56 protein-coding genes, 1 tRNA gene, 1 other RNA gene and 6 pseudogenes are annotated in these 55,171 nt (G+C 68.1%); 22 read left to right on the forward strand and 42 right to left on the reverse strand.

The features are described 5' to 3' along the window. The first annotated feature begins 258 nt into the window (after positions 1 to 258). The 3 genes from NGB36_RS28565 to NGB36_RS28575 all read left to right on the forward strand — a co-directional run bounded on the left by NGB36_RS28565 (position 259) and on the right by NGB36_RS28575 (position 2,804). Complete coding sequence (locus NGB36_RS28565; protein ID WP_255923524.1) at positions 259 to 930, forward strand: TetR family transcriptional regulator; 672 nt, start codon at positions 259 to 261, stop codon at positions 928 to 930. Positions 931 to 1,002: 72 nt separating this feature from the next. Beyond that, positions 1,003 to 1,503 carry a Zn-ribbon domain-containing OB-fold protein gene (locus NGB36_RS28570; protein WP_255923465.1) on the forward strand — a complete coding sequence of 167 codons (501 nt, stop codon included), beginning with the start codon at positions 1,003 to 1,005 and terminating at the stop codon, positions 1,501 to 1,503. Between the two features lie 623 nt (positions 1,504 to 2,126). Beyond that, the gene (locus NGB36_RS28575) at positions 2,127 to 2,804 is read left to right on the forward strand and encodes a polysaccharide deacetylase family protein (protein WP_372509552.1); all 678 of its coding nucleotides are present in this window, start codon (positions 2,127 to 2,129) and stop codon (positions 2,802 to 2,804) included. Positions 2,805 to 3,008: 204 nt separating this feature from the next. Here NGB36_RS28575 and NGB36_RS33930 read toward each other — a convergent pair. Both NGB36_RS33930 and NGB36_RS28585 read right to left on the reverse strand, forming a co-directional pair. Further along, positions 3,009 to 3,476 (reverse strand): annotated as a pseudogene (locus NGB36_RS33930) (TetR family transcriptional regulator C-terminal domain-containing protein); the annotation flags it as partial. After that, entirely contained in the window at positions 3,389 to 3,934 is a 546-nt protein-coding gene (locus tag NGB36_RS28585) for a GtrA family protein (protein ID WP_255923466.1), read from the reverse strand. The gene NGB36_RS28585 and the pseudogene NGB36_RS33930, both read right to left, overlap by 88 nt. A 133-nt stretch (positions 3,935 to 4,067) precedes the next feature. Between NGB36_RS28585 and NGB36_RS28590 the strand changes: the two genes are divergently transcribed. Then, positions 4,068 to 5,918 (forward strand): S9 family peptidase, encoded by a 1,851-nt coding sequence (locus tag NGB36_RS28590; RefSeq protein WP_255923467.1) that lies wholly within the window; start codon positions 4,068 to 4,070, stop codon positions 5,916 to 5,918. Here the strand turns inward: NGB36_RS28590 and NGB36_RS28595 are convergent. The 10 genes from NGB36_RS28595 to ffs form a co-directional block, all read right to left on the reverse strand. Continuing rightward, the gene (locus NGB36_RS28595) at positions 5,911 to 6,765 is read right to left on the reverse strand and encodes an SURF1 family protein (RefSeq protein WP_255923468.1); all 855 of its coding nucleotides are present in this window, start codon (positions 6,763 to 6,765) and stop codon (positions 5,911 to 5,913) included. The genes NGB36_RS28590 and NGB36_RS28595 overlap by 8 nt on opposite strands. 71 nt (positions 6,766 to 6,836) lie before the next feature. Next, complete coding sequence (locus NGB36_RS28600; RefSeq protein ID WP_255923469.1) at positions 6,837 to 7,958, reverse strand: hypothetical protein; 1,122 nt, start codon at positions 7,956 to 7,958, stop codon at positions 6,837 to 6,839. After that, positions 7,955 to 8,599 carry a SigE family RNA polymerase sigma factor gene (locus NGB36_RS28605; RefSeq protein ID WP_372509553.1) on the reverse strand — a complete coding sequence of 215 codons (645 nt, stop codon included), beginning with the start codon at positions 8,597 to 8,599 and terminating at the stop codon, positions 7,955 to 7,957. Before NGB36_RS28605 ends, NGB36_RS28600 begins: the two co-directional genes overlap by 4 nt. 311 nt (positions 8,600 to 8,910) lie before the next feature. Further along, positions 8,911 to 9,975, reverse strand: a complete 1,065-nt coding sequence (locus NGB36_RS28610; protein ID WP_255923471.1) for an aspartate-semialdehyde dehydrogenase — start codon at positions 9,973 to 9,975, stop codon at positions 8,911 to 8,913. Then, a complete protein-coding gene (locus NGB36_RS28615; RefSeq protein ID WP_255923472.1) occupies positions 9,972 to 11,243 on the reverse strand; it encodes an aspartate kinase in 1,272 nt (423 codons plus the stop codon). Before NGB36_RS28615 ends, NGB36_RS28610 begins: the two co-directional genes overlap by 4 nt. Before the next feature lie 283 nt (positions 11,244 to 11,526). Further along, positions 11,527 to 12,192: a DUF5063 domain-containing protein gene (locus tag NGB36_RS28620; protein ID WP_255923526.1), complete on the reverse strand. Its 666-nt coding sequence runs from the start codon at positions 12,190 to 12,192 to the stop codon at positions 11,527 to 11,529. 31 nt (positions 12,193 to 12,223) lie between these two features. Beyond that, positions 12,224 to 12,823, reverse strand: a complete 600-nt coding sequence (gene recR / locus NGB36_RS28625) for a recombination mediator RecR (RefSeq protein WP_255923473.1) — start codon at positions 12,821 to 12,823, stop codon at positions 12,224 to 12,226. A gap of 72 nt (positions 12,824 to 12,895) precedes the next feature. After that, a complete protein-coding gene (locus NGB36_RS28630; protein WP_255923474.1) occupies positions 12,896 to 13,237 on the reverse strand; it encodes a YbaB/EbfC family nucleoid-associated protein in 342 nt (113 codons plus the stop codon). 161 nt (positions 13,238 to 13,398) lie between these two features. Continuing rightward, positions 13,399 to 15,468 carry a DNA polymerase III subunit gamma and tau gene (locus NGB36_RS28635; protein WP_255923475.1) on the reverse strand — a complete coding sequence of 690 codons (2,070 nt, stop codon included), beginning with the start codon at positions 15,466 to 15,468 and terminating at the stop codon, positions 13,399 to 13,401. Positions 15,469 to 15,560: 92 nt separating this feature from the next. Continuing rightward, an RNA gene (gene ffs / locus NGB36_RS28640) (signal recognition particle sRNA small type) lies at positions 15,561 to 15,657 on the reverse strand. 73 nt (positions 15,658 to 15,730) lie between these two features. Here ffs and NGB36_RS28645 point away from each other — a divergent pair. Further along, positions 15,731 to 15,815: transfer RNA gene (locus NGB36_RS28645), tRNA-Ser, on the forward strand. A 79-nt stretch (positions 15,816 to 15,894) separates the two neighbouring features. Here the strand turns inward: NGB36_RS28645 and NGB36_RS28650 are convergent. The 11 genes from NGB36_RS28650 to NGB36_RS28700 form a co-directional block, all read right to left on the reverse strand. Beyond that, positions 15,895 to 17,172, reverse strand: coding sequence for a tyrosine-type recombinase/integrase (locus NGB36_RS28650; protein ID WP_255923476.1), 1,278 nt, complete (start codon positions 17,170 to 17,172; stop codon positions 15,895 to 15,897). A gap of 11 nt (positions 17,173 to 17,183) precedes the next feature. Further along, the gene (locus NGB36_RS28655) at positions 17,184 to 17,384 is read right to left on the reverse strand and encodes a helix-turn-helix domain-containing protein (protein WP_255923477.1); all 201 of its coding nucleotides are present in this window, start codon (positions 17,382 to 17,384) and stop codon (positions 17,184 to 17,186) included. Positions 17,385 to 17,413: 29 nt separating this feature from the next. Further along, the gene (locus NGB36_RS28660) at positions 17,414 to 18,769 is read right to left on the reverse strand and encodes a replication initiator (protein WP_255923478.1); all 1,356 of its coding nucleotides are present in this window, start codon (positions 18,767 to 18,769) and stop codon (positions 17,414 to 17,416) included. Between the two features lie 17 nt (positions 18,770 to 18,786). Next, on the reverse strand, positions 18,787 to 19,128 hold the full coding sequence (locus NGB36_RS28665) for a hypothetical protein (protein ID WP_255923479.1): 342 nt from the start codon (positions 19,126 to 19,128) through the stop codon (positions 18,787 to 18,789). Positions 19,129 to 19,152: 24 nt separating this feature from the next. Beyond that, complete coding sequence (locus NGB36_RS28670; RefSeq protein WP_255923480.1) at positions 19,153 to 19,347, reverse strand: hypothetical protein; 195 nt, start codon at positions 19,345 to 19,347, stop codon at positions 19,153 to 19,155. A gap of 13 nt (positions 19,348 to 19,360) precedes the next feature. After that, positions 19,361 to 19,552, reverse strand: a complete 192-nt coding sequence (locus NGB36_RS28675; protein WP_255923481.1) for a mobile element transfer protein — start codon at positions 19,550 to 19,552, stop codon at positions 19,361 to 19,363. Between the two features lie 13 nt (positions 19,553 to 19,565). Further along, complete coding sequence (locus NGB36_RS28680) at positions 19,566 to 20,189, reverse strand: DUF2637 domain-containing protein (protein ID WP_255923483.1); 624 nt, start codon at positions 20,187 to 20,189, stop codon at positions 19,566 to 19,568. A gap of 24 nt (positions 20,190 to 20,213) precedes the next feature. Then, positions 20,214 to 20,423, reverse strand: coding sequence for a hypothetical protein (locus NGB36_RS28685; protein WP_255923484.1), 210 nt, complete (start codon positions 20,421 to 20,423; stop codon positions 20,214 to 20,216). A gap of 81 nt (positions 20,424 to 20,504) precedes the next feature. Continuing rightward, positions 20,505 to 21,881 (reverse strand): FtsK/SpoIIIE domain-containing protein, encoded by a 1,377-nt coding sequence (locus NGB36_RS28690; RefSeq protein ID WP_255923485.1) that lies wholly within the window; start codon positions 21,879 to 21,881, stop codon positions 20,505 to 20,507. A gap of 4 nt (positions 21,882 to 21,885) precedes the next feature. Further along, positions 21,886 to 22,239: an SCO3933 family regulatory protein gene (locus NGB36_RS28695; RefSeq protein ID WP_255923486.1), complete on the reverse strand. Its 354-nt coding sequence runs from the start codon at positions 22,237 to 22,239 to the stop codon at positions 21,886 to 21,888. A gap of 183 nt (positions 22,240 to 22,422) precedes the next feature. Further along, positions 22,423 to 23,211, reverse strand: a complete 789-nt coding sequence (locus NGB36_RS28700) for a GntR family transcriptional regulator (RefSeq protein WP_255923487.1) — start codon at positions 23,209 to 23,211, stop codon at positions 22,423 to 22,425. 107 nt (positions 23,212 to 23,318) lie between these two features. Between NGB36_RS28700 and NGB36_RS28705 the strand changes: the two genes are divergently transcribed. The 5 genes from NGB36_RS28705 (at position 23,319) to NGB36_RS28730 (ending at position 28,521) form a co-directional block, all read left to right on the forward strand. Next, positions 23,319 to 23,726 carry an NUDIX hydrolase gene (locus tag NGB36_RS28705; protein ID WP_255923527.1) on the forward strand — a complete coding sequence of 136 codons (408 nt, stop codon included), beginning with the start codon at positions 23,319 to 23,321 and terminating at the stop codon, positions 23,724 to 23,726. 890 nt (positions 23,727 to 24,616) lie between these two features. Next, the gene (locus NGB36_RS28715) at positions 24,617 to 25,573 is read left to right on the forward strand and encodes an IS481 family transposase (RefSeq protein WP_255923489.1); all 957 of its coding nucleotides are present in this window, start codon (positions 24,617 to 24,619) and stop codon (positions 25,571 to 25,573) included. Between the two features lie 596 nt (positions 25,574 to 26,169). Then, positions 26,170 to 27,480, forward strand: a complete 1,311-nt coding sequence (locus NGB36_RS28720) for a P-loop NTPase fold protein (RefSeq protein WP_255923490.1) — start codon at positions 26,170 to 26,172, stop codon at positions 27,478 to 27,480. Then, positions 27,477 to 27,803 carry a hypothetical protein gene (locus NGB36_RS28725; RefSeq protein ID WP_255923491.1) on the forward strand — a complete coding sequence of 109 codons (327 nt, stop codon included), beginning with the start codon at positions 27,477 to 27,479 and terminating at the stop codon, positions 27,801 to 27,803. Before NGB36_RS28720 ends, NGB36_RS28725 begins: the two co-directional genes overlap by 4 nt. A 448-nt stretch (positions 27,804 to 28,251) precedes the next feature. Then, positions 28,252 to 28,521: a hypothetical protein gene (locus tag NGB36_RS28730; protein WP_255923492.1), complete on the forward strand. Its 270-nt coding sequence runs from the start codon at positions 28,252 to 28,254 to the stop codon at positions 28,519 to 28,521. 394 nt (positions 28,522 to 28,915) lie between these two features. On the opposite strand, the gene NGB36_RS33525 is transcribed toward NGB36_RS28730, so the two are convergent. Then, a complete protein-coding gene (locus tag NGB36_RS33525) occupies positions 28,916 to 29,365 on the reverse strand; it encodes a PH domain-containing protein (RefSeq protein WP_255923493.1) in 450 nt (149 codons plus the stop codon). Between the two features lie 345 nt (positions 29,366 to 29,710). On the opposite strand from NGB36_RS33525, the gene NGB36_RS28740 reads away from it, so the two are divergent. Further along, on the forward strand, positions 29,711 to 30,232 hold the full coding sequence (locus tag NGB36_RS28740; protein WP_255923495.1) for a DUF4231 domain-containing protein: 522 nt from the start codon (positions 29,711 to 29,713) through the stop codon (positions 30,230 to 30,232). Between the two features lie 333 nt (positions 30,233 to 30,565). On the opposite strand, the pseudogene NGB36_RS28745 reads toward NGB36_RS28740, so the two are convergent. The 3 genes and pseudogenes from NGB36_RS28745 to NGB36_RS28755 form a co-directional block, all read right to left on the reverse strand. Beyond that, positions 30,566 to 31,183, reverse strand: a pseudogene (locus tag NGB36_RS28745) (tyrosine-type recombinase/integrase); the annotation flags it as partial. Between the two features lie 286 nt (positions 31,184 to 31,469). Beyond that, positions 31,470 to 31,760, reverse strand: a pseudogene (locus tag NGB36_RS28750) (aminoglycoside phosphotransferase family protein); the annotation flags it as partial. Positions 31,761 to 31,849: 89 nt separating this feature from the next. Next, positions 31,850 to 32,599 (reverse strand): hypothetical protein, encoded by a 750-nt coding sequence (locus tag NGB36_RS28755; RefSeq protein ID WP_255923496.1) that lies wholly within the window; start codon positions 32,597 to 32,599, stop codon positions 31,850 to 31,852. A gap of 246 nt (positions 32,600 to 32,845) precedes the next feature. Here NGB36_RS28755 and NGB36_RS28760 point away from each other — a divergent pair. The 3 genes and pseudogenes from NGB36_RS28760 (at position 32,846) to murJ (ending at position 35,682) form a co-directional block, all read left to right on the forward strand. Further along, positions 32,846 to 33,631: pseudogene (locus tag NGB36_RS28760) on the forward strand (NsdA family TPR-like regulatory protein). Further along, a complete protein-coding gene (locus NGB36_RS28765; RefSeq protein WP_269470695.1) occupies positions 33,628 to 34,065 on the forward strand; it encodes an NUDIX domain-containing protein in 438 nt (145 codons plus the stop codon). Before NGB36_RS28760 ends, NGB36_RS28765 begins: the two are co-directional and overlap by 4 nt. Before the next feature lie 372 nt (positions 34,066 to 34,437). Continuing rightward, entirely contained in the window at positions 34,438 to 35,682 is a 1,245-nt protein-coding gene (gene murJ / locus NGB36_RS28770) for a murein biosynthesis integral membrane protein MurJ (RefSeq protein ID WP_505016755.1), read from the forward strand. Here the strand turns inward: murJ and NGB36_RS33530 are convergent. The 3 genes from NGB36_RS33530 to NGB36_RS28785 all read right to left on the reverse strand — a co-directional run bounded on the left by NGB36_RS33530 (position 35,675) and on the right by NGB36_RS28785 (position 38,546). Then, positions 35,675 to 36,331: a TNT domain-containing protein gene (locus NGB36_RS33530; RefSeq protein WP_255923498.1), complete on the reverse strand. Its 657-nt coding sequence runs from the start codon at positions 36,329 to 36,331 to the stop codon at positions 35,675 to 35,677. The two genes, murJ and NGB36_RS33530, sit on opposite strands and share 8 nt — an antisense overlap. An 885-nt stretch (positions 36,332 to 37,216) precedes the next feature. Continuing rightward, positions 37,217 to 37,792: a class I SAM-dependent methyltransferase gene (locus NGB36_RS28780; protein ID WP_255923528.1), complete on the reverse strand. Its 576-nt coding sequence runs from the start codon at positions 37,790 to 37,792 to the stop codon at positions 37,217 to 37,219. 163 nt (positions 37,793 to 37,955) lie between these two features. Then, positions 37,956 to 38,546 carry a GNAT family N-acetyltransferase gene (locus NGB36_RS28785; RefSeq protein WP_255923499.1) on the reverse strand — a complete coding sequence of 197 codons (591 nt, stop codon included), beginning with the start codon at positions 38,544 to 38,546 and terminating at the stop codon, positions 37,956 to 37,958. Positions 38,547 to 39,260: 714 nt separating this feature from the next. Between NGB36_RS28785 and NGB36_RS28790 the strand changes: the two genes are divergently transcribed. Continuing rightward, entirely contained in the window at positions 39,261 to 39,443 is a 183-nt protein-coding gene (locus tag NGB36_RS28790) for a hypothetical protein (RefSeq protein ID WP_255923500.1), read from the forward strand. A 21-nt stretch (positions 39,444 to 39,464) separates the two neighbouring features. Then, complete coding sequence (locus NGB36_RS28795; RefSeq protein WP_255923529.1) at positions 39,465 to 39,896, forward strand: serine hydrolase; 432 nt, start codon at positions 39,465 to 39,467, stop codon at positions 39,894 to 39,896. Positions 39,897 to 40,119: 223 nt separating this feature from the next. Here NGB36_RS28795 and NGB36_RS28800 read toward each other — a convergent pair whose 3' ends face one another. Further along, positions 40,120 to 40,740, reverse strand: coding sequence for a TetR/AcrR family transcriptional regulator (locus NGB36_RS28800; protein WP_255923501.1), 621 nt, complete (start codon positions 40,738 to 40,740; stop codon positions 40,120 to 40,122). Between the two features lie 88 nt (positions 40,741 to 40,828). Between NGB36_RS28800 and NGB36_RS28805 the strand changes: the two genes are divergently transcribed. Beyond that, positions 40,829 to 42,232 (forward strand): NADH:flavin oxidoreductase/NADH oxidase family protein, encoded by a 1,404-nt coding sequence (locus NGB36_RS28805; RefSeq protein WP_255923502.1) that lies wholly within the window; start codon positions 40,829 to 40,831, stop codon positions 42,230 to 42,232. On the opposite strand, the gene NGB36_RS28810 is transcribed toward NGB36_RS28805, so the two are convergent. The 7 genes and pseudogenes from NGB36_RS28810 to NGB36_RS28830 all read right to left on the reverse strand — a co-directional run bounded on the left by NGB36_RS28810 (position 42,211) and on the right by NGB36_RS28830 (position 48,286). Next, a complete protein-coding gene (locus NGB36_RS28810; RefSeq protein WP_255923503.1) occupies positions 42,211 to 43,401 on the reverse strand; it encodes a cytochrome P450 in 1,191 nt (396 codons plus the stop codon). The genes NGB36_RS28805 and NGB36_RS28810 overlap by 22 nt on opposite strands. Before the next feature lie 36 nt (positions 43,402 to 43,437). Continuing rightward, positions 43,438 to 44,808, reverse strand: a complete 1,371-nt coding sequence (locus tag NGB36_RS28815; RefSeq protein WP_255923504.1) for an NAD(P)/FAD-dependent oxidoreductase — start codon at positions 44,806 to 44,808, stop codon at positions 43,438 to 43,440. After that, positions 44,798 to 45,007 (reverse strand): ferredoxin, encoded by a 210-nt coding sequence (locus tag NGB36_RS28820; RefSeq protein ID WP_255923505.1) that lies wholly within the window; start codon positions 45,005 to 45,007, stop codon positions 44,798 to 44,800. Before NGB36_RS28820 ends, NGB36_RS28815 begins: the two co-directional genes overlap by 11 nt. A 1,077-nt stretch (positions 45,008 to 46,084) precedes the next feature. Then, positions 46,085 to 46,312: pseudogene (locus NGB36_RS28825) on the reverse strand (chaplin); the annotation flags it as partial. A gap of 333 nt (positions 46,313 to 46,645) precedes the next feature. Next, a complete protein-coding gene (locus NGB36_RS33935; protein ID WP_372509554.1) occupies positions 46,646 to 47,017 on the reverse strand; it encodes a class I SAM-dependent methyltransferase in 372 nt (123 codons plus the stop codon). Between the two features lie 3 nt (positions 47,018 to 47,020). Continuing rightward, positions 47,021 to 47,158 (reverse strand): methyltransferase domain-containing protein, encoded by a 138-nt coding sequence (locus NGB36_RS33940; RefSeq protein WP_372509555.1) that lies wholly within the window; start codon positions 47,156 to 47,158, stop codon positions 47,021 to 47,023. 429 nt (positions 47,159 to 47,587) lie between these two features. Beyond that, positions 47,588 to 48,286: a hypothetical protein gene (locus tag NGB36_RS28830; protein WP_255923531.1), complete on the reverse strand. Its 699-nt coding sequence runs from the start codon at positions 48,284 to 48,286 to the stop codon at positions 47,588 to 47,590. Positions 48,287 to 48,967: 681 nt separating this feature from the next. On the opposite strand from NGB36_RS28830, the pseudogene NGB36_RS28835 reads away from it, so the two are divergent. From NGB36_RS28835 to NGB36_RS28845, 3 genes and pseudogenes are all read left to right on the forward strand, one after another. After that, positions 48,968 to 49,363: pseudogene (locus NGB36_RS28835) on the forward strand (arsenate reductase ArsC); the annotation flags it as partial. Positions 49,364 to 49,423: 60 nt separating this feature from the next. Continuing rightward, complete coding sequence (locus NGB36_RS28840; RefSeq protein ID WP_255923530.1) at positions 49,424 to 49,942, forward strand: GNAT family N-acetyltransferase; 519 nt, start codon at positions 49,424 to 49,426, stop codon at positions 49,940 to 49,942. Positions 49,943 to 50,198: 256 nt separating this feature from the next. Next, complete coding sequence (locus tag NGB36_RS28845; protein ID WP_255923506.1) at positions 50,199 to 50,402, forward strand: cold-shock protein; 204 nt, start codon at positions 50,199 to 50,201, stop codon at positions 50,400 to 50,402. A 217-nt stretch (positions 50,403 to 50,619) separates the two neighbouring features. Here NGB36_RS28845 and NGB36_RS28850 read toward each other — a convergent pair whose 3' ends face one another. From NGB36_RS28850 to NGB36_RS28860, 3 genes are all read right to left on the reverse strand, one after another. Beyond that, a complete protein-coding gene (locus NGB36_RS28850) occupies positions 50,620 to 51,120 on the reverse strand; it encodes a DUF5994 family protein (protein WP_255923507.1) in 501 nt (166 codons plus the stop codon). 107 nt (positions 51,121 to 51,227) lie between these two features. Continuing rightward, complete coding sequence (cax, locus tag NGB36_RS28855; protein ID WP_255923508.1) at positions 51,228 to 52,424, reverse strand: calcium/proton exchanger; 1,197 nt, start codon at positions 52,422 to 52,424, stop codon at positions 51,228 to 51,230. Between the two features lie 386 nt (positions 52,425 to 52,810). Beyond that, complete coding sequence (locus tag NGB36_RS28860; RefSeq protein WP_255923509.1) at positions 52,811 to 53,206, reverse strand: hypothetical protein; 396 nt, start codon at positions 53,204 to 53,206, stop codon at positions 52,811 to 52,813. Between the two features lie 173 nt (positions 53,207 to 53,379). Here NGB36_RS28860 and NGB36_RS28865 point away from each other — a divergent pair, with 173 nt between their 5' ends. After that, positions 53,380 to 53,823 (forward strand): RrF2 family transcriptional regulator, encoded by a 444-nt coding sequence (locus tag NGB36_RS28865; protein ID WP_255923510.1) that lies wholly within the window; start codon positions 53,380 to 53,382, stop codon positions 53,821 to 53,823. Between the two features lie 156 nt (positions 53,824 to 53,979). Further along, positions 53,980 to 54,405 carry a hypothetical protein gene (locus tag NGB36_RS28870; protein WP_255923511.1) on the forward strand — a complete coding sequence of 142 codons (426 nt, stop codon included), beginning with the start codon at positions 53,980 to 53,982 and terminating at the stop codon, positions 54,403 to 54,405. A 123-nt stretch (positions 54,406 to 54,528) separates the two neighbouring features. Here the strand turns inward: NGB36_RS28870 and NGB36_RS28875 are convergent, their stop codons facing one another. Then, a complete protein-coding gene (locus NGB36_RS28875; RefSeq protein WP_255923512.1) occupies positions 54,529 to 55,092 on the reverse strand; it encodes a helix-turn-helix domain-containing protein in 564 nt (187 codons plus the stop codon). Positions 55,093 to 55,171: the final 79 nt, after the last annotated feature.

Genomic DNA, 55,171 nt, shown 5'->3' on the forward strand with positions numbered 1-55,171 from the left:
CACCGTCTCCCGGAGCATCTCGTGCTCCTCGGACAGCCGGTAAAGATCGAAATCCTGGTCCACGGCGGGCACGGGCACTCCACTCCACGGTCGCGACGATGCTGATGACACTCAGTACCCTGAAGTATGCACACTCGGTGCCACTCGCCGCCAGTCGTGGATGCGGCCCGGACCGGTGTTAGGTTCCGGTTCATGAGTCAGGTGGGCGGCCGAGGCCGGCGGAGCCAGAAGAACGAGAACGACAGCGGGAAGCCGACGATGCGCGACGCGCTGGTCGCGGCGGCCTTCCAGCTGTTCCTTGAGCGGGGGTTCGAGCAGACCACCGTGGACGACATCGTCGCGCTGGCCGGTGTCGGCCGGCGCTCCTTCTTCCGGTACTTCCCGTCGAAGGAGGACGTGGTCTTCCCCGACCACGAGCGCTGCCTCGCCGACATGACCGAGTTCCTCGACTCGGGCAGCGACGACGAGGACCCCATCCTGCGCGTCTGCGACGCCGCACGCCTCGTGCTGCGCATGTACGCCGAGAATCCGACGTTCTCCGTTCAGCGCTACCGGCTCACCAAGCAGGTGCCCGGGCTCCGCCACTACGAGCTCTCCGTCGTCTGGCGCTACGAGCGCACCCTCGCCGCCTACCTGCGCGAACGCTTCGCCGACCGTCCCGACGGGGACCTGCGCGCGGAGGTGGTCTCGGCCGCCGTCGTCGCCGCCCACAACAACGCGCTGCGCTCCTGGCTGCGCTCCGGAGGCCAGGGCGACGCCACCGCGGGCGTCGACGAGGCGCTCGAATACGTCCGCCGCGCCTGGACCTGCGAGGGCGCTCCGTCCGGGGGTCCGCAGGAGGCGGAGGACGTGGTGGTCGTGATCACCAAGCGCAGGACCCCCATGTGGCGGGTCGTGCGCGACATCGAGTCGACCCTCGGTAACGATTGACACTCAGTGCCTTTACTTGCGGGCACGCAGTGCCATAACCTCCTGAGCGGATGCCCACAGGAGGGAGATGCCATGCTCCACGCAGGAACCGTGGCCACCGCCACCGAGTCCGCCGAGTCCGCCGAGTCCGCCGAGCCCGCCGAGTCCCCCGCGACGACCCGCACGACCCGCACGACCGAGCCTGCAGGGCCCGCAGGGCCCGCCGACCGGAACGCCTCCGGATGCGGCCAATCCGCAGGCGGCGAACTGTACTTCCAGCGCTGCCGCTGGTGTCACACCCCCGTCTTCCGCCGCTCACTCTGTCCCACCTGCGCCTCCACGGACCTCGACTGGGAGCGCAGCGAGGGCATCGGCGTCGTGATCCGCCGCAACGCACCCATGGCCCAGAACCGTTCGGTCGTCTCCATGGCCGAGGGCTTCACCGTGGTCTGCAGGGTCGTCGGCTCGCCCCCGGAGGCGGTCTCGGCCGGCGTCCAGGTCCGCGTCGCGCGAGCCGTCGACCCCAACCGCCAGGACCTTCCCGTCGTCGAACTCTGGAACCCGCCCTACGAGCCGGGATACGACGCACGGTAATCGAGGCCCGAATTCCCTGGCTGCCCAGGGGAATTGTGGCGTCGGCGAACCGGCATCCGCGGTCGCCGTGCGACCCCGGCCCGGCGAGCCTACGATTTTCTCTAGCGGCGATAACCCGGGAGACCGGGTTGATGTGGTGTCCGCAGTCCTGCTCCAGCTTCGGGAAAGCCAGGAGGGCCGGGATGCACGAGATGCGCGCTACGTCCGCTCACGACGACGGGGATGTCGTTGTCGAATGGCACGTCGTTCCCCGCCACGGCGCAGTTGCGTTGTGCGGACGCGATATGGCCCATGCCTCACCAACACCGCCCGAAGAGCAACTGGAACCGCCGCACGAGCGATGGTGCCGGCCGTGTCTGGCCGCATTCGCCCAGGTCGTAACGCCCGTCGCCTCGTGACGGAGCCAACGGCCCGCACATGACACAACTGCTGCACGCATTCCGCTACTTGTCAATTCCGTCTCGTCTGGCGGGATTCCGGAACAGGCAGGAGAATCGGTTGCAGTGTGGACTGGCAATCGGCCAGTGAACGGCCGGGTCGTTGCAGGCTGGGCCGTCGCACTGACCGCAGCAGGTCTGCTCACCTGTGTGTGGTTCGCATACACAGGTGGGACGGGACGGCACGTGTCCGCCGCGGCGGGAAAACGGCCGGGCGCGACCAAGGCCGCCATGCCGCACAAGGGCACGCTCCCGGCAAGGGTGAGCGCAGAGATAACGCACGCCGCGGAAAGCGGCGGCAAGGCCGTCAACATCACCATCGACGACGGCCCGGATCCGGTCTGGACGCCGAAGATACTGCAGGTCCTTCAGGACAACGGCGCCCATGCGACCTTCTGCATGATCGGCCCGCACGCGACCGCGAACCCCGCCGTCGTCGAAAAGATCGTGGCGGACGGCGACCGGCTCTGCGACCACACGGTGTCGCACAACACCCGGATGGACCACAGCCCCGAGGCCTACCAGAAGTCGCAGATACTGGACGCCGCGCGTATGATCCAGCAGGCCTCCGGCGGCGTCGCCCCCATGTATTACAGGGCTCCGGGCGGCGCGTTCACACCGTACAGCCGCCACGTCGCGGCAATCCACGGAATGCGCCCGCTGGGCTGGAACATCGACAGCAGGGACTTCTACAGGCCGGGCGTCAGCACCATCGTCAACACCGTCAAGTACGAGCTGGGGAACGGCCCGACGATGTTGTTCCACGACGGCGGCGGCAATCGCTCTCAGACCTTCGAAGCGCTCCGGCAACTTCTGCCGTGGCTCAAGTCCCAGGGATACACGTTCAGTTTCCCGGTCCGCTGAAGCGAGCGCCGAGTGACGGCCGGGCGACCGCCGCGACGGCAGTACCCTGCGTAACTTTCCCTTCACGGAACGCGATTCCGGGCGGGGGTCGCCGGCCCGCCCGTCGGCCCCTTTGCCATGCCCCCGCAGCCACAGCAGGCGATCGAGCGCGCGCCGTACGCGGTCGGGCGCCGCAGGGTCGCCGAAGCGCTGAATCGCCTGGTTGAGGCTCATACAGAAGCCGATGAGCTCGAAGACCACCTGATCCGGATCGGTGTCCGCCAGAAGCTCGCCCACCGCGACCGCATGACGCGCGTCCGACGCGAGACGCCGCCGCCAGAGCGCGAACAGCCGGGCCATGGCATCGCGTACGGGCCCGCCCCGCGCATCGAACTCCACCGACGCCGTGGTGAACAGGCAGCCGCCGGGAAATGCACCGCGTTCGCGCTCCAGGTAGGTGATCCAGGCGTCGCAGATCGTACGAAGCCGCGTCAGCCCGGGCTGCGCGGCCGCAGCCGGCCAGGTGGTCACCTGCCCTGAGCAGTCGCCCTCAGCAGTCGCCCTCTGCGGTCGACTGCCCTGCGCAGCAGTCCGGTTCGGGCCCGTCAGCCGACGGGCTCCGACGAGGGCTCGGGCGCCTGGGCGTCGGAGGACGAGGCCGCGACCCCGTCCGGCCGGTGGGTGAACACCCATCGCTTCATCCCCCACCAGCGGAAGCCCGTCGCGAGCAGGGTGCCCAGGATGATCCCGCTGAGGAAGTCGGAGATCTCCTGGGTCGTCCTGCTGACATACGGGGTTCGCAGGTTGAAGACGTACTCCGCGACCATCTGGGGAATCGCGTTGACGAGGATGGCCAGCGCGCTCACCACGAGGAAGAGCACCAGCTCGCGGTGGTGCGCCCCGCTGGAGCGGAAGGACCACTGACGGTTGAGGACGTAGGAGACGACGGTTGCCACGGTCGTCGCGACGATCAGTGCGGTCACCGGTTTCGCGCTGAGCACGGTGAGCTTCAGACCGTAGTTCACGGCCATGGTGAGCACGAAGCACGTTCCCCCCACCAGCAGGAACTTCACCAGCTTGCGGTGCCGCACCAGGAACGGGCGCAGCGGATGAGGGACTCGGCGCAGAGCGATCTGAGTGGGCGACGGCATTGGCATAGCCTCGCATGACGCATCCGCACGCGTACAGGCACGCTGGGCCGCCGAGGTTCCGGCCGCAGCCGTGATCCGATCTGATGGCCGGTAGGCGTACGGCGGGCACGTCCGGCGCGTTTGAATGGACGGCATGAATGATGTCATGCACGGCATGCCGGAATGGGAGAAGCGATTCCGCGCGCCGAGGGTGGGGCTTCCGGAGTGGGCGCAGGACGCGCCGCACCGCTCGCTGTACGTGTCGAACGCATCGGGGACCTACGAGCTGTATGCGTGGGACCGTACGACGGGCACGCACCACCAGGTCACGGACCGGCCGCACGGTACGACCGAGGGGACGCTCAGTCCGGACGGCGAGTGGGTGTGGTGGTTCTCGGACACCGACGGCGACGAGTTCGGGATATGGATGCGCCAGCCATTCGCCGGGAGGCCGGGTGGGAGCAGCACAGCCGGTGGCGACGCCGAGCCCGCGGTGCCGGGCCTGGAGCCCTCCTACCCCGCGGGCATCGCGCTGGGACGGGACGGCACCGCCGTCATCGGGCGGTCGACGGAGGCCGAGGGCACCACGATCCACGTCGTACGGCCGGGTGCGGAGCCGGTGGAGATCTACCGGCACGAGCAGTCCGCCGACGTCGGCGGACTCTCGGAGGACGGCACACTGATCGTCATCGAGCACACCGAGCACGGCGACGCCATGCACCCGGCACTGCGCGTCGTCCGGCTCGACGGCTCGACCGTCGCGGAGCTCGACGACACCGCGGGCGGAACCGAGGAGTCCGGCCTGGAGTGCCTGGGCTTCGCGCCCGTCGCGGGCGATGCGCGGCTGCTCGTCGGGCACCAGCGGCGCGGACGCTGGGAGCCGATGATCTGGGACACCGCGACCGGCGAGGAGCGGGAGCTCGTGATCGACCTGCCGGGCGATGTCAGCGCCGACTGGTATCCGGATGCTTCCGCGCTCCTCGTCGACCACACCTTTCAGGCGCGCAGCGAGCTGTGGCGGTACGACATCGTCTCGGGCGCCTTGACGCGGCTGGAGACGCCGACCGGTTCGATCAGCGGCGCCACGGCACGGCCCAGCGGCGACGTGGAGTTCCTGTGGTCGTCGGCCGCGCAGCCGCCGCAGGTGCGGTCGGCGTCCGGCTCGGTCGTCCTGGAGCCGCCGGGGCTCCGCGCGCCTGCCTCGATACCCGTCGAGGACGTCTGGGTCGACGGGCCGGGCGGCCGGGTGCATGCCCTCGTCCAGCGTCCGCTACGTTCCGGCTCCGGGGCCGGATCCGGGCCCTTCCCGACCGTCTTCGACATTCACGGCGGCCCGACCTGGCACGACAGCGACGCCTTCGCCGCCGAACCCGCGGCCTGGCTCGACCACGGTTTCGCCGTCGTACGCGTCAACTACCGCGGCTCGACCGGCTACGGCCGCGCGTGGACGGACGCGCTCAAGCACCGCGTCGGGCTGATCGAGCTCGAGGACATCGCGGCGGTGCGGGAGTGGGCCGTCGCCTCGGGGCTGGCGGACCCGGCGCGGCTGGTGCTCGCCGGCGGGTCATGGGGCGGCTATCTGACGCTGCTGGGGCTCGGGACGCAGCCGGATGCGTGGGCCGTCGGCCTGGCCGCGGTGCCGGTGGCGGACTACCTGGCCTCGTACGAGGACGAGATGGACGCGCTCAAGGCGCTCGACCGCACGCTCTTCGGCGGCTCGCCGCAGGAGGTCCCGGAGCGGTTCGCCGCGTCGTCACCCCTCACGTATGTCGAGAAGGTGCAGGCGCCGGTGTTCATCTCGGCGGGGATGAACGACCCGCGCTGCCCGATCCGGCAGATCGAGAACTACGTCAAGCGGCTCGAAAGCCTCGGCAAGGTGCATGAGGTATACCGGTACGACGCCGGACACGGCTCGCTCGTCGTCGAGGAACGGATCAAGGAGCTCCGGCCGATGCTGGCCTTCGCGCAACGGCACGTCGGTATGACGGCCGCACCGGCTACGTGACGGAGGCGGCGTCCCGCGCCTGTGCCCCGTCACCGGCCTCGTCCGCGTCGTCCCCCTCGCCGGGCGCCGGGATCAGGCCGAGGGACAGGTCACGCTGGACCTCGGCCTCGCGGCGCACCAACCGGAGCCAGATGAAGACGACGAAGCCCGCGAAGACGAACCACTCGCCGGTGTAGCCCAGGTTCTGGAACGCCTGCATGTCCAGGCCGGTGTTCGGCGCGGCCTGGGGCGGGACGGGCCTCATCGGCGCGGTGGCCTGGTCAAGCGTGATCCAGCCGTCGTAGACGGGGTACGGGACGAGGTTCACCAGGGTCGCGGCACTGATCATGCCCAGCTGGCCGGACGGCAGCGTGCCCGAGGTGTCGACGCCGTCGCTGCCCTCGCTCTCCGGCGCCTGCAGCACACCGGTCACCGAGACCTTGCCGACCGGTGCCGGCGGCACGCTCCCGGCGGTGGCGGTGGAGGCGTTGCCCGGCAGCCAGCCGCGCACGACGGGCAACGCGCCCCCGCTCGTACGCAGCAGCGTGAGGACGTAGAACCCGTTCTTGTTGTCGAGCACCCGGCCGGGGACGAGGAACTGGTGCGCGGCGTCGTACGTGCCCGTCGCCGTGATGTTCCGTCCCGACGTCGTCTGGGTGACCTGTGCGCCGACGCTCGCCAGCGCGTCGTGCAGGGGGATCGCAGGCGCAGTGCCGGGCTTGGGTGCCTTCTCGGCGGCCTGGTGGGCGGCCACACGCGCGTCGAACCGGCTCAGCTGCCAGGTGCCCATGAAGATGCAGAACGGAATCGCGAGCACGGCGAGCAGCGTGAGCCCCAGCCAGCGGGGGGTCAGCAGGAACCGGTACACGCATCAACGGTACGGGGGGCGGGACTGCCGTCCGGACCCGCCCCCCTCGGTGGCGGGACGAGGAGGCGGCCTTACGGCGTGGCGGCCACCGGTTCCGAGCTGTAGACCGTGCCGGCGCAGGCGCCGCCGATGCTGGTGGAGGCGACGGCGGGCCCGCCCTGCTGGGGTATGTCGGAGAGCGAGATTGCGTCACCGCCTGCGGGGGTGGCGGAGGGTGAGCCCGCGTCGGTGGGCGTGTTCTGCGACGTGCTGCTGGTAGAGGTGGAGCCGCTGCTGCCGGTGGTGCTCCCGCCGGTGGTGCCGGTGCCGCCGGCGGTGGTCGTGGCACCGGAGCCGGACGAACCGCCCGTGCCGCCGGAAGTCGTGCCGCCGCCTGTGTCGCTGGAGCAGCCGGTGGTGCCGCCGCCCGCGGCCGGGATCCAGGCGAACTCCACCTTGTAGCCCTTGCCGGGGGCGAGGATGAGCGGCAGTGCCGCCGAGCCGGGCAGCCCGGTGGCCGGGTCGCCCGCAGTGTGGTCCACGACCCGGATCTTGGAGGCGTCGGTGCCGCCCTCGCCAGCGACGGTGATCTGGTCTCCGCCGGCCACCGTGCAGCTGATGTTCGAGGTGTTGAGCACCGTGAACGAGCCGTAGACGCGGCCCTGGGAATCGGGCACTGCGGTCTGTGCGCTGCCGTTGCCGAGCTGGGCGCGGGCGCAGAGCGGGAGTGCCGCGGCGAGCGTGCCGGACGGCGCCGCACCGGTGCCGGGGGAGGCGTCGGACGCGCTCGCGGACGGCTTGCCGCCGCCGGTCGCCCCGCTTGCGCCGCTGTCGCTGCCGAGGGTCCCGGCCGCGGCGCCTGAGTCGCCGCCGAGTTCGTTGCCGCCCTGGCCGCCGCGGCCGGTGCCGATGGTCTGACTGGCCGAGGCATTGGTGGTATTGGCGGTGTCCAGGCCGCCGCCGGTCGCCGTGTGGACCAGCACCGGTACGGCGGTGCCGACGAGCAGGACGCCGGCTGCCGCCCCGACCATCGCCTGGCGGCGCCGTGCCCGGCGCGCGGGAATGGCCTGGCGCAGCCGGTTCAGCGCCTGTGGCTGGGGCTCGATGTCACGCACTGCGTCGTGCAGCAGACGGCGCAGCGCCGGCTCGTCGAAGTCGTGGTCGTTCTCGCGGTGTTCGTCAGCCATGCCATCGGGGTCGAAGAAGTGAGTCATGCCGGCGCCTCCATGGCGACACGGAGCGCCGCGATGCCGCGCGAGCCGTATGCCTTGACGGAGCCGATGGATATGCCCAGCGTCTCGGCGACCTGGGACTCGGTCATATCGGCGAAGTAGCGCAGCACGAGGACCTCGCGCTGGCGCCGCTGCAGGCCGCGCATGGAGCGGATCAACTGGTCGCGTTCCAGCTGCTCGTACGCGCCCTCCTCGGCGCTGGCCATGTCCGGCATCGGCTTGGAGAGCAGCTTCAGGCCGAGGATGCGGCGGCGCAGCGCGGAGCGCGAGAGGTTGACGACGGTCTGCCGCAGGTACGCCAGCGTCTTCTCGGGCTCGCGGACCCTGCCGCGCGCCGAGTGGACGCGGATGAACGCCTCCTGGACGACGTCCTCGCACGAGGCAAGGTCGTCCAGGAGCAGCGCGGCAAGGCCGAGGAGGGACCGGTAATGGGCCCGGTAGGTCTCGGTGAGGTGATCGACCGTCGTGCCCGTGGCCATCGCGTTGTCAGCGCCCCGGGCTTCGGCGGGCAGTTTGGCGACGGGCCATGGGGCGATCACGGGCAGGCCGCCCGACGGAGCCCGCCGCAGGGATGCCCCCAAGGGAGATCCCAGGGCTGCTTCGATGCCGAGTACTTCTGCCACGACTGTTGGACACGCTTCCCCCCGGCAGGGTTGTACGCACCGACCGCCTCATCCGGCAGGTCGACAGAAATCCCCATGCGATCCAACTCACCCCCAATGCCCTGAACATCCGTGAATATTCGCTCTACCCAATGCGCGTATGGCAGCACGGTAGAGCAGGGCACTGACACAGAGACGCTCCCCGCCAACTGTCGGTTGCAGTAGGCAGGGAGCGCATTGTCGAACACGGAGAGCATCCGCATCAAGCGGACGCCTCATCGAGTTCGTCACAACATCTTCACGGAACCTCCCGGATCCCGTGAAGTCTCGATTCAGCCGGCCGCCGTCAACTCCGCGGCGACGACCTCGGCGATCTGCGCGGTGTTGAGCGCCGCGCCCTTGCGCAGGTTGTCACCGCAGACGAACAGCTCCAGCGCCTGCGGGTCGTCGAGCGACCGGCGCACCCTGCCGACCCACGTCGGGTCGGTCCCGACGACGTCGGCGGGGGTCGGGAACTCGCCCTCGGCCGGATTGTCGCTGACCACGACGCCCGGCGCGCTGCCGAGGATCTCGTGCGCCCGCTCGACCGTGACCTCGTTCTCGAACCGCGCGTGCACGGCGAGCGAGTGCGTGGTGATCACCGGAACCCGCACACAGGTCGCGGTGACCCGCAGGTCGGGCAGGCCGAGGATCTTCCGCGACTCGTTACGGACCTTCAGCTCCTCCGAGGACCAGCCGTCCTCCTTGAGCGAGCCCGCCCACGGCACGACGTTGAGCGCGAGCGGCGCCGGGAACGGCCCGAAGTCGCCCACCGCGCGGCGTACATCGCCCGGCTGGGTGCCCAGGTTCGACCCGGCGACCTTCGTCAGCTGCTCGCGCAGCGTGTCGATCCCCGGCTGGCCGGCGCCCGAGGCCGCCTGGTACGAGGAGACGATCAGCTCGGTGAGCCCGAACTCCGCGTGCAGAGCGCCCATCGCGACGATCATCGACAGCGTCGTGCAGTTGGGGTTGGAGATGATGCCGCGCGGACGGACGCGTGCCGCATGCGCGTTCACCTCGGGGACCACCAGCGGAACATCCGGATCCATCCGGAATGCCCCCGAATTGTCCACGGCGACCGCGCCCTTGGCCGCGGCGATCGGTGCCCACTGCGCGGAGACCTCGTCGGGCACGTCGAACATCGCGACGTCGACGCCCTCGAACGCCTCCTCGCTCAGCGCGATGACCTCGATCTCCTCACCGCGGACGACGAGCCTGCGCCCGGCGGAACGCGGCGAGGCGATCAGCCGGATCTCGCCCCAGACGTCCTCGCGCGAGGAGAGGATGCCGAGCATCACCGTGCCGACGGCACCGGTCGCGCCGACGACGGCGAGGGTGGGCTTGCGTGCGGCGCTCATCGACCCGTACCTCCGTACACGACGGCCTCGTCGTTCTCGCTGTCCAGACCGAAGGCGGAGTGCACCGCGCGGACGGCCTCGTTGACGTCGTCGGCACGCGTGACGACGGAGATGCGGATCTCCGAGGTGGAGATCAGCTCGATGTTGACCCCGGCATTGGAGAGAGCCTCGAAGAAGCCCGCCGTGACACCCGGGTTGGTCTTCATGCCCGCGCCGACCAGCGAGATCTTGGCGATCTGGTCGTCGTAGCGCAGCGACTCGAAACCGATGGCCGACTTGGCCTGCTCCAGCGCCTGGATGGCCTTGCGCCCGTCGGTCTTCGGCAGGGTGAAGGAGATGTCGGTCAGACCGGTGGAGGCCGCCGAGACGTTCTGCACCACCATGTCGATGTTGATCTGGGCGTCCGCGATCGCCCGGAAGATCGTCGCGGCCTCGCCCGGCTTGTCCGGCACCCCGACGACCGTGACCTTGGCCTCGGACGTGTCGTGGGCAACCCCCGAGATGATCGCCTGCTCCATCGGCTGGTTCCCTTGCGGCTCGTTGCTGACCCATGTACCCGGCAGTCCGGAGAAGGACGAGCGGACGTGGATCGGAATGTTGTAACGGCGTGCGTACTCGACGCAGCGGTGCAGCAGCACCTTCGAGCCGGAGCTGGCCAGCTCCAGCATGTCCTCGAACGAGATCCAATCGATCTTGCGGGCCTTCTTCACCACCCGCGGGTCAGCGGTGAACACACCGTCGACGTCCGTGTAGATCTCGCACACCTCGGCCTCGAGGGCGGCGGCGAGCGCCACGGCGGTGGTGTCGGAACCACCGCGCCCCAAGGTCGTGATGTCCTTTTTGTCCTGGGAGACGCCCTGGAAACCGGCGACGATGGCGATGTTGCCCTCGTCCAGCGCGGTCCGGATCCGCCCCGGCGTGACGTCGATGATCCGCGCTTTGTTGTGGACCGAGTCGGTGATGACACCCGCCTGGCTGCCGGTGAACGACTGCGCCTCGTGTCCGAGGTTTTTGATCGCCATCGCCAGCAGCGCCATGGAGATCCGCTCTCCGGCGGTCAGCAGCATGTCGAACTCGCGTCCGGCAGGGATCGGGGATACCTGCTGCGCGAGATCGATCAACTCGTCCGTCGTGTCGCCCATCGCCGAAACCACCACGACCACCTGGTGGCCGCTCTTCTTGGCATCGACAATCCGCTTGGCAACGCGCTTGATGCCCTCGGCATCCGCAACGGAGGAGCCGCCGTACTTCTGCACGACAAGGCCCACGTGCGCTCCTCACAACTGTCTCTTCCGGGCCCGCGGCGACTGCCGCTCACGTCGAAGCCCGGATAAATGGGGTCGGCTCAGTCTAACGAGCGGCGCGAAAACACCCCGCGCATATCACATTGTGAGACATGCAGCTCACTCCATGATCTGCTGCGGTGGATCCGGCGCCCCCGTGACCGCTCCGCGAACATGCCTGCCCGCTCGGCGGCGGGACACACAAAGGAGTAACCCAGGTCACACTTACGGGCCTCGCAAGGGCCTCGCAAGGGCCTCGCGGGCGGGCTCAGCCCCGCTTCAGCCCCAGCGGCTCGGCGATCTCGGCGGCCATCACCTTGCCCGCCTCCTCGGCGAGATCCTCCTCGGCGTCCGGCTGCTCATCGGTGTCCAGACCGTCGAGGGCGTCCAGCGGCGAGTCCAGACGCACGTGGGCGACGAGCGACTGCAGGGCGCGCAGCGACGCGCTCGCGGTCGGCCCCCAGTTGGACAGGTACGAGAACTGCCACCACCACAGCGCCTCGCTCACCCGGCCCTCCCGGTAGTGGGCCAGGCCGTGCGTGAGATCGGTCACGACGTCGGCGAGGTCGTCGGAGATGCGACAGGCGACGGGCACGCTGCGCGGGACATACGGGTCGAAGACCTCCGAGTACACGTCGATCGGCTCCAGGAGCACGGCGAGCTGCTCGCGCAGTTCGTCCGCGTCCGGCTCCGGGCCGGCGTCCGGCTCGTACCGCTCGTCCGGAACGATGTCCTCGTGCGCACCGAGCCTGCCGCCCGCGAGCATCAACTGGGAGACTTCGAGCAGCAGGAACGGTACCGCGCTGTCCGGCTCGTCGCCCTTGGCGACCTCCCGGACCGCAACGATGAAGCTCTCGATCTGGTCGGCGATCTGGACCGCGAAATCGTCCGGCTCGCCGGACTTCTTCGGGTCCCGCGGGACCTGGTTCGTCATGGCGTCGCGGTTTCGGTTACGTGCTGCGGTCTCAGACATCGAGCAGTCGTCTCCCTTCGAAGGCGCGTCCGAGCGTGACCTCGTCGGCGTACTCCAGGTCGCCCCCCACGGGCAGCCCGCTCGCCAGCCGCGTCACCTTCAGGCCCATGGGCTTCACCATGCGCGCGAGGTAGGTCGCGGTGGCCTCCCCCTCGAGATTCGGATCGGTCGCGAGGATCAGCTCGGTGACCGTGCCGTCGGCGAGCCGGGCCAGCAGCTCGCGTATCCGCAGGTCATCGGGGCCGACCCCCTCGATGGGGCTGATCGCCCCGCCGAGAACGTGGTACCGGCCGCGGAACTCCCGCGTCCGTTCGATGGCCACGACGTCCTTGGGCTCCTCGACCACGCAGATTACCGCGGGATCGCGGCGCGGATCCTGGCAGACCCGGCACTGCTCGGCCTGCGCGACATTGCCGCAGACGGTGCAGAACCGCACCTTCTCCTTGACCTCGGCCAGGGCGTGCGCGAGGCGGCGCACATCGGCCGGATCGGCCTGCAGGATGTGGAAGGCGATCCGCTGCGCGCTCTTGGGCCCCACGCCGGGCAGCCTGCCCAGCTCATCGATGAGGTCCTGGACCACGCCTTCGTACACCGAATGCCTTCTTTCTCTCCACCAGGGCCCGACCAGCTCTGATCAACTCTGATCAACTCTGATCAACTCTGATCAGAACGGCATGCCGGGCAGCCCCCCACCGCCCAGCCCCTGGGCGAGTGGACCGAGCTTCTGCTCCTGCATGGCCTGCACGGAGGCATTCGCGTCGCGGACCGCCGCCAGGACGAGATCGGCAAGGGTCTCGGTGTCTTCAGGATCCACCGCCTTCGGGTCGATGACCAGGCCCACCAACTCACCGGCGCCGCTCACCGTCGCCTTGACCAGGCCGCCGCCCGCGCTGCCCTCGACCCTGGCCTCGGCGAGCTCCGCCTGCGCCGCGGCGAGGTCCTGCTGCATCTTCTGAGCCTGCTTGAGCAGTTCCTGCATGTTCGGCTGACCGCCACCGGGGATCACGGGCTCGCTCCTGCCTGTCGGACGTCGTGTTCGTATCGGTATCGAGCTATCGATAGGTAGGGCGAGCCTACGTGCTCGCACGGCCGAGTGCGCTACGCCGTGCGGAGGATCGGAAGCGCGGGAACGAGCGGTGTGCGCCCGCCCGTTCGCATCGCGAGCGGTCAATCGTGAGTGATCTCCTCGATCACGGTGGCGCCCAGTTCGCGCACGATCAGATCGTGGCCGCTCAGAGCGGTGTCATCGAGATCGGGGTCGTCCTCCTCCGGGATGTCCTCCTCGATCGGGACCGGCGGGGGCGGCTCCGGCGCGGCCGCCTCCGGTGACCGCTGCGGCTCCGGCGGCGGGGGTGGTGCGGCCTCGGGCGCCGACGGTGCCGGAGGTGCTGGGTCAGGGTCCGCCGGCTGAGGCCTGCGGGGCGCCGGGGCGGACGCGGAGCCAGGCGTCACGGGCCGCGGGCCGGGCCCTCCGGGACCGGGACCGGCACCGCCGCCGTTCCCACCGCCGGACGGATCGACGATCGCCTCGATCTTCCACTGCAGCCCGAACGCATCACCGATCGCCTGCCGCAGTACGTCCTCGCTGCCGCCGCCCACGAAGCTGTCCCGCGCGCCGGGGTTGGCGAAACCGAGCTGCAGCGTGGTCCCGTCGAAGCCGACGACCTGCGCGTTCTGACTGAGCAGGATCCAGGTGAAGCGGCGGCGGTTCTTGACGGCCTCGAGGATGTCGGGCCACATCTGCCGTACGCGCGACGGATCACCGACAGGAGCAGACGGCACAGACGGCACAGACGGCGCGGCGGCCGCCGACGGGGCGGACGGCGCGGGCACGGGCTGCCGGGCCTGCCGCGGAGCCTCCTGCTGCGCACCCGCCGGGGCCTGCGTCCCCACCGGCCACGCACCCGGCGTGCGACGAGAGGGTTGCTCCTCCGCAGGCGGCGGAGGCGGCGGGGCCGGCCGCCGGGCCTCTACGGGCCCGCCGGCATGTGCATCGGATTCCGGCACGTACCCCACGGACGGCTGCCCGGCCGGCGGAGGGACCGGAGCCGGTGCCGTCACCGCAGCCAGGCCGCCTGCCAGCGCCTGCCGTTCGAGCCGGTCAAGGCGCGCCTGCGTGGACCGCTCGTCCTCGTACGCCGCGGGCAGCAGCACCCGCGCACAGATCAGTTCGAGCTGCAGCCGCGGCGAGGTCGCGCCGCGCATCTCGGCCAGCCCCGCATTGACCAGGTCCGCGGCGCGGCTCAGCTCGGCCGCGCCGAAGACCGACGCCTGCCCTTGCATCCGCTCGACCACATCCGCGGGGGCGTCGATCAGCCCCTTCTCCGCCGCATCCGGCACCGCGGCCATGATCACCAGGTCACGCAGCCGCTCCAGCAGATCCGCGACGAACCGCCGCGGGTCATGACCACCCTCGATCACCCGGTCGACGACCTCGAAGGCAGCGGCTCCGTCGCCCGCCGCGAAGGCGTCCACCACGTCGTCGAGGAGGGCACCGTCCGTATATCCGAGGAGGGCGGTGGCCATGGCGTACGTCACGCCGTCCTCGCCCGCGCCCGCCAGCAGCTGGTCCATCACCGACATCGAGTCGCGCACCGAGCCGGCGCCGGCCCGCACCACCAGCGGATACACCCCGTCCTCGACCGGGATCGACTCCCGCTCGCAGACCTCGGCGAGATAGTCGCGCAGCGTGCCCGGGGGCACCAGCCGGAACGGATAGTGATGCGTGCGCGACCTGATCGTGCCGATGACCTTCTCGGGCTCGGTGGTCGCGAAGATGAACTTCAGATGCTCCGGCGGTTCCTCGACCACCTTCAGCAGGGCGTTGAACCCCGCCGAGGTGACCATGTGCGCCTCGTCGATGATGTAGATCTTGTAGCGACTGCTCGCCGGCCCGAAGAACGCCTTCTCCCGCAGGTCACGCGCATCGTCGACACCGCCGTGCGAGGCGGCGTCGATCTCGATCACGTCGATCGACCCCGGACCGTTGCGCGCGAGATCCCGGCAGGACTGGCACTCGCCGCACGGTGTGGGCGTCGGCCCCTGCTCACAGTTGAGACAGCGCGCCAGGATCCGCGCACTCGTCGTCTTCCCACATCCGCGCGGCCCGCTGAACAGGTACGCGTGATTGACCCGGTTGTTGCGCAGCGCCTGCTGCAAAGGGCCGGTGACGTGCTCCTGCCCGATGACCTCGGCGAAGGTCTCGGGCCGATAGCGGCGGTACAGAGCGAGGGACACGCCTACGACGATATCGGTGCCCACTGACAGCCGGGCCGCCCCAGCCACCCCGGCAGCCGCCCGCGGAAGCCCAAGGAAGATCCCCCGCAAAAGAAGAAGACCCCTCACGCACCCGCCAGAGCTCACCTACCCTTGCTGCCTTCCGGCCCTGGGGGGGTTCAGCGAGATAGCGCCACGCGAGGGGCTGCGCCCCAGCCTACCCGATCGGAGCAGCCAGGATCGAGTTCGCTACCACCCCCTCGGGTCTTGTAAGGTTTGCCGCGGAGGATTCGCCTAGAGGCCTAGGGCGCACGCTTGGAAAGCGTGTTGGGGGCAACCCCTCACGAGTTCGAATCTCGTATCCTCCGCACCCGCCCACCAGGGCATACGAAGGCCCCGACCGGATCATGGTCGGGGCCTTCGTGATCTTCCGTCTCAGTTTCCGTCTCATTCGACGTTGTCGGGACCCTGCTGCGAGTCCGCGTCGTCGGCCGTGTCGCCCTCGCCGCCCCATAGGGTGTGACCGACCTGCTTCGCGACCCGCTTCAGCATGGGATCGGTCACGTGCATGTACCGCGCCCGCATGCGGGCCGCGCCGCCGGGCTCCCACCCCATGATCGAGTCCACGATCCTGTCGGGGACGCCGAGGAGCAAGAGCACAGTCCCGGCGGTGTGTCGTGCGTCATGCAGCCGGCCATCCCGCACGCCCGCGGCGCTCAGCAGATCTTTCCAGTGGTGATAGTCGGTGTTCGGAACGAGCGGTTCGCCGTCCGGCTTGGTGAAGACGTAGCCCTTCTCCTGCCACCGGCCGACTGCCTCCGCGCGCTGCCTCTCCTGCTCCTCCTTGTGCTTCTGGAGGAGCTTGATCAGCTCGTCAGGTAGGCCGATCGTTCGCCGCCCAGCGCGGGACTTCGTGGGCTTGGTCTCCCGGCGGATCTGCTCGCGCTGAGGGCAGTACCCGGCTTTCCGCCCGCACGTGTCACCGCAACCGTGCTGGTACTTGGGCCGCAGCCGGTTCTTCCGGACGCGCATGTATCCGGCTTCAAGATCTACGTCTTCCCACTTGAGCCCCAGCGCTTCGCCTTGCCGCAGCCCGAGCGCAAGCGCGATGACCCAGCGCGCGCTGTTCGGCGCCTTTGCGGCGACCAGGAGCAGTCGTTGCACCTCGTCGACCGTGTACGGCTCGATCTCCTCCTCTTCCAGCCGCGGAGCCTTCGCGATCTCCGCGGGGTTGATCGTGATGTGCCCGCGGCGGACCGCCTCACCCAGGGCTGTACGGATCGTGCGGTGAGCCTGGTGAGCGGTTGCGGGCTTGCTGCCCGTGTCCTGCATCTTCTGGTAGAAGCGCTCCAGGTGTTCGGGCTGCAGACGATCGAGCCTGTGCGCGCCGAGGCCCGGAGTGAGATGGACGCGCACGGCGACCTCATAGCCGTCGTACGCGTTCTCGCTCACGGACGGCTTGGCGATGTTCTCGATCCAGTGCGCCAGCCAGGCCGCGACGGTCCACGGCTTGCCCGGCTTGCGTACCGTCCCCTTGTCCCGCTCGCGCTCCAGGTCACGAACAGCCTTGGTTACCTCGGCCTTTGTCTTCCGCTCGACGTGCCGCCGGTCGGGCTTGCCATCATCCCGCACGCCCACGGTCACCCGACCGTGCCATTTCCCGTCCTTCCCGAAGTAGATCGAGGACGCGCCGTTGGGCTGACGGGAGCGCTTGTTCTCTGCCATGGCCAACCCCCTCAGGCCGCTTTCTCGGAGCTGACGGACGCGCGGAGCCGCGTCACGAACTGGGCGATGGCCTCGGCAGGCACCCTGCGCAAGCGACCAACGGTCACGGACTCGATCTCTCCTGAACTGATCAGGCTGTAGCAGGTGGTTCGCCCGATCCCCAGCCGCCGGGCGGCTTCCTCGACGGTGAGGAGGACGAGCGTCGGATCCACCTGAACCGCTACGAGACTGCATACCTCTGTCACTTCGCCTCCTCCTCTCCGAGATCTGTGTGCGCGGCAGGCGCGAGGCTGATGGCAAGCCATTCCTCGCCTGGAGTGAGGCCGGTTCCGGCGAAGGACCAGTGAGCGAGGACGAGCGTGGTCTCGTCACTGTCCGCGCTGGCCGGCTCGGGGACTTCGTCACCGCGTGCGATGGCGGCTTGGAGCCGTCGCCACTCGGCGCGTGCTGTGCGGAGCGCGCCGAGGGTGGTGGAGTAGCGGCGGGTCTTGGTCGAGAAGTGGCCGCGGAAGCCGAGCATGTGAGCCCACGCGCGGAGCCGCAGGTCTTCCAGCTCCCGCCGCCCGCCGAGCGCCCAGGCCGTCCGGATCATCCGGCGGGCGTGATCGCTGATCGCCATCCGGGCCAGCTCGGCGAGGAACTTCACCGGCCGGTCCAGGGTGCCGGTGGCCGTCTCGGCGCCCTTGGTCGCGTACTTGGCGATGTACGCCGCCACAGCGCGTTCGGTCAGCTCGGCGCCGTCGTCGAAGTCCGCCGTTCGAATCGGGCGGATGTCGAGTTGCCTACCGAAGGCGAAGGCGTGCGCCCGGCTGTCGACGACCGGACCGGGGATCTCCGCCCGTTGGGCGGCAGCCCGGATGGCGTCGGCGAGCAGGTCAACCGTGGCCCAGGCCGGGGGCGGAGTGTCGCCACCGTCGGGGCCGTCGAGACGGATCACGGCATGGAAGTGGACCGCGCCGCGCTTTTGGTACTCGGCGACCTTGGCGAACGAGACGCGGGCGTGGTGCCGGAACTCGCGTTGCGTGAGACCTGCTCGCTTGGCGATCTCCCGGCGGAGGTAGATCGAGAAGCGCCGCCAGAGTGCACCCGCGTGGGCGTTCCACAGCACCGCCGCCTCGTAGTCGTACCTCTCCAGGTCGAGCGGTGTGCCCAATTCGGACGAGTCCTCCGGATGCTGGACGCCGCAGCGGCAGCGGCCGGAGTCGGGCCGGTTGTGCACTGGCCCGAAGGACGGCGCGGTGAACGTGGCGAACACGCGCGGATGGGTCGCGACTTGGTCACTCGTTCCCTTGCCCCCACGAAGCCCCGCCGTGATCAGGTGGTAGGTGTCGCGGCGGTAGGTCTCGGCGCAGGCCGGGCAGCGGGTGGTGCGGCGGTTGTTGCAGCGGACCAGGAGGTGACCGGCGGGCAGGTCTGCGGCCTGTAGCTCGGACAGGATCTGTCCGGTGGCGGTGTCGACCGTGGTGCGGTGGCCGTCGAGGCGGATGGGCCGGGCACACCCGCCCAGGCCCCGGAGTTGCCGGAGCAGGGCGGGCATGGTGCCCAGCGAGGCCAGGTCGGCCAGGTCCTTGACGGGCGGCGGTGTGCGGACGGGCATCGGGCGAACTCCTCCTTTCAGCGGCGGCGGTTGTGGTCGGCGAGCAGGGAGCGAAGGACGACGGCGCAGACCGCGACGGAGACGGCGCAGACCGCGACGGAGACGGCGCCAACGGCGACGGCGGTCAGCAGCGCGGTCAGGACGACGCCGATGGCGATGACGGCGGCCACTCCCCCGGCGCCAGCGGCGATGAGCGGAGCGACCGGACGGCGAGGAGCCGGGACCGGGGCGGCGGTGTGCTGGCACGCGCAGGCGGCCGGAACGTGGACCTGCTGGACGGGCTGGGCCGGCTGGGCGGGCAGCATCACGGCGGATGTCGGGACGGTCGGAGCCTCGGGGAACTTCGGGTTCAGGAACACGGTGGATCTCTCTCAGCTAGTCGTCTAGATGTGTTTGCCGTTGACGATCTGGACTCCGGAGCGGGTGCCGGACTCCACGGCGGGGGCGAGGAAGGTGTGGGCGAGCCAGAAGCCGAAGAGCGCGATGACGACGGCGGCCCACAGGCGGATGCCGAGGAACTTGATCGCGGCCCAGGCGATGACGCCGAGGACGAAGACCAGGGGCAGGGTGATGGTCACGAGGCGGGACCTTTCAGCGGACCGGACAATGGTGGGTGCGTGCGGCCAGCTCGGCGGCGGCGCGGCTGTCGTAGTCGGCCGAGAAGCCGCAGCGCGGAGCGGTACAGGCGGCGGTGTGTTTCTCGTGGCCCCGGCTGTCGTAGGCGGTGCCGACTTGGACGGGGCCTATGCGGATCACGTTGCGGAAGTGGCGGTTCGCGGGCATGGGATCTCTCCTCTCAGATCTGGGCGGCGATCGCGTCGGCGAGGTGTGCGGGGACGCCGAGGCGTGCGCGGAGGGTCGGAGTGTCGATGGGGGCTCCGGTACGGGCGCGGTGGTCGGCGGCGACCTTGCGGGCGTGGCTCACCAGGGCTTCCGGGACCTTCACCGCAGGCGGTTCGGATGCGGGAGCAGGCAGTTCGGGCGGTTCTTCGGCCTGCTCCTGGTCGGCACGGGCCAACTCGACCGGCTCATCTGCCGGTTCGGGATTGGTGGGCGCCGACGGGGTGTGAGCCAGGAGCGTGCCGCCGAGGAAGGCGACGGCTGGCCATCCGGCGACGAGGATCCGCAGCCAGGCCGGGACGGCGCCGAGGTCGAGCATTCCGGCGGTCGCCACGTTGGCGCCGAGCGAGGCCGTAAGCGCGATGAGGAACCAGCACCATCCGGCCGCCTTGTCCCCTCCGGACCGTAGCCGCCGCCAGGCCGCGACGAGCAGCAGATCCACTGAGATCGGGTAGGCCCAGGCTTTCCATCCGTGCTGTCCAGCCGCCGAGGCGATGTCGTGCAGGTGGGCGAAGGACAGCGAGGCAGCGATGACCGCCTGCACGACGACCGCGTCGATACGGGCCAGGTAGGCACGCATGGTTTGGCTCTCCTCTCCGTATGGTCAGCCGTTGGCCTTGAGCTGGTTGGCCCTGGCACGGGCGCGTGCTGCGACTTCGGCCGTCTTGGTGTCGCCGGGCAGGTCGGCCGCGATGCGCTCCAGCAGGTCCGCCTTCCGCTCCATCAGCTCCGCGAAGGTGGCGGGCTCGGAGTCGCGGCGTGCGTTGAGGCCGGCGAGGAAATCGGCGACCTCACGGACGGTGGGACGAGACATGGCACGTCCTCCTTTCGGTTTGTGGCATGGCGGGGGTAGGGACGTGGCGCGAAGCGGTCGCGCCGACCGTGGGTTGAGTGGTTACTCGGTCGCCGGGAGCGGCTTGACCAGCGTCACGGGGCGGTCAACAGGCCCGGCCGGAACAGCGGGCCGGAACGGATCGAGCGCGCGCACGTCCGGCACGAGATGGGCGTTGGCGCGGCAGATGGCAGCCGCCTCGCCGAGTGACAGGTACGGAGTACGGATGCGGGACCAGCCGCCGGAGGTGTCCCCGGCGACCGCGAGGCCGGGCCGTTCGGGCGCGATGGAGCAGGCCGCGCCTACGGCTTCGGGGGCGATGTCGCCGAGCGCCATCTTGGCCGAGGCTTCATCGTTCACGCGGTGGCAGACCCGTCCTGTGAGCTGGGCTCGGAGCATGGTGGCGCCCTTGCCCAGCTCGGCCCCGAAGCGCTGGCCGCAGACCTCCAGGTAGATGCCTGCCGCGCGGCCGAGTTGAGCGAGGCGGATGAGCTGGGTGACCATCTCGTCCCGCCTCTCCTCGTCCTTGCGGGTGGCGACGAGGAACAGTTCGGCCACCTCGTCGACGAACAGCACCACCGGAACGGGCCGTTCTGCTTCCGGCAGGCCCCAGATGTCGGAGGTGATCTCCTCGTCCGGGGTGCCCCGGGCGATGCCTTGCCGGGCCTTGATCAGGTCGTAGCGGTCCTCCATCAGCCGCACCAGCACCGGCAGCAGTTCCGCGGCTTGCTCCGGATCTGTCGCCAACCCCGACAGCCGGGCCGCGAACGGCGCCAGCTCCACACCGCGCTTGCAGTCGATTCCGACCAGCGCAACCGGCTGCGGGGCGAGCCCGGTGACCAGGTGGCGCAGGAACATCGACTTGCCTGACAGCGTCGCGCCGAGGGTGAGTTGGTGCGGGATCGTCCGGTAGTCGCGGACGTACGCGGTCGCGTCCTCCCGCAGTGCCACCGGCACCTTGAGGAAGCCGCCGCCGGTCTTGCGGGGCATCCGCACCTTCCGCAGGACATCGAAGCCGACCAGGCGCAGTTCGACCACGCCCGGCTTGACCTCCGTGACGTACACGGCGTGAACGCCCCAGGCGTGCCGCAGCCGTTCGGCCGAGGCCGCGACATCCTGCGGTTCCTGTCCCGGCGCCAGACGCAGCCGGACGCGAAGTCCCGTCGCGTTTGGGCGGATCAGCCCCCGGCGCGGAGGCACGGGCCGCACCTCACGGCGAGTCGTCGCCCGAACCGCCAGGGCCCGCCACCGGGACGGCTCGACCGTCAGCCCGCACGCCTCCATCACGGAGCCGTACGAGCCGAGCAGCCGGACCGTCGAGAGCGGCAGCCCGACCGTCGACCAGTAGGCGGCAGGATGCTTGGCTCGGGCGTAGGCGGCCCCACCCGCTATCGCGGTCACGGGGCCACCCACCTCCAGCAGCGTCGTCAGGTCCGACATGGCCTCAGGCCACCTCCGCCGCAGCCGGAATCACGCCCGGCGCTACCGCCTTCGCACGGAAGGCGATCCCGTGCCGCTGCTGGCCGTTGAACGTGCTCTCCCACGGCCGGGCCACCAGGTCGACGAACGAGACCGGAGCCCCGACGGCGAGTCCTTCGGTGATCCCGCGCTCCGGCACGGTGACCTTGATCAGCGAGGACTCACCCTCCTCGATGTAGACCACTCCGACCGTCCACAGCGTCTCGCCGCTGACGGCATCGGTGGCCACCTCGCCCGACCGGCGGTCCTTGACCTTCTTCTCCGGAGCCTCGGTCAGCAGGATCGTCGCCGACGAGGTCTCAACACGGATGGAACGCAACGCTTTCTCCTCTCAACGACAGCTAGTCGTCTAGACAAGCTGCACTCCTTCGCTCCCCGATAGAGCGGAAGCACTACCACTATGACACATGGACGCCTACTCGTCTATACGAGTAGGCGTCTCGGTGTGTACGAGTCGAGAGAAGCGGCACGGCGGCCATGTTGGCGCCCCATACGCCGGCCGTCAGGTGGCCGGGAGCTGGTAGCTCAGGACGTACGCGTCAGCGGCCATCACGGTGTCGCAGACCTCCACCGCTCGCCCCTCGGAGTCGTAGGCGGTGCGGATCAGGTGGATCACCGGAACACCCGCCGCCAGCCGCAGCGTCCTGATCTCCTGCGGCGAGGGCATCCGGGCACGGATCTCCTCGTCAAAGTGGTCGAGGTGGTGCCCCAGCTCTTCCAGCCGGGCGTAGATGCCGCCGGGACCGGGATTCGGCTCGGCGATCGGGGTGCCCGACGCCAGGTCGAGCGGGATGTACGAGACGGCGAACTCCACCGGACGCCCGTCAAGCAGGTAGCGGCGGCGACGCGCAAGCACCTTCCGCGGCCCACCCAGGCGGGTCGCGATGTCCTGCGAGGGCCGCTCTTCCTTGACCTCCAGGCTGTCGACCTCCGGCCGACTTCCCGCAGCTTCCGCCTCCACGGTGAATGCGGCCTTGCCCTGCTGACGGTGCCGACGCGCGAAGCGGTCGGAGGCCAGCCGCCGCACCGGGGGACGAGGCCGGACGAACACGCCCTTACCGTGCTCGGAGACCACCAGCCCCTCGCCCTGCAGCACGGACAACGAGTTGCGGACGGTCATCCGCGAGACACCGTAGTGTTCGACCAGCTCCGTTTCGGACGGCAGCTTGTCGCCCTCCTTGAACCGGCCCTTGTCGATCGCTTCGCGCAGCTGGTCGGCGATCTGCCGGAACACCGCACGGTCGCTGGTGGGGTCAAGGGCGCCGAGCACGGCGGAAGTCTGCGAGGGCATATCCACTCCTTTAGGTATCTAGACGAGCGGCTGACTTTTGTTGCTACGGTGGGAAGCCTAGCCAGCCGAGGAGACCGAGGAACGTGAGTACCGAGCGCCCGCACTCCGTGAGTGTCGCCGGGGTCATCGTCGATGACCAAGGCCGGGCCCTGCTCATGCAGCGACAGGACAACGCCCACTGGGAACCGCCCGGCGGCGTCCTCGAACCCGGCGAGACGATCCCCGACGCCCTCCAGCGCGAAGTACTGGAGGAGACCGGCATCAAGATCGCGATCCCCGCGACCTTGACGGGCGTCTACAAGAACATGACCGGCCTGATCGTCTCGCTGGTCTTCCGCTGCGAAGCGATCGACGGCAGTCCCACCACCGGTGAGGAGACTCGCGCTCTGCGCTGGGCCACCCGCAAAGAAGTCACCGAACTCGCCGACGAGGCATACGCGATCCGCGTCCTGGATGCCTTGGACGCGACGTCGCCGCCCGCCGTACGGGCGCACGACGGCGTCAAACTCGTCTAGCTCGAACCCACTGCCCATAGCGGCCTACCAGCGCAAAGGAACTTGTATGCACGAGTATACGAGAAGATGGCAAGGCAAGACAGCCGCTTGCTCAGATTCACCCGAAGAAGTTGGCCCGGCCCGCCACGAACCTGCACCGATTCGCACTGGTTATCGATGTGACGCCACTGCGCGGACGCCCCAGGACGGCAGGTCTTTCCCTCTCGGCTCCAGCCCCGCAACCACGCCACGCCTGGCACTGCGCTGGTTGCGCCGCCGAGCCCGCGATATCGCCGACCAGCTCGACCCGCCGGCCGCCCGTCCAGCCCGGTACTGGATCCGCGACGACGTCGAACACGAACGCGCCTTATCCGTCCTTACTCACGGCGAGACGTACACCTTCACGATCTTCGACGACAGCACCCGCTACACGCTCTCGGCCCGCCCGACAGGAACCGCTCGATGAACAATCCGCCCATCATCCGCTGCGGCTACTGGTGCGAGTGCTGGACACAGAGCCCCGCAACCGGCAAAGCCCCCGTTCTGCTTGCGTCGTTCGACGCCGCCAACGCCGCCCAAGCAGTGCGTTGGATCCGCGTTGCCCTCCGCACAATCGCCTCAGCTCTCGACCCAGGGGAGTTCGCCGGAGCATGGGGATGGCTCACAGGTGGATACGTCGCCGACATCGAAGCTCTGGCCCGAACCGAGCCGTGTGCCGTCGCCATCCACCACGGCAGGACTCACGTCCGATGGACCGCACGGCCGGTGCTCTTCCTCGGCCTGGCCGATCGCCGGACGGGCAGCCTCCCAGCATGCGCAGGGAAGTTCACGCCGCTCACCAATGCCCCTGCTCTCTCTAAAACTGACGATCATCGTTGACACCTGGGTCTCCGACCACTACGGAGATCCACATGCCGAAGTCCACCACCACCCCGCCGCTTGACCGTGAAGCCAAGCGGCGCCTGGCCGTCATACGCCATGTCGAAGAGGTCACCGGGAACGTCGCGATGTCCTGCCGGTACTTCGGGATCAGCCGGCAGGCCTACTACACCTGGTACCGCCGCTATCAGGCCGACGGTGTCGAGGGCCTGCGCACCCGTTCCAAGGCGCCGAAGACCTGTCCTAACGCGACCCATGTCGAGGTGGTCGGAAAGATCATCTACCTGAGGCAGAACTACCACTTCGGGCCCGAGAAGATCGCCATGTACCTCAAGCGGTACCACGACGTGGCCATCAGCAAGTCGGGCGTGTGGCGGATCCTCAACCGCCTGGACATGGGCCGCCTTCCGGCCTCCCAGCGATACAAGCGGCACGACCGCAGATGGAAGCGGTACGAGAAGCAACTGCCTGGCCATCGGGTGCAGATCGACGTGAAGTTCATCGAGCCGCTCGCTTCCATGCCCCAGGGGCGCCGTGGCGGCCGCAACAAGTACTTCCAGTTCACCGCGATCGACGACTGCACCCGCCTGCGCGTGCTGCGGATCTACCCCAAACTGAACCAGGCCACCGCGATCCAATTCCTCGACTACGTCATCCAACGCCTGCCGTTCCAGGTCGAGGTCATCCAGACCGACAACGGGGCCGAGTTCCAGTCCGCCTTCCACTGGCACGTATTGGACAAGGGCATCGCCCACACCTACATCAAGCCCCACACCCCGCGGCTGAACGGTAAGGTCGAACGCTCCCACCGCATCGACGCCGAGGAGTTCTACCGGCTGCTCGACGGCGTCATCATCGACGACGCCGAGGTCTTCAACGACAGACTGCGCGAGTGGGAGGACTACTACAACTACCATCGCCCCCACGGCGGCCTCGGAGGCCAGACCCCCTACGAACGCCTCAAACAGAAGACGACGACCCGGGCGTAATCGATCTTCGTCAGTGGCACACCACCCCAGCTCTCGCTGAGTAACACTTTTCTCCACGGGTTCAAGGCACGCCGCGCACGGCGCGGCGCGCGGCCCCGCTCGCTCGGGCGGGCCCTTGGCCAGCCTTCGGCGCCAGGCCCGCCCGGCGGCGGGCCGCACCACCCGAGGGGTGAGACCCGCGATGGCTGGGGCGGGCGGTGATCCGAGGCTTTACGCAGCCACCATGGGGCGAGCCTCGAAGATCGGGGCCCACATCGGGCTATTGCGGGCAGGCGAGGAGCCAGCCCGATTCGCGGCAAGCGTACGGGCCCCGATCTCTCGCCCCATGGCAGCTCCAGCCCAAAGCCTCGGATCACCGCCCGCGTGGGCATGCGTAACGCCGACTCGAAACTCGCGTCCTCCGAAGGGAGTTGTCCGCAGCTGAAGCTCTTGCCCGGATGTGTCCCCTCTTAGCCCTTTTCAGCCGAGAAACAGCCCCCGACCACCATCTGTCACAGCCCTCCTACCCGTAGTATCGTGCCCTCCAAAGATGGAGGCGGCTCTTATAATTTGCGAGCTTGACGTGATGGCTCGTCAAGCGCGTCAGGGGGGCATCGATGAGCAACAGCCCGCGGAACGCTAAATACGCCACCACTGAAGTGACTCAGCTTCTCAAAGATCTGCAAGAAGCTACACGCGCCACTCCGTTCGGTGGGCCGCAAAGTTACGTACCCCCGAAGGGGGGCGAAATCGCGGAGGCCAACTATCATCATTTCGTGTTCGGCCAACGCGGCTCCGGGAAATCCAGCCTGTTGCGCCACCTGCAAGAGCAGGTAGCCACCAACCAGCGCGCTGCAGTATGGATTGATCAGGAGATATTTGCCAATCTCAGCTATCCCGATGTGCTCGTCAGTGCGGTCCACGAGCTGATCAAGGGTGTCCGCGAAGCTCTTCTCCTGCGTACTCCGCAAATCGACAACCGTGGCTTCATTAAGAGAGTGCTCCGAATAAAGAATCAGCAGACGCCACTGGGTGTACTCGCAGAGGCATTAGGCGAGGCTGCCGGCCAGCTTGAGTTGCTAAAATTTGCGCCACTAGACAGAAAAGTGCAATGGACGGTGAGTGACGAAGCCGGCCGAACCGCCAGCGGCAGCGCTGGCGTCAAGATGAGGCTTGTCTCTCTAGATGCGAAGGCCGAGGACAGCAGCAAGCTATCTGTCTCCGCGAGCGAGGTTGTCGAAGGATCGAAAGAGCAATACCTGGAAAGAGCGTTGACGAATTTTCGAACGCTAATCACAGAGGCGGCAAAAGAGACCGGCGGCGGCTTTGCCTTCATTGACGATCTTTACCAGCTACGACGCGACGTCCAGCCGCTGGTGCTCGGTTACCTGCACCGCTTGGTTAAAGACACTGGCATTTGGCTGAAAGTCGGAAGCATCAGGTACTCGACGGTCACTTTCAAGCCGGGGGATCCCCCGCGCGGTATGCAAATTGGACATGATGCCCATGAGGTCCCACTGGACCGCGGCCTGCGACACTTCAAAGCAACGCAAGACTTCCTAGAAGAGATTCTAGCGACTATTGCCGCCAAATCTGAGGTGGATGTCAAAGATCTCTTCACAGACGATGCCCGCAAACGTCTCGTGCTGGCCGCTGGGGGAGTGGCCCGCGATTACCTGCGGTTGGCCTCTGGCTCCATCACCGAAGCTAGAAACCGGGGGGTTAGTGACAAAACCGGATCTCACCGAGTTATCGTGGAAGATGTCAATAAAGCAGCTGGCCTGATTTCCCCGACCAAGTTCGATGACCTTCGCAAAGACGAGCCCGCTGAAGCCCAGCAACTTGAGAGGCTTGTCAGGAAGCTCACTGAGTTTTGTCGTGAAAAAAAGCCGCCTACTTTCTTGTGGCAACCGATGACATCGAGTTGAGCGATCAAATCAATAAGCTGCAACACCTTCGATTCACCCATCTTCTTGTCGAGAGCGAGACGGTTCCCGACAAAGGATCTCAACGCTTCAACGTTTGGCTTCTCGACGTCGCGGAGTTGAGTGCCCAACGGGCGACCACCGGCATGGACTTCCTTAAATGGGAGAAGCGGGAAAATCGTCGTCAAAGACGTCTCATTTTCACAGTCGATGCCACTAGCTCTGCCGCGGTCGCTGGGACGGGCACGAGTCCAGACGGTCAGACGGCTGGAACGATGCTGCTTGAAGAAGGAGGAGTCGAGCAACCGACGCTGGATGACGCGTAGCGGAATGCCGTTTGGGGCGTGATTGGTCAGATGTCGGTCTGCGCGGCCTGACGGGGCAAGGGCCGACCGGGGATCGAACTCCAATTCGCCGGTCACAACAAAAGCTCGGCGGGGCCATGCGCCTGTGCCTACTCGGCCTCACATCCACCCCGCGCCCCGATGCGACCCGGTTGCGCCCTATCGTCCCCTGCGCTCGGCGCTCAGCCTCCACCACATGGGGGCGACTCAGAACACCAACCAGAACGTATGCCAGGGGTGCCACACGTCCGACACTACCGTGAAGCAACGTGGCCGCATCTGCCTCATGGCCGTTCTCTGCGATCCCTGTTGGAACGCTTACGTTAACGAGCTTGCCATCGAGGAAGGTGCCACCGCCCCTCCCAAGGTTGAACCTGATCCGGACGATTTCGCCCTGTATGAGCCTGCAACCTGTGGCGACTGCGGGGCGGTGGTCAGGCACTACCCCACCAACTACGACCGATGGGTCTACCTGGCCATCGAAGACCTCCCGGCCAAGGACGTGGCCCCTCGCTATCGGTGGCGGCTGGAGACGATACGGGGCCGGCATTCTCGCGTTCCTGTCGACATCGTGGCCGTGAGGATCCGCGGTATGGAACCACTCCCCAGCGACCCCGTACGCCCCGCACACCGGGCAGTGTGTCTCAACCCCGACACCAAGCACGAAGCCGAGCAGGAACGCGCCACGGACCCGAAGTGATGCAACCCGATGCCCTGGAGCCAGGCCAGCGCCTATGGGTCCGGGTCGCGCGACGGCCCGCCGGGGCCGTCTCGGGGCCGTCCGACGTTGACCACCGCTGACAGACTATGACACCCACTCCCCGCATCAGCGCATGTCAATCAACTACCCCGAATCATCACACGACTTGAGGAAGCACTGAAACCAGTTCTAGTTATAGTGAATACGGTCGGGCGACCGGGCAGTTTGCATCGGGGCGCGTGCTGCGTGCCACATCCGTGCCAGAACGACCGGTCATCCACAGTCACTCGCGGACCACGGGGGCGAGAGAGCGCAGGTCAAGGCATAGGGCGACCATACGCGGGATGACCAGCGCAGATGTTACAGAGATCATCCCGGGCTCCTAAGGCGGGTGTCACTTGCGGACTTGCGTGCGCACTATCGCCATGACCTCGGCGAACCGATCTTCCTGGGGCTCCAGGCCGCCCAGGTCGCTCAGCGCGAACGAGGTGTACTTGAACCCGTCAAGAGTGTGGAACTGTGCGCCAGCGCCATTCAGACTCACCGAGCTGACGCCGGACCACGGCAGATGCTGGGTCCCCCAGGGATTGACCGTAACGATCCCGTCGGTGGTGAGTTCGAGACGTACGCGCAGCAGTACCCACCAACCGAACAGGCCGAAGCCGACCGCGAAGGCCATCGCCTCGCCCGCGGAAGCCAGATGGCTCAGGTCCGGGTGCACCAGCAGCTCCAACCACGTCGACATGGCCGCGGCAGCAGGGAGCACAGCGAACGCGTAGCCGGCGGCACGGCGATACATGCCGAGTCGCCACACTCCGAGAACGGTGCCACGCGTATCGTCCACAGCGCTCCATGATGCACGCGCAGGGCCCTGACAGGAACCGAGAGGCGCTGCTGGTTGGTACAGCAGCGAAGTACAGCAACCTCCGCGACCGCAGGCGACCGGAGCCACCCGTCAGCGACCGAACGGCAGCCTGTATGACCGCCGATGACCGATCCATCTAGAGCTACGGATCAGCAGGCCCGCTCGACTACCGACGGCGTCTCGCCTAGCCGAGACCGCCGCCTCCGCGCTCTTGAAGAGCTAACGTGGCCCAGGCGTTCGCCGTCGGTGCGACGGTTGACAGGGGCGCCGTGCTGTCTTAGCCGTGCGGCGGAGTATCGCGCGGCGTAGCAGGAGGGGGACGCGGTGGTCGGTGAGCAGCCGGACGACACATCATTGGGGGACTTCACGACGGCGCAGGGATATCTGGATAACAGGCTGTCCCAATACCAGGGCTGGTACGACCGCAAGGCCGTCAAGGCGAAAGCCATGCATTTACGTATGCGCACCGTCTCTGTGGTCGGTGGCGCCTTGGTGCCCGTCTTCGTGAATATCAACCTGCCGAGCTTCCGGTTCATCGCGACGGTTCTAAGCCTGGTGGTCGTGGGATCAGTGTCGCTGGAGAGCGTCTACCGGTACCGGGAGCAGTGGAAGAACTACCGCTCGACGGAACAACTGTTGGGTCATGAACGGATCTACTTCGAGACCAAGGTGGGCCCGTATGCGGGCCTGTCCGCCCAGGAGTCGTTCAAGACCCTGGTGACCAGGGTGGAGAAGGCCATCGCCAACGAAAACTCGGCCACGCTGAACGTTATGACGCTGGGCGGACAGGTGAGCTCCGACGTCCAGCCTCCGCGAGGCAGCGCCGACGAGTTGAAGGGCGGATGATCCGGTACGGTCCATGCGGGGCCCGGCCGGCCGACGCGGGCCGACATCGTCGTAGGGCTCCCGGGCAGAGCCCCGTCTCAGTTTCCGTCTCATTCGCTGCCGTTCGGCCTCGTCCGGGACCGTGCGGGAGGCAGGGTAGCCACCACTCGGCGAACGCCCTTGAACTGTGACGAACACCCGCCTGACCTGCTTAAACAGACTTGGAAAGCGTGTTGGGGGCAACCCCTCACGAGTTCGAATCTCGTATCCTCCGCAGCGCCTGAACAGGCAAAACGAGGGCCCCGACCGCTTAGCGGTCGGGGCCCTCGTTGGCGTTTGGTCTCAGTTTTGGTCTCAGTTGGCCCTGCGCGGTCCGTCGCCAGCCCCAGCGGCTGATCTCCAGAGCAGCCCGCCGACCTTGTCCGCCGTGTCACGCAGGACCCGTCCGGTCAGATGCTGGTACCTGCGACGCACCCGGGCCGACTTGCCCGGCTCCCAGCCCATGATCGCGTCGACGATCACGTCGGGTACGCCGAGGATCAGCAGAACCGTTCCTGCGATGTGGCGTGCGTCATGCAGCCGCCCGTCGCGTACGCCCGCCGCTTTCAGCAGGTCCTTCCACCGGTGGTAGTCGGTATTCGGGTTGAGCGGCTCACCGGTCGGCGAGGTGAACACGTAACCCCTCTCCTCCCACAGGTCGCGGGCGAGTGCCCGCTCGCGATCCTGCTCGGCCTTGTGCCGTTTGAGCAGCTTTATCAGCTCGTCAGGAACGCCGATCGGACGCCTGCCCGCACGGGACTTCGTATCCTTCGTTTCACGGCGGGTGTTGATCTTCCGGGGACAGTACCCGGGCTTGCGTCCACAGCGGTCACCGCAGCCGTGCTTGTAGCGGGGTCGCAGCCGCCCGCGCCGGACCCGGATGAAACCGGCCTCGAAGTCAACGTCGCTCCACTGCAGGCCGAGCACCTCACCTGCTGAATTGGCGCATCACCGGTATACCGAACAGGCGCCTCCTTGCGGCTACGGCCCGGAGCACTTTGGTCAATGGGTCAGCCAACCCTGCCGTGCCGCCGCCCAGGGCGCAGAGGCCGCCGCAGCCCAGTGACGTCGAGCGTCGACGACACGGCCGCTGAGATCGCCTGCCCGGCTTTGAGCCTCCGGCTACCTTGTGGGAAGCCAGGCGCTGCTTCCTTCACACAAGGTGGTCGGGGGCCACGGCTTCGGGCAGTTCGCAGTCGTCTCAGGATGTGACAGGCGAGCGTGTGGAGGTGCCGAGGTCTTCGAGGAGCATGGCGAGCCAGCCCTCGCGGACGGCGGAGGCGTAGAGCTTGGGCACCGGGATGCCTCGGCTGCGCGCCGTACGCAGTGCCTGGTCCTCGCGGTGGAAAGGCGTCTTGGCATACTTGAAGATGGCCGTCGTCTCGTCGGGAAAAGCCACTCGCTCGACTCCGGACGTCGACCACACCCGAACCTCCTCCCGCTCGGGTGCTGGACGGTCGGTCTGGGTGCACAGGTCGGCGAGCAGTTCGGTGATGAGCGTCGGTTCCATGGGCAGGGCTCCGTTCTGGTGAGGCGTCCAGGGCGGGCGGCGCGGGTTCGGCCCGCCCTGGAGCCGTCGTGGGGCGGTTCAGTTGACGATCAGGCGGCGTCGGTCACGGGGTGGGCGTAGACCTGCGCGATCCACTCGGCCTTGAAGCGGGTGAGGTCCTCGCGGAATGCGGTCATCGAGGCACCGTAGGGGGCAACCACTCCGCCTGACTGGTCCGGCACGGACTGGCAGCCGTGCACCAGCCGTCCGCCGAGCGCCGCGTGGGCCTTGATGGAGTCGATCCGGCGGTGCTCGTTGAACCAGCCGCCGTGGTAGACCTCGTCGAGCATGCCGCCCATCTCGTCGTCCAGGTCGAAGACGACCGAGGTGGCGGCTGGGAAGAACCAGCACGGCCCGACGTTGGAGATGTGGCCGTCCAGCTCGACCTTGTTCAGCGCCATCAGCGTGGAGGCTTGGCGCAGCATCCGAAGGTGATCGGCGGTGATCTGGGGCAGGCCCAGGCCGTTCAGGTGCTCGTCGCGGAACAGGTAGGCGTACACCTCGTAGGCGATGGCCAGGACCCGGGCCGCGTCGGAGGTGGAGTGGCCGTGGGCCTTCACGAAGTCGAGGGCCATCTGCTCGACCGCGCTCTCGGTCGTCTCCTCCGTGGGCAGCAACTCGGCCTTGACCAGCTCCCAGTCGGCGACGAGCCAGGTGTGCGACTCGAACCGGAAGAAGTACTGGGCGGGGTCGATGGTGATGTGCTTGCCGTCCACCGTGATGCCCGGCAGGCGGCTCCAGGGCGGGTCGAACGCCTCGGGCAGTTCGACCGACATCAGCCTGGTGTCGATGGTGGTCACCGTGTCTCCGTCTCTTCGCAGGCGGTGCTGGGCACAGGCGTGCCCGAACCGCGTGAACGGACCTGGGAGGCCGCCCGGATCCGGGAAGCCTGGCATGTGGTAGGTCGTCGGCTCCGGGCGGCTGACAATCAGTGAACCGCCCGGCCCTCACTGTCGGTACGGTGGTGACCACGCGAGGTGGTATACGCGGTTTACAGCTTCGGGTCGGAGGGGATCGTGGCACCGTCGAGAGAGCCCAACGTCCGCTTGCGCGAGGCCATCGCCGCGGTTGGCTGCACCTATGAGGCGCTGGCGAAAGACGTCCGGCGCATCGCGGCCGAGAACGGCGAGATCCTCCGGACAAACAAGTCGGCGGTCTCCCACTGGGTCAACGGCGCCGAACCCACCGGCCAGACAGGCCAGTACGTTGCCGAAGCCCTCTCCCGCCGAGCTGGCAGGATCGTCACCCCTACGGAGATCGGCTTCCGGAATAGTGAGGAGCCCGTAGAGCTCAGCACCGATCCGGTCGTCACCGCCACAGACCTGGGACGACCGACGTCGAACGCCGCCGATTTTTAGCGATCGCAGCCTTCACCACCGCCAGGGTCGCCATGCCTCTCGGCTACGACCACGAGGCCACCTCCCCCTGCTGCGCGCCCGCACCGGTCGCACCATGGTGGGCGAGGAGGACGTCGACGTGGTCCGGCAGATCACGACCGCCTTCAGCGCTGCCGACGAACTCTCGGCGGAGGCCACGGATTGACTACCGTCACCGCCTACCTCGCCGACACCGCAGCCCCCATGCTCCGCGCCCGCTTCCCCTCCAACTTCATGCGACGCCAAGCCTTCGGTGCCGTCGCCGAACTGGCCTACCTCGCAGGGTGGAAGCACCACGACCTCGGACATGAGGGCGCCGCCCAGCGCTACTACCAGGTCGGCTACCAACTTGCCTGTGAAGCGGACCCCCCAACAACCCGGCTAAGGAAGGGACCATCGTGGCTCAGCCGAAGACCGACGAACCCCGCGCCCTCAAGCCAGCCCTCGAAGCGATGACCCTCCTCGTCGCCGCAGTCATCGTCCACGACAAGCCCACCAACCGCGTCGTGCTCCTGCAACGCGGTCCGAACGCCAAGTTCGCCCAGGGCATGTGGGACCTGCCCGTCGGCAAGAGCGAACCCGGCGAGCCGATCACCGAGACGGCTGTTCGCGAGCTCCGCGAGGAGACCGGCCTGATCGTCAAGCCGGAATCCCTGCACGTCGCCCACATCATCCACGGCGCCCGGGGCGTCGAAGCCCCCAACGGCTTCCTCACCGTCGTCTTCGCCGCCCACGAATGGTCCGGCGAACCGGAGAACCGCGAGCCCGGCAAGCACGCCCAGGTCAGCTGGGTCGACGCCGACGCCCTCCCCGGAGAGTTTGTACCTTCCACTGCCGCCGCACTTCATCGGTACCTCGCCAACGGCCCCCAGGTATCGCTGCACGGCTGAGCAACGGCGCCCTCGACGGCGACTGGCGCTTCTGGGAGACGGTCGCCGAGCCGCTCGTATCGGACCTGTCCACCGAGTCGATACCACGCAACCGGTCGACGTGCCGGCTTTCGCCTCCCTGATCAACGTCTTCATTGAGACCCGAGGCTGAAGCGAGCTTCCAGCGGACATAGAGGATGAAGCAGACGACGCGAGAGCGTGATCGTCCTCGCATACATTGGGCACATGGTCAAGCAGGCGGGGGCGCCCTCGCAATCAGAGCTACCGAGGCGCGGACGTCATGCGAAGCGGCGCGCGGGTGCGGCGTCGGGCGGATTGATGCGCTCCTCGGCGTTGATGGCGGTGGCCAGTGTCGTCTCAAAGGCCACCGGGATGATTCGCTTGGTACTGCAAGGTGCCGCGCTGGGGACACTGGCGGTGGGCGGCGCTTACAACACCGCGAACACGTTGCCGACGAGCCTGTACACGCTCATGATGGGCGGAGCGTTGAACTCGGTACTGGTACCGCAGTTGGTGCGGGCTCGGGCCGAGCATCCCGATGGCGGGCGAGCGCACGAGCAGAGGCTGGTCACCTTGGTGCTCAGCGTGCTCGCGGTCGGCACGGTGCTGGCGGTGTGGATGGCGCCGCAAATTGTGAGCCTCAACACGCCTGACTCCCCAGGCAATCATCAGCTGTTCGAGCTGACTGTCGCCTTCGCTCGTTTCCTGCTGCCGCAGATCTTCTTCTACGGACTGTTCTTCGTACTGGGGCAGGTCCTCAACGCCCGTGGCAAGTTCGGGGCGATGAGCTGGGTCCCGGTGCTCAACAACATCGTCTTGATCTCCATGTTCGTCCTGTACATGTGGCTGGCCCCCGCTCCTGGCCACGTCGGTGACGTAACGCCGGGCCAGGTACGGCTGCTGGGCATCGGCACGACGGCCGGGATCGCGGTACAGGCGCTGTGCCTTGTCCCGGCTCCCACCGGCACCGGGTTCCGATGGCGACTCCGCTTCGACTGGCGCGGCGTGGGCCTGGGCAAGAGCGTGAGCGCGGCCCGCTGGACCATGCTGTTCGTCCTGGTCAACCAGGTCGCCTTGACAGTGGTGACCCGCTACGCCAACGACATCGACGCGGCACTGCCCAACAGCGGAGCCAGCAACAGCGCGTACTTCTTCGCCCAGAACATCTGGATGCTCCCGCAGGGCATCATCACAGTCTCCCTGGTCACCGCGATCCTGCCGCGCATGAGCCGAGCCGTGGCCGAGCACCGCCTGGACGACGTACGTGAAGACATCTCGCGCGGCCTGCGCGTCACCGGCGCCGCCATCGTCCCCGCCGCGTTCTTCTTCCTGGCCTTCGGTCCCCAGATAGCCACCCTGATGTTCTCCTACAGCAGCGGCGGCGCCACCTCCGCCCAGCCGCTGGGCCACATGCTGCAGGCATCCGCCGGTCACAGAGCTATGAGTGCGGTGGGGACTCCGCCTGCCGTTCGGTTTGACGTCGATGGACGGTCATCCGAACGGCAGCCCCAGGGCTCAGGCGGCTTCCGCGAGAGTGACCGGGGCGGCTTCCGGGCAGCGGTGCGTCCCGGCCAGACTGGGGGCGCGGCGAGGCTCCCTCGACGGAACATCAGATGATGCGTTTGAGGTACCCGTGGGCGACGAGCCACCCCACGTTGAAACCCGTGGAGGGAGCGCCTGGCACCAATGCAGGGTCGAGCTGGTACTGGACGCCACGTCCCGGCTGGGCAAACCAGGGGGCGACGGGGCCATAATCCACCTTGAACGGCTTGATCACTGCGTAGTCGTGGTAGTTGCAGTTGGCATCCGGGGCGTTGTTCAAACTCATCGGCGTAAGAGAGCGCCAGGCGAAGGGGGTGCCCGCCGGGGCCAAAAAGCTCCCGAACTCAGATCCGTAGCGGTCGACGTGCTGACCACGGTGCAGCCGATGGACGTGCTCGATCGGGGTGCCGTTCCGGCGGAGCACGTAGCCAAACAACGGCGGGAAAATATAGCCCGGTTTACCCATGTTGATGTACTGGCTGTAGTAGGTGCTGAGGAACTGGCTGGTCGTCAGGCCTCCGGTGCGCTCGTAGCCTCGCAGTTCCCGGCCCACCGGGCCACGAGTCGGCAGCTCCGCCGGTCCCAGGAGCGGATTGCCGTCCTTATAGGTATCCGAGCATTCGTTGGGGGGAGTCCCCTCGGGTTTGGCGGCTTGGGCGGGCGCAGCGACGGCGAGCAGAGCCGCGATGGCAACGGAAGTTGCGAGAATCCGGCGAAGGTACACGTGATCTCTCCGTTGGTGACAGCGTTGCTAACGGAAGCCGCTGGTTGCCCAACATGCTCGTTCGATCACAGATAAACCGCTTTTCCGATGATGCTCAATCACGTCACGCCTGGCGTGGCGCGAAGTTCCACCCATTGGAGTAGCGTGGCCGAACAGCAGACGGGCGTGTCCGGCGTCGACGCGAACTGACCGACCTGACGTCTGGTCCGTGCGCAGCGGCAGCCCCAGCAGCAGGCGACCTCTCTCACGACAGCCGCCTGAAGATCCTCAAGCTTCCGCTGCCGTTCGCAATCCCGTCCATCGACGCCAAACCGAACGGCAGGCGGAGTCCCTACCGCACTCATAGCTCCGTGACCGGCGGAAAGAGGTAGGACAGCTTCTCAGGCCGTCTTGAGCAGTTAAGACGCTCGACCCCGTGGTCTCAGTTTTGGTCTCATTCACCCCCGTCCAGCCATGTCCATAGCCGCTGAGCAAGTTGCTCTGCCGCAGGTCAGGATGCCCACGTCCCCACCCGAACAGCCGCACGAACAGCTGGAAAGCGTGTTGGGGCAACCCCTCACGAGTTCGAATCTCGTATCCTCCGCCGTGCTCTCGCCGGGCACTTTGAAGGCCCCGACCGGTCCGCCGGTCGGGGCCTTCGTGATCTTCCGTCTCAGTTTCCGTCTCATTCGGCCTTGCGGGGCCCTGCTGCGGCTCCGTGTCGTAGGCCGTGTCGCCCTCGCCGCCCAGGGCGCCCCACAGGGTGACCCCGGCGCTTTGCCGGTGCCGGGCCAGGCGAGGTGCTGCCCGAGTCGCAGCAAGCTTACGGGCCCCCGATCTCTCGCCCCATTGCAGCTCCAGCCCAAAGCCGCTACGCCGGCCTCACGACGGTTGTCGCGCCCGAGGTCAGACGGATTGTGCTGCCTCGTTCTGACGGAGCAGGTCATAGCCGACGATCTCGAACATGCGGGTTCCATTCCGAAGGCGTTGAGGTGTGCCAGCGAACCGGTGCACACCTACCCCGTAGCCCACATCCGGCTCTGACAGCCACTGCAGCTCGAACCCCTGCGCGCCGAACCATTCGCAGATCATCGGCACCCGGTCGGGGGCGGCACGGTGCCGGGTCCAGATGACGGTGCCGCCGGTCTTGCATAGTTGGTTGCAGGCGCCGATGGTGTGCTCGATGTCGTTATCCGTGATGTTCCCGAAGACACCACAGACCAGAACGAGATCTGCAGGAGCCAGGTCCTGGTACTGGTCGATGAGTGAGGCGTCGCCCGTCACCACTTCGACCTGATCCAGGCATGCCCGGCGGGTTGTCTCCGAGGCTGCAGCGGTGTTGCGAGAGTCCAGCTCGACAAGCCTCGCCCGCACCTCGTGGCGGCGAGGGTGACCGGCGAGGACGTGGAGGAGATCGCGGCCGTCCCCGGCGCACAGGCTAATCACCTTCAGCGGTCCGGCCGGGTCGTTGGCGGCCCGGATGGCCTCAGGAGCATGGCCTGCCGGTCACGGCCATCGACGTGCCGCCCGCGGCGCCTGATGCCGTCGGCTGAGGTCCTCACGATAGCCCAGGGCCAGGCTGTGCAGGCGGGCGACGCCGAGCAGTAGAGCGGCTGACATCTTGAACGGACGCGGTTAAGGGCTGCTACTCGTGCGTATTGCGCCATTCACGGGCCAGAAGGCCGTAGACCACGTCGTCATCGCGGCGTTCGTCGGGGAAGGCCACTGCTTCGCGCAACAAGCCCTCCTCGGAGAACCCCAGGCGGCGGGCTACGCTCCGGCTGCGCTCGTTGTCGGTGCCGGTACGCAGTTCAACGCGTTGCAGGCCAATGGGACCGAATGCCTGGTCCAGCACGGCCGTGACGGCTCGGGTGACCAATCCCCGTCCTTCGAAGGCCGCATCAATCCAGTAGCCGATCTCGCCCGTCCGCATGGCCACGTCGATTCTCAAGCTGACGGCGCCGACCAGCCGCCAGTCCGCGCCCGCAGACACGGCGATATCGAGCGGCAGCTGCGTTCCCTCAAGCCATGCTTGGCCCTGTTTTTCCAGGGCTGCGCGGGTTTCGTTGAGCGTGCGCGGGTTGTTGGCATCGAACCCCGGGTCCCAGAGCGCGAGGCGCTTGTAATTGGCCTCCAGCAGGGCCTGGTGAGCCTCCGTGATCGCGACCGTGCGCGGTATCAGGGCGGCATCGTCCCCGATCGGGCAGGTGAACATGGCAGGGGTGACTGTCGACACTCGTTCTCCCAGGTGGGTGGTGGCAAAGCACAACTTTCGGCGGTTGGCCGCCGGCAGTCAACCGGATAACTAAGCCGTCCGGTTGCTGCCGTCGACGAGCGTGACCAGGGGCTCCTGCGCCCGAGGAGTGGAGGCGACGCGCAGCCAGGGCTTGAAGTTGGGCGCGGCAGCCGTAGGCGTGGCACGATCCGTGGACGAGCGTGAGCAGCATCCCGGCCGGGACTTCGGTTTCCGCAGGCCAAACGGCCTGTCGGCTCCCAGGCGGGCGTTCTCTTGAAAACTGTTCCGTCAGCGGAGCCCTCGTGGGCCGCCCAGCTCCGCTCGTTCTCCTGGTTCTTCTCCAGTGCGCTGACCTGCTGACGCACCCCCTCCAGTGGTCTCTATACGCCTCCGTCCGTGCCCCTCGCGTGCCCGTTCCGGCGGGAACACCCGGGGACTCACGGGGAGTCGACCGCTCCGCCGCAGGTCAGCGAGTTGCCAGTTCAGAGCCATCCGCATAGCACCCTTCCAAACTGGGGACGTACGTGCTCGTCGCCGAGTGGCTGGCCACTTGGGCTCCGCCAACGTGCCAGTTACCAGGCGCTCGAAACCGTCCCACCGTAAGATCGCGCTCTTCGCGTCGACTCGCAGAGCACGGAGGATAAGCAGATGCCACTGGGCGGGGTGCGCTTGGACGAGAGCGCAGTATTGGATCCTTGGGTGGGGGTGGACCCTGTGGCGCTGCAGCGGGCCATTCACGAGCAGGCGGCAAGGCCGGTGCCAGGCATCGAAGACATGGACACCTACCTCGCAGCGCAAGTATCCGACACCTCTCACCGGGCGGTGGTCGGGCCACTGCTGAACGGCCGCGACTCCAGCGGCGTCGTCGTCCGGAGCGGCCACGTCGTCTCTTCATGAGGCAATCCGATGCGTGAGGAGATGGCTTTCAGCGCAACTAAGAGCGTGCTGTCCCTGGTGGCGGGCATCGCCTTCGACGACGGGCTGCTAAGCCTGGACGAGCCCGTCCGCACATCCGTTAACCTGCCGCAGTTTGCGGACGAACACGGCCGTGGAATCACATGGCGGCATCTGCTGGACCAGACTAGCCAGTGGGAAGGCGAGCTCTGGGGGAAGCCGACCGGCGTCGATGCGCAAAGTACTCGCGAGGGCCTACGAGTCCCGTCTCAGTTTTCCGTCTCATTCACTACCGTTCAACCCCGTACAGGGCCGTGCGGCAGGCAGGACCAGCATCCCTCAGCGAACGCCGTTGAACAGGGGCGAACACCCGCCCGACGTCAACAAACAGACTTGGACAGCGTGTTGGGGGCAACCCCTCGCGAGTTCGAATCTCGTATCCTCCGCATCGTCTGAACTGGGCACATGAAGGCCCGACCGGTTGCCGATCGGGGCCTTCGTGTTGCGTGGTTGGAGTTTTGGTTGCAGTTGGGCCGTTCGATGAGCTGGTTGACCTGCTTCTGAGCGCGGGGACTGTCACAGCCCCTGCGGCCCTGCCGGGGCACCCGCCTGTCCAGGGGTCGACGGGGCGATCATCGCAGCTCACCCGCACATCCGCGTGCGACACCGCCGGGCCCGCCTACGCCCCTGCCCGGTTCGGTGGTCCGCCGGACGACGATGGCGCCGGGGAGGCCGACAGCAGCGCGTGGACGGCGGCGCGCACCCGGTCGGCGACCGTGTCGGGTGTGGAGGCGTCGAGCTTGCCGTCGAGGTGCAGGAACGCCAGACCGTGCACCAGCGCCCAGACCGCGGTCGACAGCGCGTCCGGGTCGGCGCCGGGAAAGGCGTGCCGGACGATGGTGCCGACGTACTCGGAGATGGCGGCGGTCGCGGCGACCCGGTCGTCGCTGGTCGGGTCGCAGGGTTCCACGAACATCACCCGGAACAGCGCCGGGTGATCCAGCGCGAACCGGACGTAGGCGACGGCGGCCGCGGCAAGGTCGTCGGGCGTCGAGGGCGAGTGATGCGCGGCGGCCAGATACCCGGCGAGTTCACGGTAGCCCTCCGCGGCCACTGCGGAGACGAGAGCGTCGCGATCGGCGTAGTGGCGATAAGGGGCCGTGGGAGACACGCCCGCGCGCCGCGCCACCGCCCGCAGCGACAGCCCGGCGCTGCCGTTCTCCTCCAGCAACTGCCTGGCGGCGCGCAGGCACGCGGCGCGCAGATCGCCGTGATGGTACGAGTCACCCGACCTCGGCATTGATCACTCTCCACCAATGTTGACGGTGCTTACATCTCTCACTAATGTAAGCGATGCACACATGTTAGCCGATCGAAAGGGGACCTCGATGCCGGATGAACTGTTGTCGCCGCTACGGCTGCGGTCCGGGCTCACTCTGGGCAACCGGATCGCCAAGGCGGCGATGGAGGAAGGCATGGCCGGTGACCGGCAACTGCCCGACCAGCGGCTGCTGTCGCTCTACCGGCGCTGGGGCACGGGTGGCGCCGGACTGCTGATCACGGGCAACGTCATGGTCCACGCCCACGCGCTGACCGGTCCCGGTGGCGTAGTGCTCGACGACGCCTCGCCGCTGGAGCCATTCGCGGCGTGGGCGCAGGCAGGAAAGGGCGGAGGCGCGGCGATGTGGATGCAGATCAACCATCCTGGCCGCCAGGTGCGGGCCGACATGCCCGGGGTCGTCTGGGGACCTTCGGCGCTGGGTGTCGAGTTGGGCAAACACAGCAAACGGTTCGGCCGACCGGTCGCCATGACCCCGGAGCAGATCCAGGCCACGGTCGCGCGGTTCGCGGTGACGGCCGAACGCGCCGAGCGTGCGGGGTTCGACGGCGTGGAGGTCCACGCCGCGCACGGCTACCTGCTGTCGCAGTTCCTGTCCCCGCTGGTCAACAAGCGAACCGACGAGTGGGGCGGGTCGTTGGAGAACCGGGCCCGGATGCTGCTGGACGTCGTGCGGGCGGTTCGCTCCACGACGTCGCCGTCGTTTGCGGTCGCGGTGAAGCTGAACTCCGCCGACTTCCAGCGCGGCGGGTTCGACGCCAACGACGCGCGGCGCGTGATCGAGATGCTCGAGCCGCTCGGCGTGGACCTGGTGGAGCTGTCCGGAGGCAGTTACGAGAGCCCGGCGATGTCGGGCCGCCCGGCCGAGGCGAGCACCCAGGCGCGTGAGGCCTACTTCCTGGACTTGGCGCAGGAATTGGCCGAGACCAGCCCGGTGCCGTTGATGCTGACCGGCGGCATCACCCGGCGGGCAACTGCCGACGAGGTTCTCGCCAGCGGTGTCGAGGTGGTCGGCATGGGCACTGCCCTCGCGGTCACGCCGGATCTTCCGAACCGCTGGCGGGAGGGACGGGAGGCAGACGGGCAGCTGCGGCCGGTGACCTGGTCGGACAGAACCCTCGCCTCGGCGGCCGGTATGGCGCTGGTCCACCATCAGATGCGCAGAATGGCCCACGGTCTCGACCCCACGTACGGCACCCGCCCCGCGGTCGCGCTGGTATCCGACCAGCTCGTGCAGCGGCGAGCGCTGCGCCGCTACCGCTCCTGGGTGCAGCAGGTCGATGAAGCTGCCCGAACGACAGACACTCCCTCGTCGTGCTGGTCAGCCGGTGGCCGGGTCCGGGCAGGAAGCCGCCGGCCCGCGCTTTGGCGGACGAGTTGGGGCTCCCGCTTGTTCTGCAAGGACTCCGTGAAGGAGAATCCTTCGGCCGTTCACAGCTCGATGGAGAGGTGACGGGGCCCGCGCAGCATGGCGTTGCGCCGGTAAGGGGGAGGGTCTTGGAGGAGTTGTGCGGTGCCGATGCGGGGGATCAGCGCTCCCAGGGCGATCTGGGCCTCGATTCGGGCGAGCGGTGCGCCATAGCAGAGGTGGATGCCGCTGCCGAAGCCGAGGTGCTGGTTGTCGGGGCGGGTGGGGTCGAACTGCTCGGGGTCATGGAATCGCCTGGGGTCCCGGTTGCCTGAGGCCAGCGCGAGTACCAGGGGTGTGCCCTTGGGGATCGTGGTGCCCGCGACGTCGACGTCGGCGAGGGGGATGCGCTCGCGCATGTGGACCGGAGGCTCGTAGCGCAGCAGTTCCTCCACCGCATTCGGCAGCAGGCCGGGTTCGCGGCGCAACCGGTCCAGTTGGTCGGGGTGACGCAGCAGGGTGAGCACCCCGTTGGTGATGAGGTTGACCGTGGTCTCGTGTCCGGCGATGAGCAGCAGTACGGCGGTTTGCGCCAGTTCCTCGCGGGTGAGCCGCATGGCCGGATCCGGTTCGTTGACGAAGGCGGAAAGCATGTCGTCAGCCGGGTGGCCGCGGCGCTGCTCGGCGAGGTCCAGCAGATATCGGCCCATCTGCGCCCGCGCCTGCTCGCCCGCCGTTTCGCGTTCGGTGGACTCCTCCTCCTGCGGCCTGACGTCGGCGGAAGAGACGATCGCGTCGGACCATTCCCGGAAGAGCGGCTCGTCCTCGCGCGGGACACCGAGCAGTCGGCAGATGACCGTGACGGGCAGCGGGTAGGCGAAGTCATCGACGACGTCGACCTGCTCGCGATCCTGCAGGGCCTCGATCAGCTCTTCGGCGATCCGGGCGATCTCGCCGCGCATCCCGTCGATCCGGTCGGGGCTGTGCGGTGGGCCGAACGGCCGCATGGCCAAAGTCCGCAGCCGGTGGTGCTCGGGGTCGTCGAGCCGGAGGAACGGCGGCTGCCGCTGCTCCTCGGACTGGCCGCGGCTGCGGGGATCCGCGCTGATCCGCGGGTCGTGGAGCAGGGCAGCGATGTCGTGGTACGTGCCGACCAGGTAGCGGCCGTCCCTCTGCCGGGCCACGCCCGCCTCGCGGAGTTCCGCGTACAGCGGGTAGGGGTCGGGGCGGTTGGCGTAGTCGGTGATCCGCTCCAGCAGTGTGTCGACGGCCATGTGGGGCTCCTCGTGGACGGGGAGGGACGACAGGGGTCAACCGGTGGGCCGCACCACGGTCAGCCGGCGGTCCGGCAGGTAGCCGGTGAGAGCGACGGTGGGACCGTGGGAAAGCTCCTTCGGGTCTGGCACGTCGGAGGGGAGCGTGAATTCGGTCAGCAGCGGGCGACCGTCGGCCGCGCCGGGCCCGGGCGGGAAGGGGGCAGCGGTCTCGATCAGACTCTGGTAGTACTCCAGCGACTTGGCCATGTCGACGGTGACTGCGGCGGTCACGCGCCCCTGGTAGCCGTAGACCATCGCCAGACGGCGCTCGTCGAGCGAGCCCTGCGCGATGACCACCTGGTCGGAGAAGACTGGGACGCCGACAGACTTGATGTTGAGCCCGAACTGGCTCGACCAGAAGGTCGGGACCGCAAGGTGCGGCCGCCGCCGCGGCCCGGGGTTGACCATGTTGTGGGCGGCCACTTGGGCCTGTGCGACCGCGTTGCCCCAGTGCTCCAGGGAGAGCATCTGGTACCCGAACAGCGGGTGCGGGAAGCGGGCCACGTCGCCGGCCACGAAGACGTCGTCGGTGACGATCCCGTACATGTTGAACGCGCGGCACCCTGCGTCGCAGGCGACCCCGCGCGGGCCCGCGGCCAGTCCGCAGTCCACGAGCCACTCCGTATTCCGCACCGCCCCCATGGCGACGACACACACGTCCGCGTCGACGCGGCTGCCGTCGGACAGGTCCGCACCGGTGAACTGGCCATTCCCGCGCAGCGCGGTGACGGTCACCCCGCAGCGCAGGTCTACGCCGTGGGCCCGATGCAGGCCGACCGCAAGCTTCGACAGCGTCCCGCCGAGCGCGCCCACCAACGGTGCGGGACCACGTTCAGCGACCGTGACCTCGATGCCCCGCTCCCGGCAGGCGGAGGCGATCTCCGAGCCGGTGAATCCCCCGCCGATCACCAGCACCCGGCGCGGCCCGGCGGCGAGACGCTCGGCCAGGCCGGCGGCGTCATCGCGGGTACGCAAGGTGAAAACCCCGTCCAGGGCAGCCTCCCGCTCGTTGGGCCAGGGCCTCGCTCGGGTCCCGGTGGCGATCAGCACCCGGTCGTAAGGCAGTGACTCACCGTCGGCCAGCAGCACCCGCTTCCCGGGCGGGTCCAGCCCGGTGGCGCGCACCCCGAGCCGCCACTGTGCGTCCGGGTCCCGGCGCATCGGCAGCCCGGTGGCGTCCGCCGCCGCCTGGCCGAGCAGCACCTGCTTGGACAGCGGCGGCCTGTCGTAGGGCGGATAGGGCTCATCCCCGACCACGGTCAGTGAGCCGGTGAAGCCCTCCTCGCGCAGCGTCTCGGCTGCGCGCAACCCGGCCAGCGACGCGCCGACGATGACGATCCGCCCCTCCCACAGGTCACCGGCCACCGACACTCACCTCATTCCCTACGAGGATGGCCTGCACGGGGCACGCCGCCGCCGCCTGGCGCACGCGTTCGAGCTGGTCGTCGGGGACGGCCGGGTTGTACAGCAGCCCCTCCTCCCCGTGCAGCTCGAACACCTCTGGCGCCAGAAACACGCATTGCGCATAGCCCTGACAGCGCGTGAGGTCCACGACGATCCGCATCCCAAGCCCGTCCCTCCAGCGCACCGGCATCTGGTCCCGTTCTAACCCCGGGAAAGACCGGGCGCTCCCCCACTTACTCCACCGGTGTTCCGGTACAGCGCAGCGGACTCCGCACATGGGGGCAAGGCAGTCACCTGCCTGATGGCCACAGACGGACTCGGCAAGATACGGGAAGTCGTGATCGACTTCGCCCGGTCGGCCCTCGCCCCATGCTTCCGTTGCCCGGCCTCTTCCCGTAATTCTGATGGTGCGTCAGTTCACGTTCAGGAGGGTGCAGCTCCCGGGTTGCAGTCTTGGTTGCCTTCACCCCCGTCCGGCCCTCTACGCAGCCCGTCGAGCGACTCGCCCCACCGTGGGTCAGGGGGCCCGCGTCCCCGCCCGGACAGTCCGCACGAACAGGTGGAAAGCGTGTTGGGGGCAACACCCACGAGTTCGAATCTCGTATCCTTCGCACCCGCCCACCAGGGCATACGAAGGCCCCGACCGGATCATGGTCGGGGCCTTCGTTATCTTCCGTTTCATTCGGCGTGGTCGCAGCCTGCGGCGGGTTCCCGCCGACCGTGTCGCACTTGCCGCCCAGGGCCGGGCCGCCGGGCCCCTAACCGCGATCAAGGCGGCTCGGCCGACCGCTCGGACGACTTGTCAGCTCCTGCGTGTTCAGCACCTATGCCGTCAGTCGCGGGCCGCTCGGTGGCCCCGGCGGTAGAGGAGAACGCCACCGAGCATCATCCCCGCACTGGCCGCGCCCAGCCCGAGGGCGTTGGCGCCGGTGGAGGCCAGCTCCGGCCCGCGGTAGTGAGGGTGCTCGTGGTGGAACACCGGCCGGATGTGATGGCGGTGGTTGAACCAGTGGTGATGGTGGTGACGGCGGTGGTGATGGTGGTGACGGCGGTGGTGATGGCGCCTGTGATGATGGTGGTGGTGATGGCGCCTGTGATGATGGTGGTGACGGTGGCACCGGCACCGGTGGTGATGGTGGTGGTGGCAGTGCGGGGGCGGCGGCGGGGGAGGCGTCACCGGAGGGGGAGGCGTCACCGGCGGGGGAGGCGTCACCGGCGGCGGCCCGGGGACCTCGACATTCCTACAGCTGTTGCCGAAGACGGGGTTGAGCGCACCGATCACATTGACGGTGTTGCCACAGACATCGATCGGGATATCAACCGGGATCTGGATCAGATTGCCGGACAGAAAGCCTGGGGAGCCGACGGCGGTTCCGTCAGCACCAGCGTCGGCGAAAGCCACGCCCGCGCTTGCGAGCAGCAGGCCGCCGGTGACAGCCACGGCGGCGACGACCTTCTTGATCACCATTCCTCCTCGTGGGGCCCTGTGTGGTCCGCTCGGACCACACAAGATCAATCACCGCACAGGACCCAACGAGATCGACGGAGGCAGGCTGTGAATCTAATACTTTGATCACTCGTTCAGTCCGGCGTGTGCACCCGATCGAGTGTTGAATGTGGTCTGCCGGGCGGCAGGTGAGCACAGCAGCGAGATGAGCGGCTTGCCGCCGGCAACCCTCCCGGCTGGGCTTCAGGGTGCGGACCGAGCGGTCGCAGGTCACCGCCGACGCATGATCAGTTGTGGCTGCACAAGCGATGCACAGCAACTGATCACCTGACGAGCCGACGAGTCGTCATCTCAGCGCCAGCAGACGCGAATGTGCAGCCATTCGCGGTGAGCGGACCGGCGAGAAAAGCCCGCGACGTCAAAACCTGCATCGCACAGCCGGGTTGTAAACGGTTCGATCCGGTGCAAGACGTCCCAGCGTCGGCGACTCGATTCGTAGGAGACGGGTTCCCGGATCTCGCCGTCGCCCTCGGCGAGACTGGTGATCAACTCACCGCCTGGGCGCAACACTCGGGCGAACTCCCTGAGCACGACAGGGACATCGGGCCTTGGGACGTGGAGCAGAGCGGCGGCACACCATATGGCGTCCAGCGAACGCGCTGCTATGGGCAGTGCACGCACGTCGGCCTGCGCGAGGCCGGGAACATCTCGCGAGGAGACCATTCCTCAGGAAAGATCGAAACCGCTGGCACGGAAGCCGCGTTCCCGCAGTAGCCGCGTGTGGTGCCCGGGAGCGCAGCCGATGTCCGCGACACGGGCCCCGCGTGGAAGCACTGCGGACAGGTGATCGATCTCGGCAGTCATCCAGTCGGCCGGACCGGCTCACCGCCCTGCGTCATCGGACGCGATGACGTCGTAGGTAGCCCGTGTCTCACGTATCTGATCGCTCACGCTGTCACGCCACGACGGGCGGGCGCAATCAACATGCAGTACGTGCGATCGTCGCGCTGGACCCAACCGGTCAACCGCGGTCACTCGCACACCATGACCGCGCGAACGCTCAGTCACCAACCTTCGGCCGCGGCCTGGACCATGCGGGCAGGCAGTGTGGGCACGCCTCAGCGAACGCCGTTGAACGGGCGCGCACATACGCCGGACCAGGCAAGACGATGGTCCTGAGTAAGCCACTGGCCGGGCTCCGTCCGCACGATTCTGTCCGGGGCGGTCCCCGGCGCCGGGCCTGTGGCTCGGCGTCGGGGGCCGTCTCAGGTACCTACTGGGCTGCGGGTGGCCTTACCTTGTACCGAAGCTGTTGTTGCAGCCCGCGGTCGAGCCAAGCTTGGTGTCCTGCCCACCAGCGTTGCCCTCGCCGTTGCCCGCGTTGCCGAGCAGGCCGTTCGCGACCCCGACCTGACCGAGGACGTCGGCATTCAGGTCGTGCGACCTGCACTGGGTGCCCTGCGTGACGTCGATGTCCGTACGACCCTCGTGCCTGCCGTTGCCCCGGTGGTCGTAACCCCGGTGATCGTAGACGCGGTGATCGTAGACGCGGTGGTCTTGGTCGCGGCGCTCGTGACGCCGGTGGCAGTGGCGCCGGTGCTCATTTTCCCGGTGGACGTAGACGCGGTGCTCGTGACGCCGGTGGCAGTGGCACCGTTGGTCATCGCCGCGGTGGACGTAACCCCCGCCGTCGTACCCCTTGACCTCATAGCCGCGGAGTTCGTAGGAGCCCCGGAGCTCGTAGGTGCCCCGGAGGTCGTAACCCCGGACCTCGTAGCCCCGCTGGCCGTAAGCCGGCTGGGAGTAGACCGGCTGGCCATAGACCGGCTGCCCGTAAGCCGGCTGGGAGTAGACCGGCTGGCCATAGACCGGCTGAGCGTAGACCGGTTGACCGTAAACCGGCTGGCCGTCGGCGGAAGCGGTGCCGGCGCCGACGAAGCCGACGCCGCCGAGCACGGCGGCCACCAGGACAGCCTTGTGAAGCTTGCGCATTTCTGCTCCATTGAGTGAGGTGCGATGCGATCTGCAACAGATCAACTTCGTACAGTCACAGAAGTTAAGGTGAAATGTCCCATACCGCTCAGCGAGACGCCGAATAGCAAGATCATCGCGAACCGCCACCCGGCCCCCGGGAGACACCCCCGTACCCTGCGCGGACAAGGCGCCGACGGGCCGGAACAGGCAGGGACGCCCCCCTGGCGAACAACCCGTTCGGCCGTCCCGCACACGGGCGGATCCTTTCGGGAGGCCCCGAAGAGATCCCGCGGCGAGCGCCGCGAGCGGCGACTCCCGCCGCATCCCCGCCGCAACCCCGGACAACGTTCTGCTCGGCCCAGATCGCAGGTGTGGTGAGGTGCTGCCGGCGTTGTCGCCGGGCCTTCACCGACACCTTCACCGACACCTTTGCGGGCATCTTCCCCGCCTCCGTCGGCCCCTTCATCGCCGCGCAGGTTGTCAGTACGGTCGTCGGCCTGGCCCTGGTCGCCGGTCTCTTCGGACGCCCCCCACCGGGAGCGACGTCGTCATCCCCCGCGACGAGCACGACGAGAGCGTGCTCGCTGCCGCCCCGAGCCCGGTGAACCGGCCAACCCCGCGCCCGCCCTCTTCGAGGTCCTGGAGGTCCTGGAGGTCCTGGAGGTCCTGGAGGTCCTCGAGATCAAGGAAACTGTCCCTGTGAGTACTCCCGCCCCCTCCGTTCTGTTCGTCTGCGTCCACAACGACGGGCGATCGCAGATGGCCGCCGCCTTCCTCTCCCACCTCTCCGGTGACAGCGTCCAGGTCCGCTCCGCCGGATCCGCCCCCGCCGACGCGGTCAACCCGGCCGTCGTGGAGGCGATGAAGGAGGTCGGTATCGACATCTCCGCCGAGACCCCCAAGGTGCTGAGCGTCGAATCCGTACAGGCCTCCGACGTCGTCATCACCCTGGGCTGCGGCGACGCCTGCCCGGTCTTCCCCGGCAAGCGCTACCTCGACTGGCAACTCGACGACCCGGCAGGCCAGGGCGTCGAGGCGGTCCGCCCGATCCGCGATGAGATCGAGACCCGCATACGCGCCCTGATCACCGAGCTCGGCGTCCCTGCATTGCAGCACGCCATGGACGCCGCGAACGCCCGGAACACCCGGAACGCCATGGACTCAGGCCGCGCCGAGTCGGGCTTCCGGATCGCTCCCATGACGGCTGATCACGCCGACCAGGTCCTCACGATCTACCAGGCCGGAATCGACGAGGGCAACGCCACATTCGAGACCGATGCCCCCACCTGGACGGCATTCGACGCGTCCAAGCTGCCCGGACACCGGTTCGTGGCTCTCGACCCCGCCGACGGCCGGGTCCTCGGGTGGGTCGCCGCCTCCCGCGTCTCGGACCGGGGTGCATACGCCGGCGTCGTCGAGCACTCCGTCTACGTCCACCCCGACGCCCGTGGGAAGGGCCTGGCGCGCGCCCTGCTCGACGCGCTCATCGTCTCCACCGAAGAGGCCGGCATCTGGACGATCCAGTCGGGGATCTTCCCCGAGAACACCTCCAGCCTCGCCGTTCACGAGAAGGCCGGCTTCCGCGTCGTCGGAACACGGGAGCGCATCGGCCGCCACCACGGCACCTGGCGCGACGTGGTGCTCGTCGAACGCCGCAGCCGGACGGTGTCCTGACCCGGTCGTGCCGGGCCGCGCCGGTCACCCGGAGGCGTGAGATTCGAGAGATTTTGCAGAAATCCGACGCGGCAGGGAAACCTGTGCTACCTTGGCTTCAGTTGCAGTTTTGGTACCCATGAAATGCTGTGTGCGCCTGAGGGTATGTGACTTCGGGCGCATTTTTCGTTTTCCGGTGTCTCCGGATGGGGTCATTTCGGCGACCGTGCATTCGCACAGTGCGGATGCACATCATTGCCCCATGTAAGGAGAAAACATGGCTACCGGAATCGTTAAGTGGTTCAACGCGGAAAAGGGATTCGGGTTCATCCAGCAGGACGGCGGCGGCCCCGACGTCTTCGCGCACTACTCGAACATCGCCACCCAGGGCTACCGTGAGCTCCAGGAAGGCCAGCGCGTGACCTTCGACGTCACGCAGGGCCAGAAGGGCCCGCAGGCGGAGAACATCCTCCCGGCCTGACGCCCTACGACGCCCCTCGGGCCCGCACCTCGACGAGGTGCGGGCCCTGCTCCGTTCCCGTCCGTTCCCGATGAGGAGCGGCCCGACGGCGAATAGCGAAACGGGCAGCCGAAAAGGCTCGGAAAGCCCCGGAAGCCCCGGAAGCCCCGGAAGCCCGGAAGCCCGGGAAACGTGGGAAACGCGGGACACGGCACGCCAGCCGAACGAAAAGGCGCACTTATCGGGCGTCGTGGGCGCCACCGTCCCCGAGGTCCCGTTCCGCACCGGTGTCGACGAGGATCTGTCCCGCCTGCAGCACATTGTCGGCACGGACGGCCTGAGACATCGCTGCTCGCGCGGCCTCGACCGTCGCATGCGGAGGCACTACCAGCAGGGAGAAGTGGTCCTCATCTCCGCGGGTGATCAGAACGGTGTCGTCCCTGACCGGGAACGAGTCGATGTGGACGACCCGGTCATCGATCACCAGGCGGGTCGGAAGCGCTTCCCATGCGCCGGCGTCCAGCCCGACCCGCGTGACCGGGCCCAGGTGCTCCGTCAGCGACCTGACGAGGGCGGGAAGCTCGGCACCGATGTTTCGCGAGCGCGGCCACCACGCTCCGTCGAGAACGCCCTCGCGGGATTGCGTCGTCTCCAGGCGCAGCACAGCAATGCCGGGCCTGATGGAGTCGTGGATGTCCGGCAGAAGCCCGGGAGTCCGCGGGGCCTCGGATTCGGTCATGGCGCACCCGCCCGTCTGCGGGTCTCGATGGGCGCCGCCGAACGAAGGATCTGCTCACTTCACGGTACTGCGTAACGCGTACTGCGCACGGCGACCGGCGCGGTGTCCTAGCCCCACCAGAACGCGGTGGCGGTGATCCCGTACAGGACGATCAGGGCTGCGCCTTCGAGCCAGTTCGAGTCGCCGTCGAGGACCACGACGACGGTCACGGCGACGGCCAGCAGCAGCGCGACGATCAGCAAGGGCGGCAGGACGAGCGTGAACGACGCGCCCACGAGCGGTGAGAGAAGCACTAGAGCGGGCGCCACCATCAGTGCGATCTGCAGAGGGCTCTGCAGGATCACCGACAGCGCGTAGTCGGCCTGGTTGCGGTAGGCGAGTTGGACGCCGACCACGTTCTCCACCGCATTGCCGGCGATGGCGACGATCACGAGTCCCGCGAATGCCTGGGAGATGCCGAGGGCGTTCATCGCCGGCGTCAGACCGGCCACGAACCAGTCGGAGACGAACGCCGCCCCGACTCCAGTGACCGCGAGTATGGTGGCGGCCAGCCACAACGGCCACCCGGGCGCCTCGCGGTGGCCGGGCCCGTCGTCCGCACACGGCGGCACGGACCCGGTGGTTCCGCCGTCGTTCCCCTCATTGCTCTCGTTGCCTTCATTACTCTCGTTGCCTTCATTACTCTCGTTGCCTTCATTACTTTCGTTGCCTTCATTGCCCTCGTTGCCCACCTCGGGGTTCCTGCGTCTGACCGAGGCCGGCAACGACGCAGCGAACAGGGCGAGCAGCAGTACGGAGACCACGACCGACAGGGCCCGCTCGTGGCCCGCGGCCGGGGTGTGCAGTTCGGCCGTGAGCGCCGGGACCACCAGGGCGGCGACCGCGAGGACCAGCAGCAACGAGATCCTGCGCGCGGCACCCGTCTCGAAGTACTGGGTGCCGTTCTTGAAGCCGCCGACGAGGAAGGCGAGTCCCAGGACCAACAGGACGTTGGCAAGGATGGAACCGACGATGGTGGCGGTGGCCACCTCGTACAGGTGACTCCGCAACGCGAACAGGACGACGAACAGCTCCGGCAGGTTCCCCAGCGCGCTCTGTACCACCCCGGTCGCCCCCGCTCCCAACCGGTCGCCCAGCGCCTCGACACTGCGGCCGACGAGGCTGGCCAGCAACGCGAGCGCGACGGCGGAGAGCACGAACGGGGCGATCGTGCCCCCGGCTTTGCCGTAGTAGGTGACTGCCGCGCCGAGCACTGCGACACCGGACAGACCGACCAGGCGCCAATCGGATCGCGTGAAAACCATGCGCCGATCATGCCGCAACGCCGCTGGAGGACATACCCTCCCGAGCGGGCGGGCCCGGGGCTCGCCCAGGCTCACCTACCCACCCTGGGGCGGGCGTGACGAGGAGATCGCGATGCACGGATGTACGGCGGCGACGAGGACCTGACCCGGGTCGGTCCAGCGCGAACACTGGCAGCAGACCTACCTCGCCCATCCCGGCATGTACGGGGATGAGCCCTCCGAGGCCGCGATCCACGCCGCCGAAGAGTTCACGGCGCAGGGTGCCGTGCGGGTGCTGGAGCCGGGGCCCGGTGGACGTCCACGCCTTCGAGGAGGGCGACTTGCCACCCGGTCCGACGCAACCGCAGCGCAGGGCACCGCAGCGCAGGACCGGACGGGCACCCCGATCAGCTGATGCCGTTAATCCGCATGCCGGGACGACGGCGGTGGACCGTCAGATAGCAGATGCCGTCCTTGCCTGCAGTGAGGCTGCGGGTGGAGCCGTGCGGGAGCCAGGCCAGGCTGCCTACGGTGAGTGGTTGCGGATCGTTCGTCGTGCCCAGGGTGCCGTCCCCGGCGATGACGAGGAGGAGGACGTCCAGGTCCGGTTCGGTGTGGGTGTCGATTCGCTCGTCGGGCCGGATGCGGACGAGGTTGGCGTCGAGTTGCCGGCCGGACTCGGCGAGCCGCCACAGCGCTCCCGCCGGTACGGGGTCGACGGCGGCGAGCGCATTGACGTCGCACAGGAGTTGCGGGAGCGGTGCGCCGGCCGAGTCGTGGGGGCCGATGCGCGCGTCAGCCATGAGTAGTCACCGTCCGATGCGTGCCTGTCACTGTCCAGGGCCAGGGCCGGGTTCGCCGTGGCCGTGGGCCTCTTCCAACATAGGCATCAGAGCTTGGAGTTCGTGATGCACTCCACACAACCATCGGCCACCTCAAAGAGGAATTTAACATGCGTATTTGTTAGCGTCGGGGCGTGCGGTTGACGAAGTTCACCGACCTCGCGCTGCGTGCGGTGATGCGCCTGGCGGTCTCCGAGCAGGGCACGCCCTTGACCACGCGCCAAGTGGCGGAGGCCGTGGATGTGCCGTACGCCCACATGGCCAAGGCGATCAGCCGGCTGCAACACCTCGGCGTGGTGGAAGCGCGGCGCGGTCGCGGGGGCGGGCTCGGGCTGACCGGCCTCGGCAGGCAGGCTTCGGTCGGTTGGCTGGCACGGGAGTTGGAGGGCGAGGACGAGGTCGTCGCCTGCGAAGGCGATCCACCCTGCCCGCTGCGTGCCGCCTGCCGGCTGCGCGGGGCGCTGCGGGCCGCGCAGGAAGCCTTCTACTCCTCGCTCGACCCGGTCACCGTCTCCGACCTGGTGGCACACCCCACCGGCCCGGTGCTGGTCGGACTGGCAAACCGCTACCCGGCCTGAGCCGGGGCCCTCCCGGCTCACCTCGTGGATGCGCCGCCATAATGCCCCCATAAATATGGAGATCATTTACCAATCAGAGTGCGAGGAGCCCGCCATGCTGTCGGAGCAATCCGCCCCCGTCACCCGCGCCACGCCAGCCGTCGCCGGCGGCGCCCGATGAACGCCGCTTCGGCCGCTGGTGCGGCCGCGACCTTCACCTGGCTCGGGATGGTGCTGGCGATCTCCTTCCTGGAGGCGCCGCTCAAGTTCCGTGCCCCGGGCGTGACCGTGCCGCTCGGACTCGGCATCGGCCGCATCGTCTTCCGGGCGCTGAACCGGGTGGAGGCCGCCCTGGCCATCGTCGTGATCGCATGCGTCACGATCGGTCACGTTCGTACGTCCGGCGCCGTGGCCGCGGCGATCGCCGTGGTGTTGTTGGCCGTTCAGCTGGGTGCGATCAGACCCGGTCTCAACCGACGCTCTGAACGAGTGCTCGCCGGAGAAACGCTTCCGCGATCACGCGCTCATTTGCTCTACGTCGCAGCCGAATCGGCCAAAGTGGTCGCGTTGCTCGTCCTCGGCATCAGCATTCTGGCGGGCTGAAGACGCGCGGTTCGTTCCGCTCGATCCGCTGCGATCGCTCGGTCGTTCGCTCGGTCATTCGCTCGGTGGTTCGCTCGGTCATTCGATCCGCTCGGCACCGCCGGCCGCCTCGTCAGTCGCGCATCACACGTGCTGCATGATCATGACGCAGGTGGTTCCGGGTTCGAGCGCCTGACAGATATGCGGGACATCGCCCGGATAGGACAGGTAGTCGCCTGCGGCGAGTTCGACCGGCTCGTCATCGGGCCCGGCGAGCACCCGGCCCGTCCCGACGATCACATGTTCGACCGTGCCCGGCATGTGGGGATCCGATTCGCGGGCGGGTCCGGGCTCGACACGCAGGAAGTAGATGTCCCGCCGGGCGCCCGGTGGGCTCGAAGAGAGCAGCGCCGCGGTGTAGTTCGCCCGCTCCGAGGGCACGGCCGGTCCCTCCCCGGCGCGGATCACCTGCACCGCCGGGCGCGGCTGGTCGACAAGTGAACTGAACGGGACGTCGAGCGTCACGCTGAGCGCCCACAGCGTCTCCAGGCTCGGATTGCCGGTCGCCGATTCGAGCTGCGAGAGCGTGGATTTGGCGATCCCCGCCCGCTTGGCGAGTTCGGAGAGGGAGAGCCCGGCCCGCGTGCGCTCCCGTCGCAGCGATGCGGCGATCCGGTCGAGCGGCAGGCGGGACGCACCATCGGCCATGGTCGCTCCAGGGTCGGCTCGGTCTGCTCGTTCTTCGCTTCGACACAGAAAACGTGCGTTCGTTGCTCCGAACAATACT

It is taken from the genome of Streptomyces humicola (genome assembly GCF_024436035.1).
Taxonomy (GTDB): Bacteria; Actinomycetota; Actinomycetes; order Streptomycetales; family Streptomycetaceae; genus Streptantibioticus_B; species Streptantibioticus_B humicola.

What these genes read in the sequence shown, in the direction of transcription:
- NGB36_RS28800 (WP_255923501.1), bottom strand. Translation starts at nt 40,740, where the DNA reads ATGCCGAGGTCGGGTGACTCGTACCATCACGGCGATCTGCGCGCCGCG.
- NGB36_RS28600 (WP_255923469.1), bottom strand. Translation starts at nt 7,958, where the DNA reads ATGACTCACTTCTTCGACCCCGATGGCATGGCTGACGAACACCGCGAG.
- NGB36_RS28875 (WP_255923512.1), bottom strand. Translation starts at nt 55,092, where the DNA reads ATGGCCGATGGTGCGTCCCGCCTGCCGCTCGACCGGATCGCCGCATCG.
- NGB36_RS28860 (WP_255923509.1), bottom strand. Translation starts at nt 53,206, where the DNA reads ATGGCTGACGCGCGCATCGGCCCCCACGACTCGGCCGGCGCACCGCTC.
- NGB36_RS28830 (WP_255923531.1), bottom strand. Translation starts at nt 48,286, where the DNA reads ATGCGCAAGCTTCACAAGGCTGTCCTGGTGGCCGCCGTGCTCGGCGGC.
- NGB36_RS28585 (WP_255923466.1), bottom strand. Translation starts at nt 3,934, where the DNA reads ATGCCGTCGCCCACTCAGATCGCTCTGCGCCGAGTCCCTCATCCGCTG.
- NGB36_RS28870 (WP_255923511.1), top strand. Translation starts at nt 53,980, where the DNA reads ATGAACGCCGCTTCGGCCGCTGGTGCGGCCGCGACCTTCACCTGGCTC.
- NGB36_RS28700 (WP_255923487.1), bottom strand. Translation starts at nt 23,211, where the DNA reads ATGCCCTCGCAGACTTCCGCCGTGCTCGGCGCCCTTGACCCCACCAGC.
- NGB36_RS28570 (WP_255923465.1), top strand. Translation starts at nt 1,003, where the DNA reads ATGCTCCACGCAGGAACCGTGGCCACCGCCACCGAGTCCGCCGAGTCC.
- NGB36_RS28850 (WP_255923507.1), bottom strand. Translation starts at nt 51,120, where the DNA reads ATGACCGAATCCGAGGCCCCGCGGACTCCCGGGCTTCTGCCGGACATC.
- NGB36_RS28690 (WP_255923485.1), bottom strand. Translation starts at nt 21,881, where the DNA reads ATGTCGGACCTGACGACGCTGCTGGAGGTGGGTGGCCCCGTGACCGCG.
- NGB36_RS28720 (WP_255923490.1), top strand. Translation starts at nt 26,170, where the DNA reads ATGAGCAACAGCCCGCGGAACGCTAAATACGCCACCACTGAAGTGACT.
- NGB36_RS28840 (WP_255923530.1), top strand. Translation starts at nt 49,424, where the DNA reads ATGGACTCAGGCCGCGCCGAGTCGGGCTTCCGGATCGCTCCCATGACG.
- NGB36_RS28845 (WP_255923506.1), top strand. Translation starts at nt 50,199, where the DNA reads ATGGCTACCGGAATCGTTAAGTGGTTCAACGCGGAAAAGGGATTCGGG.
- NGB36_RS33935 (WP_372509554.1), bottom strand. Translation starts at nt 47,017, where the DNA reads ATGGTCTCCTCGCGAGATGTTCCCGGCCTCGCGCAGGCCGACGTGCGT.
- NGB36_RS28590 (WP_255923467.1), top strand. Translation starts at nt 4,068, where the DNA reads ATGAATGATGTCATGCACGGCATGCCGGAATGGGAGAAGCGATTCCGC.
- NGB36_RS28660 (WP_255923478.1), bottom strand. Translation starts at nt 18,769, where the DNA reads ATGCCCGTCCGCACACCGCCGCCCGTCAAGGACCTGGCCGACCTGGCC.
- cax (WP_255923508.1), bottom strand. Translation starts at nt 52,424, where the DNA reads ATGGTTTTCACGCGATCCGATTGGCGCCTGGTCGGTCTGTCCGGTGTC.
- NGB36_RS28805 (WP_255923502.1), top strand. Translation starts at nt 40,829, where the DNA reads ATGCCGGATGAACTGTTGTCGCCGCTACGGCTGCGGTCCGGGCTCACT.
- NGB36_RS28715 (WP_255923489.1), top strand. Translation starts at nt 24,617, where the DNA reads ATGCCGAAGTCCACCACCACCCCGCCGCTTGACCGTGAAGCCAAGCGG.
- NGB36_RS28685 (WP_255923484.1), bottom strand. Translation starts at nt 20,423, where the DNA reads ATGTCTCGTCCCACCGTCCGTGAGGTCGCCGATTTCCTCGCCGGCCTC.
- murJ (WP_505016755.1), top strand. Translation starts at nt 34,438, where the DNA reads ATGATTCGCTTGGTACTGCAAGGTGCCGCGCTGGGGACACTGGCGGTG.
- NGB36_RS28820 (WP_255923505.1), bottom strand. Translation starts at nt 45,007, where the DNA reads ATGCGGATCGTCGTGGACCTCACGCGCTGTCAGGGCTATGCGCAATGC.
- NGB36_RS28675 (WP_255923481.1), bottom strand. Translation starts at nt 19,552, where the DNA reads ATGCCCGCGAACCGCCACTTCCGCAACGTGATCCGCATAGGCCCCGTC.
- NGB36_RS28620 (WP_255923526.1), bottom strand. Translation starts at nt 12,192, where the DNA reads ATGACGAACCAGGTCCCGCGGGACCCGAAGAAGTCCGGCGAGCCGGAC.
- NGB36_RS28650 (WP_255923476.1), bottom strand. Translation starts at nt 17,172, where the DNA reads ATGGCAGAGAACAAGCGCTCCCGTCAGCCCAACGGCGCGTCCTCGATC.
- NGB36_RS28680 (WP_255923483.1), bottom strand. Translation starts at nt 20,189, where the DNA reads ATGCGTGCCTACCTGGCCCGTATCGACGCGGTCGTCGTGCAGGCGGTC.
- NGB36_RS28765 (WP_269470695.1), top strand. Translation starts at nt 33,628, where the DNA reads ATGACCCTCCTCGTCGCCGCAGTCATCGTCCACGACAAGCCCACCAAC.
- NGB36_RS28795 (WP_255923529.1), top strand. Translation starts at nt 39,465, where the DNA reads ATGGCTTTCAGCGCAACTAAGAGCGTGCTGTCCCTGGTGGCGGGCATC.
- NGB36_RS28810 (WP_255923503.1), bottom strand. Translation starts at nt 43,401, where the DNA reads ATGGCCGTCGACACACTGCTGGAGCGGATCACCGACTACGCCAACCGC.
- NGB36_RS33940 (WP_372509555.1), bottom strand. Translation starts at nt 47,158, where the DNA reads ATGACTGCCGAGATCGATCACCTGTCCGCAGTGCTTCCACGCGGGGCC.
- NGB36_RS28610 (WP_255923471.1), bottom strand. Translation starts at nt 9,975, where the DNA reads ATGAGCGCCGCACGCAAGCCCACCCTCGCCGTCGTCGGCGCGACCGGT.
- NGB36_RS28565 (WP_255923524.1), top strand. Translation starts at nt 259, where the DNA reads ATGCGCGACGCGCTGGTCGCGGCGGCCTTCCAGCTGTTCCTTGAGCGG.